Annotated in this window: 48 protein-coding genes and 3 tRNA genes (2 of these 51 only partly in view); 15 read left to right on the top strand and 36 right to left on the bottom strand. The window is 75.3% G+C overall.

What is annotated here, in order from left to right:
• Nucleotides 1-861 carry the 3' end of an RNA degradosome polyphosphate kinase gene (locus tag BMW27_RS15425; RefSeq protein ID WP_091445588.1) on the top strand. 1,206 nt of this gene lie to the left of the window's left edge, so 861 of the gene's 2,067 nt are visible here — the last part of the coding sequence; its start codon lies off the left edge, out of view; the stop codon is at nucleotides 859-861.
• The gene (locus BMW27_RS15420; protein ID WP_091445586.1) at nucleotides 851-1,798 is read left to right on the top strand and encodes an NUDIX hydrolase; all 948 of its coding nucleotides are present in this window, start codon (nucleotides 851-853) and stop codon (nucleotides 1,796-1,798) included. Before BMW27_RS15425 ends, BMW27_RS15420 begins: the two co-directional genes overlap by 11 nt.
• A gap of 83 nt (nucleotides 1,799-1,881) precedes the next feature.
• Here BMW27_RS15420 and leuD read toward each other — a convergent pair whose 3' ends face one another.
• Together leuD and leuC are read right to left on the bottom strand one after the other, a co-directional pair.
• Nucleotides 1,882-2,487, bottom strand: coding sequence for a 3-isopropylmalate dehydratase small subunit (gene leuD / locus BMW27_RS15415; RefSeq protein ID WP_091445584.1), 606 nt, complete (start codon nucleotides 2,485-2,487; stop codon nucleotides 1,882-1,884).
• Nucleotides 2,488-2,510: 23 nt separating this feature from the next.
• On the bottom strand, nucleotides 2,511-3,935 hold the full coding sequence (gene leuC, locus BMW27_RS15410; protein ID WP_217638168.1) for a 3-isopropylmalate dehydratase large subunit: 1,425 nt from the start codon (nucleotides 3,933-3,935) through the stop codon (nucleotides 2,511-2,513).
• A gap of 107 nt (nucleotides 3,936-4,042) precedes the next feature.
• Here leuC and BMW27_RS15405 point away from each other — a divergent pair, with 107 nt between their 5' ends.
• Together BMW27_RS15405 and BMW27_RS15400 are read left to right on the top strand one after the other, a co-directional pair.
• Nucleotides 4,043-4,720, top strand: a complete 678-nt coding sequence (locus BMW27_RS15405) for an IclR family transcriptional regulator (protein WP_245743612.1) — start codon at nucleotides 4,043-4,045, stop codon at nucleotides 4,718-4,720.
• Nucleotides 4,721-4,944: 224 nt separating this feature from the next.
• Nucleotides 4,945-6,051 carry a sulfite oxidase gene (locus BMW27_RS15400; RefSeq protein ID WP_091445579.1) on the top strand — a complete coding sequence of 369 codons (1,107 nt, stop codon included), beginning with the start codon at nucleotides 4,945-4,947 and terminating at the stop codon, nucleotides 6,049-6,051.
• Nucleotides 6,052-6,115: 64 nt separating this feature from the next.
• Here the strand turns inward: BMW27_RS15400 and galK are convergent, their stop codons facing one another.
• The 8 genes from galK to BMW27_RS15360 all read right to left on the bottom strand — a co-directional run bounded on the left by galK (nucleotide 6,116) and on the right by BMW27_RS15360 (nucleotide 12,432).
• A complete protein-coding gene (gene galK, locus BMW27_RS15395) occupies nucleotides 6,116-7,273 on the bottom strand; it encodes a galactokinase (RefSeq protein WP_091445577.1) in 1,158 nt (385 codons plus the stop codon).
• Nucleotides 7,270-8,358, bottom strand: a complete 1,089-nt coding sequence (gene galT / locus BMW27_RS15390; RefSeq protein WP_091445575.1) for a galactose-1-phosphate uridylyltransferase — start codon at nucleotides 8,356-8,358, stop codon at nucleotides 7,270-7,272. Before galT ends, galK begins: the two co-directional genes overlap by 4 nt.
• A gap of 142 nt (nucleotides 8,359-8,500) precedes the next feature.
• A tRNA-Glu gene (locus tag BMW27_RS15385) sits at nucleotides 8,501-8,573 on the bottom strand.
• Between the two features lie 103 nt (nucleotides 8,574-8,676).
• Nucleotides 8,677-8,749, bottom strand: a tRNA-Glu gene (locus BMW27_RS15380).
• A gap of 47 nt (nucleotides 8,750-8,796) precedes the next feature.
• A tRNA-Gln gene (locus tag BMW27_RS15375) sits at nucleotides 8,797-8,868 on the bottom strand.
• A complete protein-coding gene (locus BMW27_RS15370) occupies nucleotides 8,854-10,113 on the bottom strand; it encodes a CPBP family intramembrane glutamic endopeptidase (protein WP_091445573.1) in 1,260 nt (419 codons plus the stop codon). Before BMW27_RS15370 ends, BMW27_RS15375 begins: the two co-directional genes overlap by 15 nt.
• A 4-nt stretch (nucleotides 10,114-10,117) precedes the next feature.
• Nucleotides 10,118-11,623: a glutamate--tRNA ligase gene (gltX, locus tag BMW27_RS15365; RefSeq protein ID WP_091445572.1), complete on the bottom strand. Its 1,506-nt coding sequence runs from the start codon at nucleotides 11,621-11,623 to the stop codon at nucleotides 10,118-10,120.
• Nucleotides 11,620-12,432 carry a fumarylacetoacetate hydrolase family protein gene (locus BMW27_RS15360; RefSeq protein ID WP_091445569.1) on the bottom strand — a complete coding sequence of 271 codons (813 nt, stop codon included), beginning with the start codon at nucleotides 12,430-12,432 and terminating at the stop codon, nucleotides 11,620-11,622. The genes gltX and BMW27_RS15360 overlap by 4 nt, the downstream gene beginning before the upstream one ends.
• A 60-nt stretch (nucleotides 12,433-12,492) precedes the next feature.
• On the opposite strand from BMW27_RS15360, the gene BMW27_RS15355 reads away from it, so the two are divergent.
• From BMW27_RS15355 to BMW27_RS15335, 5 genes are all read left to right on the top strand, one after another.
• Complete coding sequence (locus BMW27_RS15355) at nucleotides 12,493-12,873, top strand: VOC family protein (protein ID WP_091445567.1); 381 nt, start codon at nucleotides 12,493-12,495, stop codon at nucleotides 12,871-12,873.
• Between the two features lie 25 nt (nucleotides 12,874-12,898).
• Entirely contained in the window at nucleotides 12,899-13,228 is a 330-nt protein-coding gene (locus BMW27_RS15350; protein WP_091445565.1) for a putative quinol monooxygenase, read from the top strand.
• A gap of 130 nt (nucleotides 13,229-13,358) precedes the next feature.
• Nucleotides 13,359-14,477 carry a sensor histidine kinase gene (locus BMW27_RS15345; RefSeq protein ID WP_091445563.1) on the top strand — a complete coding sequence of 373 codons (1,119 nt, stop codon included), beginning with the start codon at nucleotides 13,359-13,361 and terminating at the stop codon, nucleotides 14,475-14,477.
• Complete coding sequence (locus tag BMW27_RS15340) at nucleotides 14,474-15,127, top strand: response regulator (protein WP_091445561.1); 654 nt, start codon at nucleotides 14,474-14,476, stop codon at nucleotides 15,125-15,127. Before BMW27_RS15345 ends, BMW27_RS15340 begins: the two co-directional genes overlap by 4 nt.
• Before the next feature lie 79 nt (nucleotides 15,128-15,206).
• Complete coding sequence (locus tag BMW27_RS15335; protein WP_091445560.1) at nucleotides 15,207-15,614, top strand: hypothetical protein; 408 nt, start codon at nucleotides 15,207-15,209, stop codon at nucleotides 15,612-15,614.
• Between the two features lie 94 nt (nucleotides 15,615-15,708).
• Here BMW27_RS15335 and cimA read toward each other — a convergent pair whose 3' ends face one another.
• The 3 genes from cimA to serA all read right to left on the bottom strand — a co-directional run bounded on the left by cimA (nucleotide 15,709) and on the right by serA (nucleotide 20,280).
• Nucleotides 15,709-17,283 (bottom strand): citramalate synthase, encoded by a 1,575-nt coding sequence (cimA, locus tag BMW27_RS15330; RefSeq protein WP_091445558.1) that lies wholly within the window; start codon nucleotides 17,281-17,283, stop codon nucleotides 15,709-15,711.
• A gap of 356 nt (nucleotides 17,284-17,639) precedes the next feature.
• Nucleotides 17,640-18,662: a 3-isopropylmalate dehydrogenase gene (locus BMW27_RS15325; RefSeq protein WP_091445556.1), complete on the bottom strand. Its 1,023-nt coding sequence runs from the start codon at nucleotides 18,660-18,662 to the stop codon at nucleotides 17,640-17,642.
• 16 nt (nucleotides 18,663-18,678) lie between these two features.
• Nucleotides 18,679-20,280, bottom strand: a complete 1,602-nt coding sequence (gene serA / locus BMW27_RS15320; protein WP_091445555.1) for a phosphoglycerate dehydrogenase — start codon at nucleotides 20,278-20,280, stop codon at nucleotides 18,679-18,681.
• A gap of 187 nt (nucleotides 20,281-20,467) precedes the next feature.
• Between serA and BMW27_RS15315 the strand changes: the two genes are divergently transcribed.
• Together BMW27_RS15315 and BMW27_RS15310 are read left to right on the top strand one after the other, a co-directional pair.
• On the top strand, nucleotides 20,468-21,277 hold the full coding sequence (locus BMW27_RS15315; protein ID WP_091445553.1) for a hypothetical protein: 810 nt from the start codon (nucleotides 20,468-20,470) through the stop codon (nucleotides 21,275-21,277).
• A gap of 20 nt (nucleotides 21,278-21,297) precedes the next feature.
• Nucleotides 21,298-21,711 (top strand): hypothetical protein, encoded by a 414-nt coding sequence (locus BMW27_RS15310; protein ID WP_139206913.1) that lies wholly within the window; start codon nucleotides 21,298-21,300, stop codon nucleotides 21,709-21,711.
• Between the two features lie 182 nt (nucleotides 21,712-21,893).
• On the opposite strand, the gene ilvC is transcribed toward BMW27_RS15310, so the two are convergent.
• The 6 genes from ilvC to ilvD all read right to left on the bottom strand — a co-directional run bounded on the left by ilvC (nucleotide 21,894) and on the right by ilvD (nucleotide 33,016).
• The gene (gene ilvC, locus BMW27_RS15305) at nucleotides 21,894-22,922 is read right to left on the bottom strand and encodes a ketol-acid reductoisomerase (RefSeq protein ID WP_091445549.1); all 1,029 of its coding nucleotides are present in this window, start codon (nucleotides 22,920-22,922) and stop codon (nucleotides 21,894-21,896) included.
• Nucleotides 22,923-23,008: 86 nt separating this feature from the next.
• On the bottom strand, nucleotides 23,009-23,536 hold the full coding sequence (gene ilvN / locus BMW27_RS15300) for an acetolactate synthase small subunit (protein WP_091445547.1): 528 nt from the start codon (nucleotides 23,534-23,536) through the stop codon (nucleotides 23,009-23,011).
• 94 nt (nucleotides 23,537-23,630) lie between these two features.
• Nucleotides 23,631-25,502, bottom strand: a complete 1,872-nt coding sequence (locus BMW27_RS15295) for an acetolactate synthase large subunit (protein ID WP_091445545.1) — start codon at nucleotides 25,500-25,502, stop codon at nucleotides 23,631-23,633.
• Nucleotides 25,503-25,798: 296 nt separating this feature from the next.
• Entirely contained in the window at nucleotides 25,799-28,489 is a 2,691-nt protein-coding gene (locus tag BMW27_RS15290) for a putative bifunctional diguanylate cyclase/phosphodiesterase (RefSeq protein ID WP_139206912.1), read from the bottom strand.
• Nucleotides 28,489-31,089, bottom strand: a complete 2,601-nt coding sequence (locus BMW27_RS15285; RefSeq protein WP_139206911.1) for a putative bifunctional diguanylate cyclase/phosphodiesterase — start codon at nucleotides 31,087-31,089, stop codon at nucleotides 28,489-28,491. Before BMW27_RS15285 ends, BMW27_RS15290 begins: the two co-directional genes overlap by 1 nt.
• A gap of 223 nt (nucleotides 31,090-31,312) precedes the next feature.
• On the bottom strand, nucleotides 31,313-33,016 hold the full coding sequence (gene ilvD / locus BMW27_RS15280; RefSeq protein WP_091445540.1) for a dihydroxy-acid dehydratase: 1,704 nt from the start codon (nucleotides 33,014-33,016) through the stop codon (nucleotides 31,313-31,315).
• 94 nt (nucleotides 33,017-33,110) lie between these two features.
• Between ilvD and BMW27_RS15275 the strand changes: the two genes are divergently transcribed.
• A complete protein-coding gene (locus BMW27_RS15275) occupies nucleotides 33,111-33,935 on the top strand; it encodes a helix-turn-helix transcriptional regulator (protein WP_091445538.1) in 825 nt (274 codons plus the stop codon).
• Between the two features lie 24 nt (nucleotides 33,936-33,959).
• Nucleotides 33,960-34,334 (top strand): PH domain-containing protein, encoded by a 375-nt coding sequence (locus BMW27_RS15270; RefSeq protein WP_091445536.1) that lies wholly within the window; start codon nucleotides 33,960-33,962, stop codon nucleotides 34,332-34,334.
• A gap of 36 nt (nucleotides 34,335-34,370) precedes the next feature.
• Here BMW27_RS15270 and BMW27_RS15265 read toward each other — a convergent pair whose 3' ends face one another.
• Nucleotides 34,371-35,333, bottom strand: a complete 963-nt coding sequence (locus BMW27_RS15265; RefSeq protein WP_217638167.1) for a 2-hydroxyacid dehydrogenase — start codon at nucleotides 35,331-35,333, stop codon at nucleotides 34,371-34,373.
• 95 nt (nucleotides 35,334-35,428) lie between these two features.
• Between BMW27_RS15265 and BMW27_RS15260 the strand changes: the two genes are divergently transcribed.
• Nucleotides 35,429-36,592, top strand: a complete 1,164-nt coding sequence (locus BMW27_RS15260; RefSeq protein ID WP_091445534.1) for a PQQ-dependent sugar dehydrogenase — start codon at nucleotides 35,429-35,431, stop codon at nucleotides 36,590-36,592.
• Nucleotides 36,593-36,691: 99 nt separating this feature from the next.
• Here BMW27_RS15260 and gatB read toward each other — a convergent pair whose 3' ends face one another.
• The 4 genes from gatB to gatC are packed head-to-tail and all read right to left on the bottom strand — an operon-like array spanning nucleotide 36,692 to nucleotide 40,303.
• Nucleotides 36,692-38,191: an Asp-tRNA(Asn)/Glu-tRNA(Gln) amidotransferase subunit GatB gene (gene gatB / locus BMW27_RS15255; protein WP_091445532.1), complete on the bottom strand. Its 1,500-nt coding sequence runs from the start codon at nucleotides 38,189-38,191 to the stop codon at nucleotides 36,692-36,694.
• Nucleotides 38,188-38,388, bottom strand: coding sequence for a hypothetical protein (locus BMW27_RS15250; protein ID WP_091445531.1), 201 nt, complete (start codon nucleotides 38,386-38,388; stop codon nucleotides 38,188-38,190). The genes gatB and BMW27_RS15250 overlap by 4 nt, the downstream gene beginning before the upstream one ends.
• Nucleotides 38,385-39,905, bottom strand: coding sequence for an Asp-tRNA(Asn)/Glu-tRNA(Gln) amidotransferase subunit GatA (gene gatA, locus BMW27_RS15245; protein ID WP_091445788.1), 1,521 nt, complete (start codon nucleotides 39,903-39,905; stop codon nucleotides 38,385-38,387). The genes BMW27_RS15250 and gatA overlap by 4 nt, the downstream gene beginning before the upstream one ends.
• An 8-nt stretch (nucleotides 39,906-39,913) precedes the next feature.
• Complete coding sequence (gatC, locus tag BMW27_RS15240) at nucleotides 39,914-40,303, bottom strand: Asp-tRNA(Asn)/Glu-tRNA(Gln) amidotransferase subunit GatC (RefSeq protein ID WP_091445529.1); 390 nt, start codon at nucleotides 40,301-40,303, stop codon at nucleotides 39,914-39,916.
• 203 nt (nucleotides 40,304-40,506) lie between these two features.
• Between gatC and BMW27_RS15235 the strand changes: the two genes are divergently transcribed.
• Complete coding sequence (locus BMW27_RS15235; RefSeq protein ID WP_091445527.1) at nucleotides 40,507-41,175, top strand: ACT domain-containing protein; 669 nt, start codon at nucleotides 40,507-40,509, stop codon at nucleotides 41,173-41,175.
• 59 nt (nucleotides 41,176-41,234) lie between these two features.
• Here the strand turns inward: BMW27_RS15235 and ligA are convergent, their stop codons facing one another.
• The 12 genes from ligA to BMW27_RS24390 form a co-directional block, all read right to left on the bottom strand.
• Nucleotides 41,235-43,400, bottom strand: a complete 2,166-nt coding sequence (ligA, locus tag BMW27_RS15230) for an NAD-dependent DNA ligase LigA (RefSeq protein WP_175486525.1) — start codon at nucleotides 43,398-43,400, stop codon at nucleotides 41,235-41,237.
• Between the two features lie 50 nt (nucleotides 43,401-43,450).
• Nucleotides 43,451-45,649: an insulinase family protein gene (locus BMW27_RS15225; RefSeq protein WP_091445524.1), complete on the bottom strand. Its 2,199-nt coding sequence runs from the start codon at nucleotides 45,647-45,649 to the stop codon at nucleotides 43,451-43,453.
• Nucleotides 45,650-45,716: 67 nt separating this feature from the next.
• Nucleotides 45,717-46,754, bottom strand: coding sequence for a methionine synthase (locus BMW27_RS15220; protein ID WP_175486524.1), 1,038 nt, complete (start codon nucleotides 46,752-46,754; stop codon nucleotides 45,717-45,719).
• Between the two features lie 69 nt (nucleotides 46,755-46,823).
• Nucleotides 46,824-47,897 carry a tRNA 2-thiouridine(34) synthase MnmA gene (mnmA, locus tag BMW27_RS15215; RefSeq protein WP_091445523.1) on the bottom strand — a complete coding sequence of 358 codons (1,074 nt, stop codon included), beginning with the start codon at nucleotides 47,895-47,897 and terminating at the stop codon, nucleotides 46,824-46,826.
• On the bottom strand, nucleotides 47,894-49,099 hold the full coding sequence (locus BMW27_RS15210; RefSeq protein WP_091445521.1) for a cysteine desulfurase family protein: 1,206 nt from the start codon (nucleotides 49,097-49,099) through the stop codon (nucleotides 47,894-47,896). Before BMW27_RS15210 ends, mnmA begins: the two co-directional genes overlap by 4 nt.
• Complete coding sequence (locus BMW27_RS15205) at nucleotides 49,096-50,490, bottom strand: MFS transporter (RefSeq protein WP_091445519.1); 1,395 nt, start codon at nucleotides 50,488-50,490, stop codon at nucleotides 49,096-49,098. Before BMW27_RS15205 ends, BMW27_RS15210 begins: the two co-directional genes overlap by 4 nt.
• Before the next feature lie 162 nt (nucleotides 50,491-50,652).
• The gene (locus tag BMW27_RS15200; protein WP_091445517.1) at nucleotides 50,653-51,615 is read right to left on the bottom strand and encodes an electron transfer flavoprotein subunit alpha/FixB family protein; all 963 of its coding nucleotides are present in this window, start codon (nucleotides 51,613-51,615) and stop codon (nucleotides 50,653-50,655) included.
• Nucleotides 51,616-51,646: 31 nt separating this feature from the next.
• Nucleotides 51,647-52,426 carry an electron transfer flavoprotein subunit beta/FixA family protein gene (locus BMW27_RS15195; protein ID WP_091445515.1) on the bottom strand — a complete coding sequence of 260 codons (780 nt, stop codon included), beginning with the start codon at nucleotides 52,424-52,426 and terminating at the stop codon, nucleotides 51,647-51,649.
• A 130-nt stretch (nucleotides 52,427-52,556) separates the two neighbouring features.
• The gene (locus BMW27_RS15190; protein WP_091445514.1) at nucleotides 52,557-53,342 is read right to left on the bottom strand and encodes an enoyl-CoA hydratase/isomerase family protein; all 786 of its coding nucleotides are present in this window, start codon (nucleotides 53,340-53,342) and stop codon (nucleotides 52,557-52,559) included.
• A 153-nt stretch (nucleotides 53,343-53,495) separates the two neighbouring features.
• Nucleotides 53,496-54,995, bottom strand: a complete 1,500-nt coding sequence (locus BMW27_RS15185) for a glycosyltransferase family 39 protein (RefSeq protein WP_091445512.1) — start codon at nucleotides 54,993-54,995, stop codon at nucleotides 53,496-53,498.
• A 404-nt stretch (nucleotides 54,996-55,399) separates the two neighbouring features.
• On the bottom strand, nucleotides 55,400-57,043 hold the full coding sequence (locus BMW27_RS15180; RefSeq protein WP_091445510.1) for a hypothetical protein: 1,644 nt from the start codon (nucleotides 57,041-57,043) through the stop codon (nucleotides 55,400-55,402).
• 191 nt (nucleotides 57,044-57,234) lie between these two features.
• Nucleotides 57,235-57,671: the 3' portion of an ABC transporter ATP-binding protein gene (locus tag BMW27_RS24390; RefSeq protein WP_091445509.1), read on the bottom strand. It continues 364 nt past the right edge of the window; 437 of the gene's 801 nt are visible here — the last part of the coding sequence; its start codon lies beyond the right edge, outside the window; its stop codon occupies nucleotides 57,235-57,237.

Here is a 57,671-nt window from a genome sequence, read left to right as displayed (position 1 = left end):
GTCGTCGTCCTCGTGGAGATCAAGGCGCGCTTCGACGAGGAGGCCAACATCAGCTGGGCCCGGTCGCTGGAGCGGGCCGGCTGCCACGTCGTCTACGGGCTGGTGGGGCTCAAGACCCACTGCAAGACGGCGCTGGTGGTGCGCCGGGAGCACGGCGTGATCCGCCGCTACTGCCACATCGGCACGGGCAACTACAACCCCAAGACCGCCCGGCTCTACGAGGACCTCGGCATCCTGACCGCCGACCCGCGGGTGGGCGCCGACCTGACCGACCTGTTCAACACGCTCACCGGCTACTCGCGGCAGACGACCTACCGCCGGTTCATGGTGGCGCCGCACAGCATCCGCCCCGGGCTGGTGGAGAAGATCCGGCGGGAGGCCCGCAACGCCCGCGAGGGCCGGCCGGCCGGCATCCGCATCAAGGTGAACTCGCTGGTCGACGAGGAGCTCATCGACGCCCTCTACGAGGCGTCGGCGGCCGGCGTGCCGGTGGAGCTGCTGATCCGCGGCATCTGCTCGCTGCGCCCCGGCGTCCCGGGCCTGTCGGAGAACATCCGGGTGCGCTCCATCGTCGGCCGCTTCCTGGAGCACTCCCGGGCGATGTGGTTCGCCAACGGCGGCGAGGGTGAGTGGTGGCTCGGCAGCGCCGACCTGATGCACCGCAACCTCGACCGCCGCGTCGAGGTGCTGCTGCGGGTGTGCGACGACACCGCCGCGCGCCAGCTGCAGGACGTCTTCGACGCCGCGATGGCCGACGGCGTGCGCTGCTGGGAGCTGGGCAGCGACGGCGCGTGGACGCGCAGCGGTGAGTGCGACTACCAGGCCGCCCTGATGGCGGCGGCGGTGGACCATGCCGGCTGAGGGCGGCCGTCTCGTCCGCGCGGCCGGCGGCGCGCTGTGGCGCCCGGCGGACGGCGGCGGCCTCCAGACCGCGCTGGTGCACCGGCCCAAGTACGACGACTGGTCGCTGCCCAAGGGCAAGCCCGACGAGGGCGAGCACCTGCTGGAGACCGCGGTGCGCGAGGTGGCCGAGGAGACCGGGCTGGAGGTCGTCGTCGGACGGCGCAGCGTGCGCACCGAGTACGAGGTGGCGGAGGGTCCCAAGCGGGTCGACTACTGGCTGATGCGGGTGGTCGGCGGGGAGTTCGCACCCAACGACGAGGTCGACGAGCTGCGCTGGCTGCCGGTCGAGGAGGCCTGCTCGCTGGTCAGCCACGCCCACGACCGCGCCGTGCTGGCCGACCTGGCACGCGCCGACGTCCCGCGGGAGCCCTCGCTGCTGTTGGTCCGGCACGCCAAGGCCGGCAGCAAGTCGGACTGGGACGGGCCCGACGAGCTTCGGCCCCTGGATGCCAGGGGCCGCCGGCAGGCGGCGCGGCTGGCCGCGGTGCTGCCGCTGTTCCGGCCGGTGGAGCTGCTGAGCGCCGAGCGGGTCCGCTGCCGGGAGACCCTCGAGCCGCTGGCCGACCGGCTGGGCCGGGGCATCGACCCACTGCCCCCGCTCGGCGAGGAGGAGTTCGCCGCCGATCCGCAGGCGGCCCTCGGCGCGGTCGAGCGGCTGCTCGGCCCGCGTGGGGAGCCGGGAGTGGCCGTCGTCTGCAGCCAGGGCGGGGCGATCCCGTCGGTGCTGGCGGCACTCGGCGTCCGCTTCGCCGGCGTTCCCGGCGCGCTGCACCCGCCTGCGGCGAAGGGCAGCACGTGGGTGCTGGGCGGGCGACCGGGCGCGCTGTCGGCCGACTACTACCGGGACTTCTCGGCCGACAGCGCCGAGGAGCCGGCCGTCACCGGCCTGCGCTGAAGCACCCCTCCTCCCCACCCCCGTGGGCTCGCGCGGTCGGTCGTGGACGACCACCGGGACGCAGCGGGAGGGCGACCCCGTCCTCAGGCGGGCTGGGCCGGGAGCGCCTTGGGCAGCCAGGCCGGACGGCGGGCCTCGAAGGCCTCGATGTCGGTGAGGTGCCGCTCGGTGAGCCCGACGTCGTCGAGGCCCTCCAGCAGCCGCCACCGGGTGTAGTCGTCGATCTCGAACGGCACGCGGTGCCCGCCGTAGGTGACCTGCTTGTCCTGCAGGTCGACGGTCACCTGCGTGGTGGGGTCGGCCTCCGCCGCCGCCCACAGCGCCTCGACCTCGGCCTGCGGCAGGATGACCGTGAGCAGCCCGGACTTGGTCGAGTTGTTCTTGAAGATGTCGGCGAACCGCGAGCTGATGACCACGCGGAACCCGCCGTCGAGCAGCGCCCAGCAGGCGTGCTCGCGGGAGGACCCGGTGCCGAAGTCGGGACCGGCCACGAGGATCGACGCGTCGGCGTACCGCGGCTGGTTGAGCACGAAGTCGGGCTCGTTCCTGCGCCAGGCGACGAACAGGCCGTCCTCGAACCCGGTGCGGGTGATCCGCTTGAGGTACTCCGCGGGGATGATCTGGTCGGTGTCGACGGCGCTGCGGCGCAGCGGGGCCGCGGTGCCGGTGTGCGTGGTGAAGGCGTCCATGGCGATCAGTGCTCCAGTGCGGGTCAGACGGTGGCCGGGACGGGGGCGTCGGCCAGGTCGGCGGGGGCGGTGAGCCGCCCGGTCAGCGCGGTGGCCGCGGCGACCGACGGCGACACCAGGTGGGTGCGCCCGCCCTTGCCCTGCCGGCCCTGGAAGTTGCGGTTGCTGGTCGAGGCCGACCGCTCCCCGGGCTTGAGCTGGTCGGGGTTCATGCCCAGGCACATCGAGCACCCGGCGCCACGCCACTCTGCACCGGCCTCGGTGAACACCCGGTCCAGGCCCTCCGCCTCGGCCTGCAGCTTGACGCCGACCGACCCGGGGACGACGAGCATGCGGGTGTCCGGGTCGATGTGCTTGCCCCGCAGTAGCTCGGCGGCGATCCGCAGGTCCTCGATCCGTCCGTTGGTGCAGGAGCCGAGGAAGACGGTGTCCACCTCGATCTCGCGCAGCGGCGTGCCGGGGGTCAGGCCCATGTACGCCAGCGCCTGCTCGGCGGCACGGCGCTCGCCCTCGTCGGCGATGGCGGCCGGGTCGGGCACCGACTCCGCGATCGGCAGGCCCTGGCCGGGGTTGGTGCCCCAGGTGACGAACGGCGTCAGGGACGCCGCGTCGAGCACGACCTCGGTGTCGAAGACCGCACCCTCGTCGGTGCGCAGCGTGCGCCAGTACTCGACGGCGGCGTCCCAGTCCGCGCCCTGCGGCGCGTGCGGGCGGCCCCGCAGGAACTCGAAGGTGGTCTCGTCCGGCGCGATCAGCCCGGCGCGGGCGCCGGCCTCGATCGACATGTTGCAGATCGTCATCCGGGCCTCCATCGACAGCGCCTCGATGGCGCTGCCGCGGTACTCGATGACGTGGCCGGCGGCACCGTTGGTGCCGATCTCCGCGATGACGGCCAGGATGACGTCCTTCGACGAGACGCCCTCGGGCAGCTCGCCGTCGACGGTCACGGCCATCTGCTTGGGCCGGTACTGCGGCAGGGTCTGCGTCGCGAGCACGTGCTCGACCTCGCTGGTGCCGATGCCGAAGGCCAGTGCACCGAAGGCGCCGTGCGTGGAGGTGTGGCTGTCGCCGCAGACGATGGTCGTGCCCGGCTGGGTCAGCCCCAGCTGCGGGCCGATCACGTGCACGATGCCCTGGTCGCGGTCGCCCATGGGGGCCAGCCGGATGCCGAACTCGGCGGCGTTCTTCCGCAGCGCCTCGACCTGCGCGCGGCTGACCGGGTCGGCGATGGGCTTGAGGATCTCCAGCGTCGGGACGTTGTGGTCCTCGGTGGCCATCGTGAGCTCGGGGTGGCGCACGGTGCGGCCGGCGGCGCGGAGGCCGTCGAACGCCTGCGGGCTGGTCACCTCGTGCACCAGGTGCAGGTCGATGTAGAGCAGGTCCGGCTCGCCCGCGGCGCTGCGCACGACGTGGGCGTCGTAGACCTTCTCCGCCAGGGTCTTCGGCACGGCTGGTCCCTCCGGGGTCGGGGCCCGCTCCCTGGCGAGGACCGGGCTGGTCATCTCACGCTGTGGGATGCGAGTATTGCTGTGTGGGACAGCCTAACCCCGTCGCCGTGCTGGACAAAGCGGTGGCCATCCTCCGCGCCGTCGCCGCCGAGCCCGCGACCCTCGCCGAGCTCGTGGAGCGCACCGGGCTGCCCCGGGCGACCGCCCACCGCCTGGCCGTGGCCCTGGAGGGACACCGCCTGGTCCGGCGCACCCCGGTCGGCGCGTGGGCGCCCGGCCCGGCGCTGGCCGAGCTGGGCCGCGGGATCGCCGACCTCGCCGAGCTGGCCGGCCGGCACCTGGTCACCCTGCGCGACACCAGCGGGGAGAGCGCCCAGTTCTACGTCCGGGACGGCGCGAGCCGGGTGTGCGTGGCCGCCGCCGAGCGGGCGCACGGGCTGCGCGACACCGTGCCGGTCGGGGCGCGGCTGCCGCTGACCGCCGGCTCGGCGGCCCACGCGCTGCTCGCCTTCGCCCCCGCCGAGGAGGTCACGCCGCTGCTGCCCAGCGCCAGCTTCACGGCCCGCACGCTGCTCGACGTCCGCCGCCGGGGCTGGGCGCACAGCATCGCCGAGCGCGAGCCCGGGGTGGCGTCGCTGTCGGCGCCGGTCCGCGACTCGGCCGGGGCGGTGCTGGGGGCGGTCTCCATCTCCGGGCCGGTCGAGCGGCTGGGCCGCCGTCCCGCCCCCGAGGTGGTGGGCGCGGTGCTCGAGGCCGCGGGCGCGATCTCCCGCGCCGTCCGCTGAGCGAGGGGCCCTGGCCCCCGCCTCCCTCCCTCCCTCCCTCCGGCCCTCCGGCCCTCCGGTATGGACCATGGGGCTGCTGCATGTCGTCGCGGGTCGCCTGCAACCCCGTGGTCGACCCAGCGGGACGGCGGGGGGACCTGGCCACGCGCACCCGGCCGCTGACTGCCGACCGGCTGAGCGCCCGGGTAGTTCCCCTCGGGGGCCGCCCGGCGAAGACTGGACCCATGACCGCCACCGAGCCCACGCACCGCAGCCGCGCCCGGATCGCCGCGCCCGGCGAGGGCATCGGCCTCGACGAGCTGGCGCTGGCCACCCGCAACCACGGGATGCCGCTGGAGGCGCTGCGCTACGACGTGACCCCGCCGGGGCTGCACTACGTGCTCACGCACTACGACATCCCCGCCGTCGACCCGGCGACCTGGTCGCTGGAGGTCGGCGGGGCGGTCGCCCGGCCGCTGCGGCTCAGCCTCGACGACCTGCGCCGCCGCCCGGCCGTCACCTCACGGGTGCTGCTCGAGTGCGCCGGCAACGGCCGCGCCCGCTACGAGCCGCGGCCGGTGAGCCAGCCCTGGCTGCTCGAGGCCGTCGGCACCGCCGAGTGGACCGGCACCCCGCTGGCCCCGCTGCTGGAGGAGGCCGGTCCGGCCGACGGCGCGGTCGACGTCGCCTTCACCGGTGCCGACCACGGTGTGGAGCGCGGCGTCGAGCAGGACTACGCGCGGGGCCTGCCGCTGGCCGAGGCGGTGCGCCCGGAGGTGCTGCTGGTCTGGGGGATGAACGGGATGCCGCTACCGCCGCAGCACGGCGCTCCGCTGCGACTGCTGGTGCCCGGCTGGTACGGCATGGCGCACGTCAAGTGGCTGACCCGCATCGAGGTGCTCGACCGACCCTTCGACGGCTACCAGAACACCACCGCCTACCGGCTGAAGGTGGACGCCGCCGAGGCCGGCGAGCCGGTCACCCGCATCGCGCCCCGGGCGCTGCTCGCCCCACCCGGCTGGCCGGACTTCATGACCCGCGAACGCTTCCTGCGCCCGGGCCCGGTGACGCTCACCGGGCGGGCGTGGTCCGGCCGGGCGCCGATCCAGGGCGTCGAGGTCAGCACGGACGGCGGGGCCACCTGGTCCCCCGCCGAGGTCGCGCCGGCCGACCCGGCGCACCCGTGGGCCTGGCGGGCCTGGACGTTCCCCTGGACGGCGGAGCCGGGCAGCTGGGAGCTGCTCGCCCGCGCGACCGACGCCGAGGGCAGCCAGCCCACCGAGCAGGTGTGGAACCGGCAGGGCATGGCGAACAACCTGGTGCAGCGGGTGCCGGTGACGGTCCTCGGGTGACCGGACGCGGCCCCGTCCAGCGGCTCGCCGCGGCCCCGTCCAGGGTGACCTCCGGGGGTGCGGGTCAGGCCAGGCGCCGGGCACCTGCGGCGGGCACGACCGCGAAGGCCCGCGGAGGCGCGAAGCCGCGCTGCGCGAAGCGGTCGGTGATCGCCCGCGCGACGGTCCCGGTGCGGCCGGCGTCGACCAGCACCACGGCACTCCCGCCGAAGCCGCCGCCCACCATGCGGGCACCGGTGGCGCCGGCCTCCAGCGCGGTCGCCACGGCGGTGTCGAGCTCGACGGTGGAGATCTCGAAGTCGTCCCGCAGCGAGGCGTGCCCGGCGGTCAGCACCGGCCCGATCGCCGCCGGGTCCGCGGTCTCGCGCAGGATCCGCACGACCTCCAGCACCCGGGCGTTCTCGGTCACGATGTGCCGGGCGCGGCGCAGCAGCACACCCCCCTCGGGCGTCCCGTCGTCGAGCGGGGCGAGCGCGGCCACGTCCGGGACGTCGCGCAGGGCGCGCACCCCGAGCCGCTCGGTGGCCTGCTCGCACTCGCGGCGCCGGTCGCCGTAGCCGCCGGTGGCGTGGTCGTGCGTCGTCCCCGTGTCGACGACGAGCAGCTCCAGGCCGGCCGCCCGCAGGTCCAGCGGCACCTGCTCGGAGCCGCGGTCGCGGGTGTCGAGGAACAGCGCGTGGCCGGCGGTGCACAGCAGCGACGCGGACTGGTCGAGGATGCCGGTGGGCGCGCCGACGAAGTCGTTCTCCGCCCGCCGGGCGACGTCGACCAGGTCGGCGACGGCGAGCTCGGGGGCGGCCAGGTCGCGCAGCGCCAGCGCCACCGAGCAGGACAGCGCGGCCGACGACGACAGGCCCATGCCCGCCGGGACGTCCCCGTCGACCAGCACGCTCACCCCGCCGGGCACGCGGTCGCGCAGCACGTCGACGACGCCGGCCGGGTAGCCGGCCCAGCCGTCCGGCCGCCCCGGCGCCAGCTCCGCGACCGGCAGCTCCACCCGGTCGCCGGGGTGCTGCGCGGAGACCAGTGCGACCAGCCCGTCGTCCCGGCGGGCGACCGCGGCGCGCGTGGTGTGCGGCAGCGCCACCGGCAGCACGAAGCCCTCGTTGTAGTCGGTGTGCTCACCGATCACGTTCACCCGGCCGGGCGCGGCCCAGATCCCCTCCGGCTGCCCGCCGAAGGCCTCCGCGAAGGCCTGGCGCGCCCGGTCGGCCGCGCTCACCGCACGGTCCGCAACTGCTCCGCGACGTCCTCCGGGGTGGTGTCGCTGATGAAGGCGCCCATGCCGGACTCCGAGCCGGCCAGGTACTTCAGCTTCCCGGGCGCCCGGCGCAGCGAGAACAGCTGCAGGTGCAGCCACCAGTCCTCGCGCCCGCGGGTGACCGGCGCCTGGTTCCAGGAGGCGATGTAGGGCATCGGGGTGTCGAAGCGGCGGGCGAAGCGGCCCAGCACGTCGAGGTACACCCCGGCCAGCGAGTCGCGCTCCGCAGCCGTGAGCGCGGGTAGGTCGGGCACCCGGCGGTGCGGGAACACCAGCAGCTCGTAGGGCCAGCGCGCGGCGGCCGGCACGAACGCCGTCCAGTGCTCGTTGGCGGCGACCACCCGCGGCCCGGCACGCTCGGCGGACACCACGTCGGCGAACAGGTCGCCGCCGGTCTCGCGCCGGTGCCGCTCGACCGAGGCCAGCACCTTCTCCACCCGCGGCGGGACGAACGGGTAGGCGTACACCTGCCCGTGCGGGTGGGAGAGGGTCACCCCGATCTCCTCGCCGGAGTTCTCGAAGACGTAGACCTGCTCGACCCCCTCGATCGCCGACAGCTCCGCGGTCCGCTCGGCCCACACGTCGACCACCAGCCGGGCGCGGTCGGCACCGAGCGTGGCGAAGGACCGGTCGTGCTCGCTGGTGAAGACGACGACCTCGCAGCGGCCGAAGCCGGGCCGCAGCTCGGTGAGCGGTGCGCCGGGCGCGGTCGGGGGGACGTCGCGCTCGACGGCCGTGGCCAGCGAGGGGAAGCGGTTCTCGAAGACGACCACCTGGTAGTCGGCCTCGGGCACCTCGGTGGCCTCGCGGCCGGGCCGCGTGGGGCACAGCGGGCAGAGGTCCGCCGGCGGCAGGAAGGTCCGCGTCTGCCGGTGCGAGGCCAGGACCACCCACTCCCCGAGCAGCGGGTCCCACCGCAGCTGCGACCGGGTGCTGACGGGAGGCAGGTCGCGGGGATCCTCGGCGTCCCGCGGCGGCGCGGTGTCCCCGGCGTCGAAGTAGAGGATCTCCCGGCCGTCGGCCAGCCGACGACTCGTCCGGATCACTGGTGCGCCCCGCCTTCCCGCCGGTCACCACGGTGCATGAGCGGCGCCCCGACGCTAGACCCGCCCCAGCGACCAGGCCACTCCGGTGGGTCCTGGCACGACGAGAGCCCCCGGTCGGGTGACCGGGGGCTCTCACCCGCTGTAGCCCCGAAGGGATTCGAACCCTCGCTACCGCCGTGAGAGGGCGGCGTCCTGGGCCGCTAGACGACGGGGCCGTGCACGTCCATGCTGCCACGCGCCGCACCCGGCCCGGACACCGGGGGCACCCCGGAGACGACGAGAGCCCCCGGTCGGGTGACCGGGGGCTCTCGCTCGCTGTAGCCCCGAAGGGATTCGAACCCTCGCTACCGCCGTGAGAGGGCGGCGTCCTGGGCCGCTAGACGACGGGGCCGTGCGGTGGTGCTGAGGAACTGTGTCTCCAGGCAGACAGCTTCCTCGCTGGGGTACCAGGACTCGAACCTAGACTAACGGAACCAGAAACCGTCGGGCTGCCAATTACCCCATACCCCAAGGGTGGTACTGCACCTCGCGGCGCTGGACAACACCATACCCGATGACCGGAGACGGCCAGGGCACCCCCCTCGGTGACGGTGGTCGCAGGTCGAAGGCGGCACTGCGCACCTCCGGCCGCAGCCGGCGGCGGGAGCGGGCGACCAGGGCGACGTACGCGGCCAGGGCGAGCAGGTCGACGAGCACCACGAGGACGCCGGTGCCGTCCGCGACGGACTCGGTGGCCACCCCCTCCCCCAGCGAGCCGGCCAGGAGGAAGACCACGACGTTGTTGGCCGCGTGCAGCACGATCGCCGCCTCGAGCCCCCCGGTCAGCCAGACGACGGCCGAGGCGGCCAGCCCGAAGGCGAACCTGTCCAGGAACGTCCAGACGTCGGGCGGCAGGTGGGCGGCCGAGAACAGGGCAGCGGTCAGCACCCCGGCCACCACGGCACCCGCCTGCGGCCGGCCCACCCACCCGGCGATCGCCTGGCTGAGGTAGCCGCGGAACACGTACTCCTCCGCGGCCGACTGCAGCGGCGTGGTCAGCAGCACGACGAGCAGCAGCCACCCGAAGCCGGCCACCGGGCCGGTGGCCTCCCAGTCCCCGGCCACGAAGCCCAGCAGGACGCTGAGCAGGAGGCCGAGCCCGAGCGTGGGCAGCGACAGGAGCGTGGAGGGCAGCAGCAGCCGCCAGCGCAGCCGGGCGAGCACCGACGACGACCAGCCGGGGCGCATGCCGTGGGCGGCGACCCACGCCAGCCAGACGCAGGGGATCGCGACGATCAGCGAGAGGTTGGTGAGCAGCAGCAGGGTGGGGTCGGTGAGGTCGGTCGGGTCGATCGCCGTGGGGTCGGGGAAGGCCCCGACGGCGAACCCGGCCACGATCACCACGACGGCGGCGACGAGGTAGACGGCCGTGAACAGCAGCAGACCCAGCAGCGGGCGCCACCAGCGCCAGCTGCGGCTGCGCATGGCCTGCAGGAACTCGACCGGCGTGTCGTGCGGTGGGGTGCCCGGCGCCGGCTGCCACTGCATCCCGGGCGGGGGCCCCCACGGCGGGGCCGTGTGCGGTCCCGGCTGCAGCGGCACCGGACCGAGCGGCCACGGGACCGGCCCGGCTCCCACTCCCGTGGGAGGCGGCGCTTGCACGCCGTACAGCGCCCCGGGGACGTACGGCGGCGCGCCGTAGGGACCGGTCGGCGGCGGCCCCCGGTAGGGCTCGTCGTCCGCCGCGGGCCAGCCCGGCGGTACCGCTGCGCTCACCGGGTCATCCGGGGACGGCGGCCCGGGCCGCGGTGAGGCGGGCCAGGGTGCGCTCCCGGCCGAGCAGCTCGATGGACTCGTAGAGCGGCGGCGACACGGTGCGCCCGCTGACCGCGACGCGCACCGGGCCGAACGCCTGGCGTGGCTTGCGGCCCAGTCCCTCGACGAGCGCCTCCTTGAGCGCAGCCTCGATGTCGCCGGTGCTCCAGTCGGGCAGCTCGCGCAGGGCGGTCGCGGCGGCGTCGAGCACCTCCGCCGCCTCCGGGCCGGCCAGCTGCTTGGCCGCGGCCGCCGGGTCGATCTCCACGTCGTCGACGAACAGGAAGCCGAGCAGCCCCACGGCGTCGGAGAGGACGATCATGCGCTCCTGGGCCAGCGGGGCGATGGCGTCGAGGACGCGACGTTGCTCGGCCGTCGGCGGTTCGCTGACCAGTCCGGCGCGGGCGAGGAACGGCACCACCCGCGCGGTGAAGTCCTCCACCGGCAGCGCGCGCAGGTGGGTGGCGTTGATCGCCTCGGCCTTCTTGAGGTCGAAGCGGGCCGGGTTCGCGCTGACCCGGGTGATGTCGAAGGCCTCGACCATCTCGGCCATCGAGAAGACGTCGCGGTCCTCGGCGATCGACCAGCCCAGCAGCGCGAGGTAGTTGGCGAACCCCTCGGGGACGAAGCCGCGCTCGCGGTACACGTCGACGTTGGACTGCGGGTCGCGCTTGGACAGCTTCTTGCGGCCCTCGCCCGTCACGTAGGGCAGGTGGCCGAAGCGGGGTGCGCCGGAGGCCACGCCGATGTCGGTCAGCGCGGCGTAGAGCGCCAGCTGCCGCGGCGTGGAGGGCAGCAGGTCCTCGCCGCGCAGGACGTCGGTGATGCCCATCAGGGCGTCGTCCACCGGGTTGACGAACGGGTAGAGCGGCACCCCGGTGGCCCGGACGATGACGAAGTCGGGCACCGAGCCGGCGGCGAAGCGGATCTCCCCGCGGACCAGGTCGGTCCAGGCGAGGTCCTCGTCCGGCATCCGCAGCCGCAGCACCGGCTCGCGGCCCTCGGCGCGGAAGGCCGCCTTCTGCTCGTGGGTCAGGAACCGGTCGGCGTTGTCGTAGCCGAGCTTGGGGTCCTGCCCCGCGGCCAGCCGGCGGGCCTCGACCTCCTCGTTGGTGGAGAAGGACTCGTAGGCGTGCCCCGCCGCCAGCAGCTCCTGGGCGACCTCGCGGTAGACCTCGTGCCGTTCGGACTGCCGGTAGGGCCCGTGCGGACCGCCGGCCTCCGGGCCCTCGTCCCACTCCAGGCCCAGCCAGCGCAGGCTGTCCAGCAGGTGCCGGTAGGACTCCTCGGAGTCGCGGGAGGCGTCGGTGTCCTCGATGCGGACGACGAACGTGCCGCCGGTGTGCCGGGCGTGCGCCCAGTTGAACAGCGCCGTGCGGAGCAGGCCGACGTGCACCATGCCCGTCGGCGACGGGCAGAACCGGGTGCGGGTCGTCGTCGGGTCGGTGGGCGGGAAGCCGGTCGCGGTCACCGCAGGCCGCCGGCGGTGGAGGCGGTGTCGGCGCCGCTGACGCCGTTGACCAGGGACCCCAGGCCCTCGATGGCGCACTCGACCCGCTGGCCGGGCCGGATCGGCCCGACGCCGGACGGGGTTCCGGTGAGCACCACGTCGCCCGGCAGCAGGGTCATCACCTGCGAGATGTGGGAGACCAGCGTCGGGATGCCGAACAGCAGCTGGCTGGTGCGGCCGGACTGGCGCAGCTCGCCGTCCACCGTGCAGGTGACCTCGAGGTCGGCGGGGTCCTTGCCCAGACCGGCGAGGTCGGTCTCGATCCAAGGGCCCAGCGGGCAGAAGGAGTCGAAGCCCTTCGCGCGGGTCCACTGCCCGTCGCCGGCCTGCATGTCCCGCTCGGTGACGTCGTTGGCGATCGTGTAGCCGAACACGCTGCCCAGCGCCTGCTCGGGGGTGACGTGGCGGGCGCCGCGGGCGCCGATGACGACGGCCAGCTCGACCTCGTGGTGCACGTTGGTGCTGCCCGGCGGGATGCGGATGGCGTCGCCCGGGCCGATGACCGTCGTCGACGGCTTGAGGAACAGCAGCGGCTGGGACGGGGCGTCGCCGGTGCCCATCTCCTCGACGTGCGCCGTGTAGTTCTTGCCGACGGCCACCACCTTGCTCGGCAGGATCGGCGAGAGCAGCCGGACGTCGGCCTGGGCGTGGCGCTGACCGGTGAAGGAGATGGTCCCGAACGGGTGGCCCTCGATCTGGGCGACCTGGCCGTCGCCGTCGAGGACGCCGAAGGACATGCCCGAGGGCGAGGCGAAGCGGACGATGCGCACGCTCCGAGGCTAGTCGGCGTTCTGCGCGCGTCCCCGCGGAGGAGGACCTAGCGTGCCCCCATGGCCTGCCGTTTCTCCGAGCTCGTGGTGGACAGCCGGGACCCGGAGTCGCTGGCGGTCTTCTGGGCGGAGGTCCTCGGGTACGAGGTCCTCGGCCGGGAGGACGACGGCGGCGTGGAGATCGGCCCGGCGGCCGGCTTCGGCGGCCCGGCGCCGACGATCGTGTTCGCGCCGGTGGCCGAGCCGACACCGGGCAAGGTGCGGCTGCACGTCGACGTCAGCCCCACCGACCGCGACCAGGACGCCGAGCTGGAACCGCTGCTCGCGCTGGGGGCCACCCGTGCGGACGTCGGCCAGTCCGGCGACGAGAGCTTCCACGTGCTGGCCGACCCGGAGGGCAACGAGTTCTGCCTCCTGCGCCGCCGCCTCGACCCGCTGTGACCGAGTCCTGACAGAGGAGACCGACATGATCCTGATCGTCATCAAGATGCCCGTCCGCCCGGACCGCATCGACGAGTTCCGCACCCACGCCGACGAGTACGCCCGCGCGGTGAACGCCGAGGAGGGCAGCCTGTTCTTCGAGTGGTCGCGCAGCGTCGAGGACCCGAACACCTTCGTCTGCATCGAGGGGTTCCGGGACTCAGCGGCCGGCGCCTCGCACGTGGCCACCCCCCACGCCAAGGCGGCCTTCGACTGGATGTCGGACCTGGTCGCCGAGCAGCCGCAGATCATCTACATCGACGCCCCGGAGGTCAGCGGCTTCGGCCCCATGGGCGAGGTCCAGCCCAGGAACTGAGCACCCGGACTCCCTCGGGCCGAGCACGCGCCGGCGGCCCTCCCCCGTCGGGAGGGGCCGCCGGCGTGTCAGCCTCCGGGACGGCGACCGGGACGTTGACCAGCAACCCGGGGTGCCGCACAGTGGCGCGGTGACCCGGGCCCTGGCGGTGCTCACCCTGCTGGCGCTGCTCACGGTCGTGGTCGAGGCGACCGACGACCCGCACCCGCTGCTCGCCGTCGCCCTCGGCGTGACGTACGCGGCGCACGCGCTCCTCGCGCTCCCGTGGCTGGCCCGCCAGCCCGTCCCGCGCCGGTACTGGCTGGCGGCCGGGCACGTGTGCCTCCAGCTGCCGCTCGGTGTCCTGCTCTTCGGCGCGACGGGTGCCGGGGTCGGGGCGACGCTGCTGCTGCTGGTGCTGGTCAGCCAGAGCGTGCTGCTCCTCCCCCTGCCGGCGGCCGCACTGGTCACCGCCGCCATCCCCCTCGTGCACCTGGGGATGAGCTGGGCGGACTTCGCGCGCAACGGCCTGGGAGCGCTGGGCGCCGCGGTCTTCACCGCGGTCGTCACCGCACTGCTCCAGCGGGAGCAGCGGGCCCGGGGCGAGCTGGCCGAGGCCAACGAGCGGCTGCGCGGGTACGCCGCCCAGGCCGAGGAGCTGGCGACCACCCGGGAGCGCAACCGGCTGGCCCGCGACATCCACGACGGCCTCGGCCACCACCTGACCGTCGTCCAGATGCAGGTGCAGGCCGCCCGGGCCGTGCTGCCGACCGACCCCGGCCGCGCCGACGAGGTCCTGGCCAAGGCGCAGCACCAGGCCAGTGAGGCGCTGGCCGAGGTCCGCCGGTCAGTGGCGACCCTGCGCGAGCCCCGGACGACGCCGCCGCTGCGCACCGCGCTCGAGGCCCTGGTCGCGGAGGTCTCCGCCGCCGGCGTCCCCGCGACGCTCGAGGTCGTCGGCAGCGAGCGGCCGCTGCCCGCCGAGGCCGAGGAGTCCCTCTTCCGGTCGGCGCAGGAGGGGCTGACCAACGTCCGCAAGCACGCCGGGGCCGCCTCGGCCCGGGTGACCCTGACCTACGGCGCCGACGGCGCGGTGCGGCTGGCGGTGCGGGACGACGGCCGCGGTCTGCCGGCCCGACGGCGCGGCGAGGACCCGGGCGCCTTCGGCCTGCTGGGGTTGCGGGAGCGGGCGGCGCGCGCCGGCGGGCAGCTGAGCGTGGCGTCGGTGCCGGGCGGCGGCACCGAACTGCTGGTCGAGGTGCCGGGGTGAGCGTCGTCCGCGTGCTGGTGGTCGACGACCAGGCGCTGTTCCGCGAGGCGCTGGTCACCCTGCTGGGCGCCCGGCCCGAGGTCGAGGTCGTCGGGGAGGCCGGCGACGGGCAGCAGGCGCTGGAACGGGCGGCCGCGCGGCAGCCCGACGTCGTCCTCATGGACCTGCACATGCCGGTGCTCGACGGCATCGCCGCGACCCGGCGGCTGCGGGTGGAGCAGCCCGGCGTCCGGGTGCTGGCGCTGACGACGTTCGACGACGACGAGGACGTCTTCGCCGCGCTGCGGGCCGGCGCGCTGGGCTACCTGCTCAAGGACGTGTCCTCCGACCGCCTGGTCGAGGCGGTGCTGTCGGCCGCTCGCGGGGAGTCGGTGCTGCAGCCGTCGGTGGCGGCCAAGGTTGTGGCCCGCTTCGCGCAGCTGGACGACGCCCCCCGGCCCCGGCCGCAGCCGCTGGTCGTGCCGCTGTCCGACCGCGAGCTCGACGTCCTCCGGCTGCTGGCCGACGGGCGCAGCAACCGGGAGATCGCGACGGCACTGTTCCTGGCCGAGGGCACGGTCAAGAACCACGTGACGAACGTGCTGGGCAAGCTGGGCGCCCGCGACCGCACCCAGGCGGCGCTGCGCGCCCGGGCCCTCGACCTGCTCTGAGGGGTCATGCCGAGAGGTGACCGGCGACCGTGACCTCCGGCACCTGGCAGGGACGGCGCGGCGTCCGACCCTCTGTCGCATGACGACGCAGACCCCTCCCCGGCACACGCACAGCCCCGGCCGGCACACCTGGCACCTCGTCCGCCACTACCTCGAGATGGTCGTCGCGATGGTGGTCGGGATGGTGGTCCTGGGTCCGCTCGAGGCCCTGCTCTGGCCCGGCGTGGACGACCGGGTCGACGTGCACGCCGTGGTCATGGCCACCAACATGGCCGTCGCGATGGCCGCCTGGATGCGCTTCCGCGGCCACTCGTGGCCGGCGATCGCGGAGATGTCCGCGGCGATGTACGTGCCGTTCGCCGTCCTGCTGGTGCCCTACTGGGCGGGCGCGGTGTCCGGCTCGTTCCTGTTCACCGCCGGGCACGTGCTGATGCTCCCCGCCATGGCACTGGCGATGTGGTGGCGCCTGGACGAGTACGCGCACTGAGGACCGCGCTCCGTCGCGCGGAGGAGGACCTGTCCCGGACCCCGGACAGGTCCTCCTCCGCGCAGCCGCCGGACCGCGAGTCCGCCGCCCGGGGTCAGCGGTTGCGGACGGCGTAGGTGAGCGCGTCGACCAGGGCGTGCCAGGAGGCCTCGACGATGTTGTCGTGGACGCCGACGGTGGTCCACTCCCCCACCCCGTCGGTCGTGTCGATGAGCACGCGGGTCGTGGCGCCGGTGCCGCCCTTCCAGCCCAGGATGCGCACCTTGTAGTCGGCCAGCGAGACGTCGGCCAGCTGCGGGTACCGGCTGACCAGCGCCTGGCGCAGCGCGTTGTCCAGGGCGTTGACCGGGCCGTTGCCCTCGCCGGTCGAGATGATCCGCTCGCCGTCGACGTGCACCTTCACGGTGGCCTCGCTGACCACGTCGCCGTTGCCCCAGTGCTCGACGGAAGTCCGGTAGCTCTCCAGCTCGAACAGCGGCGGCGGCGCGTCGGGCAGCTCGGCGCGCAGCAGCAGCTCGAAGGAGGCGTCGGCGGCCTCGAACGACCAGCCGTCGGCCTCCAGCACCTTGACCCGGTCGACGACCCGGCCGATGACGTCGGCGTGCCCGTCGAGGTCGACGCCGAGCTCCCGGCCCTTGAGCTCCACCGACGCCCGGCCGGCCATCTCGGTGACGAGGATGCGCATGTCGTTGCCCACGACCGCCGGGTCGAGGTGGTTGTAGAGCTCCGGGCTGACCTTGATGGCGCTGGCGTGCAGCCCGGCCTTGTGCGCGAACGCGGACGCCCCGACGAACGGCTGGTGGTCGTCCGGCGCGATGTTGGCCAGCTCGGCGATGGCGTGGCTGACCCGCTGCAGCTCGCGCATGCACTCGGCCGGCACGACCGGCAGACCCATCTTGGTGACCAGGTTGCCGATCAGGGAGAAGGTGTCGGCGTTGCCGGCGCGCTCGCCGTAGCCGTTCGCCGTCCCCTGCACGTGGGTGGCACCGGCCTCGACGGCGGCCAGGGTGTTGGCGACCGCGCAGCCGGTGTCGTCCTGGCAGTGGATGCCCAGCTTGCCCTCGACCCGCGCGCGGACGTCCGCGACGACCCGGCCCACGCCCATCGGCAGCATGCCGCCGTTGGTGTCGCACAGGACGCCGACCTCGGCGCCGGCGGCGAACGCGGTCCGCAGCACCTCGACGCCGTGGTCGGGGTCGGCGGCGTACCCGTCGAAGAAGTGCTCGCAGTCGACGAAGACGCGCCGGCCGTGGCCGACGAGGAAGGCGACGGTGTCACCCACCATCGCCAGGTTCTCCTCCAGCGTGGTCCGCAGCGCGTCGCGCACGTGCCGGACGTCGGACTTGGCGACCAGGCAGACCACCGGCGTCTCCGCGTCCAGCAGCGCGCGCACCTGGGGGTCGTCCTCGACCCGGACGCCGGCCTTGCGGGTGGAACCGAACGCGACCAGCTGGGCGTGCCGGAGCTTGAGCTCGGTGCGGGCGCGGGCGAAGAACTCGGTGTCCTTGGGCAGCGCGCCCGGCCAGCCGCCCTCGATGAAGCCGACGCCGATCTCGTCGAGCAGCCGGGCGACGGCCAGCTTGTCGGCGACGGAGTAGCTCACGCCCTCGCGCTGGGCGCCGTCGCGCAGCGTGGTGTCGAAGACGTGGAAGTCGGTGCTGGTCGGCACGGTGTCCTCCAGGGGACGGCGCAACGGCCCCAGACACGAAGAAGACCTCCCGGGAACGGGAGGTCTGCGCGCGGTCCGGGGAGTGGACTGCGCGCTAGGCGATGATGATCGTGCGGGTGGGCGACATCGCCCTCCAGTGAAGCACGCGCCCCGCCGTCCCCGGCAGGTGCGTGTCCGGATGACGGCGGGCGGCCGACCGTCAGGAGCCCACAGGACCCGTCCCGCCGCGAGCGCGGTGGGGTGCTGGAACGGCCCCTCTGCAGGGTCCCGCCGCGAGCCCGGTGAGGTGCTGGAACGGCCCCTCTGCAGGGTCCCGCCGCGAGCCTGCGAGCGGCGGGGGGCAGAGGGGTCCTCTCTCAGCCGCCGGCGAGCGCGGCGAGCCGGTCGCCGACCTCCTCGGTGCGGACCTGGGCCTCCGGGTCGCGGGTGGAGAGGTCGAAGGCGACCGCGGCGTTGACCTTGCGGGACTGGTCGGCACGGCCGAGGTGGTCGAGCAGCAGCCCCGCCGACAGCACCGTGGCCGTCGGGTCGGCGACGCCCTTCCCGGCGATGTCCGGGGCCGAGCCGTGCACCGGCTCGAACATGCTGGGGTTCGTGCCCGAGGCGTCGAGGTTGCCGCTGGCGGCCAGCCCGATGCCGCCGGTGACGGCCGCCGCCAGGTCGGTGACGATGTCGCCGAAGAGGTTGTCGGTGACGATGACGTCGAAGCGGCCCGGGTCGGTCACGAAGAACATCGAGGCCGCGTCGACGTGCTGGTAGGCGACGGTGACCTCGGGGAACTCCGCGGAGACCTCCTCGACCGTCCGCGACCACAGCGACCCGGCGTGGGTGAGCACGTTGGTCTTGTGGATCAGCGTCAGGTGCCGGCGCGGCCGGGCCAGGGCCCGCTCGAAGGCGTAGCGGACGACCCGCTCCACGCCGAACGCGGTGTTCAGGCTGACCTCGGTGGCCACCTCGTGCGGGGTGTCGCGGCGCAGCACGCCGCCGTTCCCGACGTAGGGCCCCTCGGTCCCCTCGCGCACGCAGAGCATGTCGATGGCGCCGGGGGCGGCCAGCGGGCTGCGGACGCCGTCGAAGAGGCGGGCCGGTCGCAGGTTGACGTGGTGGTCGAGCTCGAAGCGCAGCCGCAGCAGCAGCCCGCGCTCGAGGATGCCCGGCGGGACGCTCGGGTCGCCGATGGCACCCAGCAGGATCGCGTCGTGCTGGCGCAGCTCGTCGAGCACCGTGTCGGGCAGCAGCTCGCCGGTGCGCTGCCACCGCGACGCACCGAGGTCGTAGGGGGTGCTCTCGACGTCGGGAGCGACCGCGCGGAGGACCTTGAGGCCCTCGGCCACCACCTCCGGGCCGATGCCGTCTCCAGGGATCACTGCCAGGCGCATGGGCACCGACCCTAGGTCAGCGGGGGGTCAGGTCCGCGGAGCGGGCCTCACGCGCGCCGATCCGGCCGGCGATGTCGCCGAGCAGCTCGGCCGGGACGGGGCTGTCGACGGTCACCGCCATGAGCGCCTCGCCGCCGCGGGTGGTGCGGCTGACCTGCGCGCCGGCGATGTTGACGCCCGCCTCGCCCAGCGCCGCGCCGACCGTGCCGACGACGCCGGGCCGGTCGGTGTAGACGAAGAAGAGCAGGTAGCCCGCCGCGTCCAGGTCCATGTCGAAGCCGTTGACCTCGACCAGCTTGGGCACCTGGTTCTTGCCGAAGAGGGTGCCCGAGACGGTCACCTCGGTGCCGTCGGACATCGCGCCGCGGACCCGGATCAGGTTGCGGTAGTCGGGGCTCTCCACGTCGGTGGTGAGCGCGACCTCCAGGCCGCGCTGGTCGGCGAACAGCGGGGCGTTGACGTAGGTGACCTGCTCCGCCACGACGTCGGAGAAGACGCCCCTGAGGACGGCGAGCTGCAGGACCGAGTCGTCGAACTCGGCGATCTTGCCGCGGACGTCGACGGTGACCGACTGGGCCAGCCCGCCGGCGACGGCGGTGAACACGCGGCCGAGCTTCTCGGCCAGCGGCAGGCCGGGGCGGACGTCCTCGGCGACGACCCCGCCGGCCTGGACGTTCACCGCGTCCGGCACGAACTCGCCCTGCAGCGCCAGCCGCACCGAGTGGGCCACCGCGGTGCCGGCCTTGTCCTGCGCCTCCGTCGTCGAGGCGCCCAGGTGCGGGGTCACGACGGTGTTGGCCAGCCCGAACAGCGGGCTGTCGGTGCACGGCTCCGTGGCGTAGACGTCGATGCCGGCCGCGCCGACCTGGCCCGATGCCAGCGCCTCGGCGAGGGCGGCCTCGTCGACCAGCCCGCCGCGGGCGGCGTTGACGATGATCACGCCGCGCTTGGTGGTGGCCAGCTCGGCGGCGCCGATGAGGCCGAGGGTCTCCGGCGTCTTGGGCAGGTGGATGGTGATGAAGTCCGCCTCGCGGAGCAGCTCCTCCAGCGACACCATGCGGACGCCGAGCTGCGCGGCGCGGCCCGGCTGGATGTAGGGGTCGTAGGCGATCAGCGTGACCCCGAAGGCGGCCAGGCGCTGGGCGACCAGCTGGCCGATCCGGCCCAGCCCGACCACGCCGACGACCTTGTCGGTGACCTCGACGCCGGTGAACTTGGAGCGCTTCCAGGCGCCCTCGCGCAGCGACGCGTCGGCGGCCGGGATGTGCCGGGCGGCGGCCAGCAGCAGCGCCACCGCGTGCTCGGCCGCGCTGACGATGTTCGACGTTGGCGCGTTGACGACCAGGACGCCGCGCTCGGTGGCCGCGGGCACGTCGACGTTGTCCAGGCCGATGCCGGCCCGGGCGACCACCTTCAGGTTCGGAGCGGCGGCCAGCGCCTCGGCGTCGATCTGCGTGGCGCTGCGGATCATCACCGCCGAGGCGTCGGCCAGCGCCGGCAGCAGGGCGGCGCGGTCGGCGCCGTCGACGTGCCGGATCTCGACGTCGCGCCCCAGCACCTCCAGCACGCTGGGGGCGAGTTCCTCGGCGATCAGGACGACGGGCGCAGTCGTGGTCACGGGAGCACAGCCTAGGGACGACCGCCCGCCGCGGGGCCGACCACCCCGCCCCCCGTCCTCGGGCACCCCCCGCCGGAGGGGTGGGGTCGCTTGCCCGGGTGCGGACGGGCCGACATCCTGGCGCACGACCAGGCCGTCGTCCTGGTCGCGAACGGTCGGCGGGACGCCGGCGCTGACGGAGGGGACCATGAGCACCCACGACGACGAGCACGGCTCGAGCACCGACCCGCGGTACCAGCCCCCGCAGCAGTACGGGCAGCCGCCGCAGTACGGGTCGGGCGGGCAGCAGGGGCAGCCGTACGGGGGCCAGCAGTACCAGCCCTCCCCCCACGGCCCGGGGCAGCCGCAGGTCCAGCCGCACGGCGGGTCCGGGTACCCGCAGTACGGCCAGCCGGGCGGCTACGGCCAGTACCCACCCCAGGGTCAGTACGGGCTGCAGTACGGGCAGTACGGGCAGTACGGCGGTCAGTACGGGCCGTACGGCCAGACGGCGGTGCCGGCCCGGCCCGCGCCGGTCGTGGTGGCCGCGGTGCTCGGCTTCGTCTTCAGCGCGGTCGGCGCGCTGACGGCCCTCGGCCTGCTCCTCGGCGGGGCGCTGGTGGGGACCGTCCTCGAGGACGTCGTCGCCAGTGACCCCACCCTGAGCGACGTCGACCCCAGCGAGATCGGCGAGGTCACCGACTTCGCGTTGCTCTTCGGGATCGGCTTCGGGGTGCTCGCCCTCATCTGGACGGCGCTCATGATCTGGGGTTCGGTGCGCGCGCTGACCGGGCGCAGCCGCGTGCTGCTGCTGGTGGGCGGGGCGATCGCCGTGGCGGTCACCGGGCTGTTCCTGCTCGCCGTCCTCTCCGAGGTCGCCACCGGCGGGGTGGGTGGGGGCGAGGTCGTGTTCTCCCTGCTCGTCTTCCTCGCGGCCCTGGCGATCGTCGTGCTGCTCTGCCTGCGGCCGGCCGCGCAGTTCTACGCCGCGCACCGCGCCCGGCGGGCCGGCCGCTGATGCCCCGAGGGGAGCGCCCCGTGTCCTCGACCGGTCGTCCCGGGGCCGGAGTGCCACAGCGGCCGCCGCACGTCCTCATGGCGGGCATCGCGGGCTTCGCGGAGGCCACGCTGCTGTTCCTGGTGGCGCTGGTGTCCTTCACGTTCAGCGCCGAGTCGGGCCTGCTGGCGCTGTTCGGCGTTCTCTACCTCGCGCTGACGGCGACGTGCCTCTGGGGCGCCGTCTCGGTCCTCCGGGGCCGCGACCGCCGGCCCCTGGTCGCTGCGTCGGCGGTCACCGGGGTCGTCGCCCTGGTCGGCCTCGTCGTCGGTTTCCTGCAGGGTCAGGGCGTGAGCCTCCTGCCCGCACTGCTCCTGCTGCTCGCCGTCGGCGCCGTGGTGCTCCTGCTGCAGGCACCGTCCCGCGAGTGGTTCGCCGCGCACCGCGACGGCTGAGTCTCCGGGAACGGCGGAGGGCCCCTGCTGCCGTTCGGCAGCAGGGGCCCTCCTCGTGACGTGCGGGAGCGGCCACCCTCCGGGGACCCGCGCCGAGCCCGGATGGCCTCGTCCGGAGGCTCGCCCCGGGCTTGCGGGGGCGTGGCGGACGAGGTCCTCCGCGGGGGAGGCTGGTCCTCCCCTCAGCCCCGCGCGGCGGTGCCGGTGTAGTCGTCGGACGCCGACACCCAGCTCATCAGGCCGCGCAGCTTGCGCCCGGTCTCCTCGATCGGGTGCGCCTCGGCCTCGGCGCGGCGGCGCTTGAAGTCCGGTGCGCCGGCGTCCTGGTCGGCGATGAACTCCGCGGCCCAGGTGCCGTCCTTGATCCGGGCCAGGACGTCCTTCATGGCGTCCTTGACGTGCTGGTCGATGACCTTAGGCCCGGAGGTGTAGTCGCCGTACTCGGCGGTGTCGGAGACCGACCAGCGCTGCTTGGCGATGCCGCCCTCGTACATGAGGTCGACGATCAGCTTCAGCTCGTGCAGGCACTCGAAGTAGGCGATCTCGGGCTGGTAGCCGGCCTCGGTGAGGGTCTCGAACCCGGCGGTGATCAGCGCGCTGGCGCCACCGCACAGCACGGCCTGCTCGCCGAACAGGTCGGTCTCGGTCTCCTCGGCGAAGGTCGTCCGGATGACGCCGGCGCGGGCGCCGCCGATGGCCTTGGCGTAGGACAGCGCGAGCTGCAGCGCCTGCCCGGTGGCGTCCTGCTCGACGGCGACGAGTGCCGGCACGCCCTTGCCGTTCTCGAACTCGCGGCGCACCAGGTGGCCGGGGCCCTTGGGGGCGACCATGGCGACGTCGACGCCGGCCGGGGGCTTGATGTAGCCGAACCGGATGTTGAAGCCGTGGGCGAAGAACAGGGCGTCGCCGTCCTGCAGGTTGGGCTCGACCGACTCGGCGTACAGCCTCCGCTGCACGTGGTCCGGGACGAGGATCATAATCAGGTCGGCCTCGGCGGCCGCCTCGGCCGGCGCCACGACCCGCAGGCCCTCGGCCTCGGCCTTGGCACGGCTCGTGCTGCCCTCGGGCAGGCCGACGCGGACGTCGACCCCCGAGTCGCGCAGCGACAGGGCGTGCGCGTGCCCCTGGCTGCCGTAGCCCAGGACGGCGACGGTGCGCCCCTGGATGATCGACAGGTCGGCGTCGTCGTCGTAGAAGATCTCGGCGGCCATGTGCAGTGGGTTCCCTTCGGGGTGATCGGGCGGGCCCGCTGCAGGGGCCCGCCGCGAGCGTGCGCGCGGTGGGGGCAGCGGGGTCCTTACGCGGATCGGTCGACCGGGCGCAAGGTACCGGCGCCGCTCATCGAGCGCGGACCCCGCCCCAGGGCGACCGTGCCCGACTGCGCCATCTCCTTGATGCCCAGCGGGGCGAGGACGGCGAGCAGGGCCTGGAGCTTGTCCGGCGTCCCGGTCGCCTCCAGGGTCACGGTGTCGGTGTTGACGTCCACGACGCGGGCCCGGAACAGCTCGGCGGTCTGCAGCACCTGCGTGCGGTCGGCCATCGGCGCGCGGACCTTCACCAGCAGCAGCTCCCGCTGGACGGCCGCGGCCGAGTCCAGCTCGACGATCTTGATGACCTCGACGAGCTTGTTCAGCTGCTTGGTGATCTGCTCCAGCGGCTGGCTCTCCGCGTCCACGACGATCGTCATCCGGGACAGGTCGGGGTTCTCCGTCGGCCCGACGGCGAGCGACTCGATGTTGAACGCGCGGCGGCTGAACAGCGCCGAGACGCGGGCCAGCACACCGGACTTGTTCTCGACCAGCACCGACAGCGTGTGGCGTGACATGTCAACGTTCCTTCCAGGTGCCAACGTGCTCAGCGGTCGGCCCCCTCTCAGGGCCCCGCCGCGAGCGGAGCGAGTGGTGGGGGGAGAGGGGGTCCTAGACCTGTCCGTCGCCGAAGACCGGGCGCAGGCCGCGCGCGGCCAGGATGTCGTCGTTGCTGGCGCCCGCGGCGACCATCGGCCACACCTGGGCGTCGGCGCCGACGACGAAGTCGATGACCACCGGGGCGTCGTCGATCGCCATGGCCTTCTCGATCACCGCGTCGACGTCGTCCTTGGACTCGCAGCGCAGGCCGACGCAGCCCAGCGCCTCGGCGAGGGCCACGAAGTCGGGGATGCGCACCGGCTTGGGCCGGCCCTCGGCGTCCACCGGGTGCAGCTTGGTGTTGGAGTAGCGGCCCTCGTAGAAGAGGGTCTGCCACTGCCGCACCATGCCGAGGTTGCCGTTGTTGATGAGGGCCACCTTGATCGGGATGCCCTCGATGGCGCAGGTGGCGAGCTCCTGGTTGGTCATCTGGAAGCAGCCGTCGCCGTCGATGGCCCAGACGGTGGTGTCGGGGCAGCCGTACTTGGCCCCCATCGCCGCGGGGACGGCGTAGCCCATCGTCCCGAGGCCGCCGCTGTTGAGCCAGGTGCCCGGCTTCTCGTACCGGATGAACTGGGCGGCCCACATCTGGTGCTGGCCGACGCCGGAGGTGTAGACCGCGTCGGGTCCGGCGATCGCCCCCAGCCGCTCGATCACGTACTGCGGGGACAGCGAGCCGTCCTCGGGCCAGTCGTAGCCGAGCGGGTAGCGCGTCCGCCAGTCGTCGAGCTGCGCCCACCAGGAGGCGAGGTCGGGGGTGCGGCCGGCCTCGTGCTCGGCCCGCAGCGCCGGGACGAGCTCGGCGATGGTCTCCCGCGCGTCGCCGACGATCGGGACGTCGGCCTTGCGGTTCTTGCCGATCTCGGCTGGGTCGATGTCGGCGTGCACCACCTTCGCGTTCGGTGCGAACGTGGAGAGCTGACCGGTGACCCGGTCGTCGAACCGGGCGCCGAGGGCGACGATGAGGTCGGCCTTCTGCAGCGCGGTCACCGCGGTGACGTTGCCGTGCATGCCCGGCATGCCCAGGTTCTGCGGGTGGCTGTCGGGGAACGCGCCGCGGGCCATCAGCGTGGTGACCACCGGGGCGCCGGTGAGCTCGACCAGCTCGGCCAGCTCCGCGGTGGCCTGGGCCTTGAGGACGCCGCCCCCGACGTAGAGCACCGGACGGCGGGCGGCGGCGATCAGCGCGGCGGCCTCACGGACCTGCTTGCCGTGCGGGCGGGTGGTGGGCTTGTAGCCGGGCAGGTCCAGCCGCGGGGGCCAGGAGAACTCGGTCGTCGCCTGCAGGACGTCCTTGGGGATGTCGACGAGCACCGGGCCGGGGCGGCCGGTCGAGGCCAGGTGGAAGGCCTCGGCGATCCGCTGCGGGATCTCGCGGGCGTCGGTGACCAGGAAGTTGTGCTTGGTGATGGGCATCGTGATGCCGCGGATGTCCGCCTCCTGGAAGGCGTCCGTGCCGATCGCCGCCGTCGGGACCTGGCCGGTGATCGCCACGATCGGGACCGAGTCCATGTAGGCGTCGGCCAGCGGGGTGACCAGGTTGGTCGCACCCGGGCCCGAGGTGGCGATGCAGACGCCGACCCGCCCGGTGGCCGAGGCGTAGCCCTGCGCGGCGTGCCCGGCGCCCTGCTCGTGGCGGACCAGGACGTGGCGGACCCGCGAGTCGAACAGCGGGTCGTAGGCAGGCAGGATGGCCCCGCCCGGGATGCCGAAGACCACCTCGACGCCGACCGCCTCGAGCGACCGGACGAGGCTCTGCGCCCCGGTGAGGCCGGTGAGCGGCTCGGCGGCGGCCTCCTCGACCGAGCGGGCGGTGGTCTCGACCCCGGTCAGTGCCTCGGCGGCCTCACGGGTGGCGGACCCACTCGGGGTGGTGCTGGTCATGGCGTCTCCTGGCGGTGCCTGTGTCATGGCCTTCTGCGGGGCGCCCCTGGACGGGGCCGTGCGGTGTGCGGCGCGGGTGCCTGCGGCGCGGGCCGGCGGCCGTCGGGAGGGAGGTCGGGGCCCGCAAACGAAAGACCCCTCGTGCCTGCGGGCACAGAGGGGTCAGCGCGTCGGTCGGGAGGACCGACGCGCTAGGCGACTACGAGGAGCAGGCACGCCGGACGCACGGGGCCACTGTGCGCCTCGACCAGCCGGGCCGTCAACCGCGCTGTCCCATCCAGTGGGACCGCGTGTCGTCAGACCTGGGACGGCAGCCGGTCGTCGTCCAGCACGCCCGCACGGGGAGCGGCCAGCACCGCAGGCAGCTCCGCGGCGGGCACGGGGCGGCCGAGCAGGTACCCCTGGAGGAACCGGCAGCCCAGTCCGCGCAGCACCGCCAGCTGCCCGGGGGTCTCCACGCCCTCCGCGACGACGTCCAGGCCCAGGGTGCGGCCGAGCTCCACGACGCTCGCGACGACGGCCGCGGTGCGCGGGTCGTCCTCGATGTGGGCCACGAAGTCGCGGTCCATCTTGAGGACGTCGACGGGCAGCCGGGCGAGCCGGGCGAGGGTGGAGTGGCCCGTGCCGAAGTCGTCGATCGAGATCATGCAGCCGGCCTCGCGCAGCGCGGCGAGCTCGCGCTCGACCCGGTCCTCGGCGTCGACGAGCACCGACTCGGTGATCTCCAGCATCAGCCGGGAGGCCGGCACGCCGGACGCGGCGAGGGCCCGGGTCACGTCGGCGGCCAGGCAGCCGGCCTGCAGGTGCCGGACGGACACGTTCACCCCGAGCTGCAGGTCGTGGCCCTCCGCCAGCAGCGGCGCGAGCGCCGCGGTCGCGGCTGCGAGCACCCAGCGCTGCAGCGGGACGATGAGGCCCTCGTCCTCGGCCACCCCGACGAACTCCTCCGGCGGGACGTCGCCCAGGTCCGGGTGCCGCCAGCGCACCAGGGCCTCCAGGCCGAGGACGCGGCCCTCCTCCAGGCCCACGACCGGCTGCAGCGCCAGCGACAGGCCGCCGTCGACGATCGCTCCGGGCAGGTCCCGAGCCAGCCGGGCGCGCCGGTCGACCACCCGGTCCAGCGCCTCGCCGGTGGTGCGGACGCAGTTCTTGCCGGCGGCCTTGGCCGCCCGCAGCGCCAGGTCGGCCCGGCGGACCGCCTCGGCGGGGTCCTCGCCGGCGCGCAGCTCCGCCACGCCGACGCTGCCGGACACCGGCAGCACCAGCCCGCCACGGGCGCTGCCGTCCGGGGCCGGCGGCCGGTGGTCGCGGTCGAGCAGCACGACCAGCCGCTCGGCGAGCACGGTGGCCTCCTCCCGGCCGGCCCGCACGAGGACGGCGAACTCGTCGCCGCCGAGCCGGGCCACGACGTCGTCCTCCCGCGCCGCCGAGCGCAGCGTCTCGGCCACCTCGCAGAGCAACCGGTCGCCGGCGTCGTGTCCGGCGACGTCGTTGACCGCCTTGAAGCCGTCGAGGTCCACCAGCAGCAGGCAGCCAGGGGCCGCTGCGGTCCAGACCTCGCCGAGCGCGGCCATGAGGCGGGCGCGGTTGGGCAGCCCGGTGAGGAAGTCGGTGTACGCCATCCGCTCCAGCTCGCGCCGGCTGCTGCTCCGGTCGGTGACGTCCCGCAGGTGCAGGACCAGCCCGGTGCGGCCGCCGGGGCCGGACACGGCGGCCGGGGCGGCGCCGGCGGAGGCGGCGCCGGTGACGTCGACGTCGCGCCGGCTGCCGTCGCGGGTCCGCAGCCGCACGGTCGCCGGCAGGAGGCCGACCGTGGTGCCGCCGCGCACCGCCTGCGCGACCCGGGCGACCAGGTCGCGGTCGCCGTCGTCCAGCAGCTCGGCGAGCAGCCGCCCGGTGAGCTCGCGGTCGGTCCAGCCCAGCTGGGCCTCCACGGCGCCCGATGCCCAGCCGATCCGGCCGGCGCCGTCGAGCACGAGGGTGACCGCGTCCCCGCTGTGCACCAGCGCGCGGAAGTAGCCCTCGGTGCGCAGCAGGCGCCGGGTGAGCCGGTAGCCGTCGGTCGCCCACAGCGCGGTGCGCAGCGAGGTGATCGCGACCAGCGCCGCTCCCCCAGCGGCCTCGACCGGGTCCAGCGGGCGCCCGGCCAGCGCACCGGCGAGCAGCAGCAGCAGGACGCCGGACGCGACGCCCGAGGCCAGCACCAGGCCGCGCAGCGGGACGATCGGCCGGTCGTGGTCCGGGGTGGCCGGCTCCCCGGGGTCGGACCGCACGGCCAGCACGCTCGCGGCGAGCATGGCCAGCCAGGCCTGCTCGGTGACGACGGTGGCGGCGGTGCTGCCCAGCGTCCGGCCGAGCGCGCCGCCCACCGCCACCACGGCCATCGCGACCGAGGCGGCCAGCAGCCAGACCGCGGCCGTCCGGCGCGCGCCGCGGACCGCGGTGACGGTGACCAGCCCGACCCCGACGAGCACCGCGCCCACGGCCGGGTAGCCGACCGCGATCAGCCCGTCGGCCGCGCCCTGCACACCGGCGAGCAGGGCGGCCAGCAGCACGTGGCCGAGCAGGGCGACGGCGAGCGTGGCGATGGCGCCGTCGAGCACCGCCCGCGAGCCCGGCCACCGGCGCGACCGCGGGGGCAGCAGCCGCATCGCGGCGAGCACGGCGACCGGGACCGCCAGCAGCATCGGCACGTCCTCCGCGCCACCGAACTCCAGGTGCGCCCCGGAACGCACGGTGGCCAGCACCTGCCCGAACGCCAGCAGCGCGGTGGCCAGCGCGATCGCCCGCCACGGCCGCGCGGACCGGCCGGGCAGCCGGGACGCCGCGCGCTGCGCCACGACCGCCGTCGCGCCGGACCCGAGGGCCAGGCAGGCGGGGACGAGCGCGGGGGCGAGCGGGGACCCGGTCAGCTCCAGGGCCGCGGTGACGGCGGCGAGCGACCCGAGCAGCCCGAGGACCGGGCCGGACGACCGGACGGCAGGCATCAGCGGGATGCCACGAGACCGGGCCACAGCTGACCGGCGCCGTCGTCGAGCACGTCGACCAGCTCCCGCGGGCGCATCGGGCGGGCCAGCAGGAAGCCCTGCGCGAAGCCGCAGCCCGCGGCGCGCAGCGCGCCGAGCTGGGCCGGCGTCTCCACGCCCTCCGCCACGACGTCCAGGCCCAGGGCGCCGGCGATCGAGACGACGGACTCGCACAGCGCCCGCACCTTGGGGTCGCGGTCGACCCGCAGCACGAAGGCGTGGTCCAGCTTGAGCACGTCGATCGGCAACCGGGTCAGGTGGGCCAGCGAGGAGCGGCCGGTGCCGAAGTCGTCGAGCGCCACGTGGACGCCCATGAGCCGCAGCGCCTCGATGTCGACGGCGACGTGCTCGCCCTCGGACATGATCGTCGCCTCGGTGATCTCCAGGATCAGCCGCTCGGGCGCCAGCCCGGTCGACTGCAGCACCGCGGCGACGTCGCGGACCAGGGTGCGCGCGGCGACGTGCGAGGCGGAGATGTTGACCCCCAGCCGCAGCGGCGCACCGGTGCACGGCAGGGTCAGGACGGCCGTGGCGGCGTGCGTCAGCGCCCAGCGCTGCAGCTCGCCGATCACCCCGGCACGCTCCGCGATCGGCACGAACTCCGCCGGGGGCACCTCACCGAGCTCCGGGTGCTGCCAGCGCAGCAGCGCCTCGACGCCGGTCACCCGCTGCTCGCCCAGCGAGACCACCGGCTGGAACAGCACCGACAGCTCGCCGCGGTCCCAGGCGCCGGGCAGGTCCTCGCGCAGCCGGGCCCGCCGCTCGGCGGCACTGCCCAGAGCCGGCCGGTACCGCAGCGCGGTCCCGGTGCCGGCGGCGTTCGCCGCCCGGACGGCGAGCTCCGCGCGGGTCAGCAGGTCGGGCACCGACCCGGCGGCACCGAGGTCGACCACGCCGATGGCGGCGCTGACGTCGAAGACGCCGGCACCGGTGTCCAGCGGCTGCTCGATCACCGACAGGCAGCGGTCGGCCAGCAGGTCCACGGCCTGCGGCGCCCCCTCGGCGAGGACGGCGAAGGCGCCACCTCCCACCCGGGTGACCGCGTCGGAGCTGCGCACGGTGGCCCGCAGCCGCCGGCCGACCTCCACCAGCACCTCGGTGACGACGTCGCGACCGGCGTCCTCGCGCACCTCGTCCAGACCGTCGAGCTCGATGAGCAGCAGGCTGCCGCAGCCCCGCCCACCGGCTGCGAGCGCCTGCTCGAGCAGGCGCTCGCAGCCGGCCCGGTTGGGCAGCCCGGTGACCGGGTCGGTGAACGCGACCTGCTCCAGCACCTGCTCCCGGGCGACCCGCTCGGTGGTGTCGCGGCAGTGCAGGACGACGGCGCCCACCACGGTGTCCGAGCGCAGGTCCGAGAAGCCGGCCTCCAGGTGCCGCCAGCCGCCGTCGGCGTGCCGCAGCCGCAGCCGCAGCACACCGGCGGGCGCGGAGGCGCCGGCCGCGGGCTGCAGGACGCGGGCCAGCGGCAGCGCGTCGTCGGGGTGCACCAGCTCGAGCAGGTCGGCACCCACCGGGACGGCGTCGGCGGCGCCGAGCGTCGTCCCCAGGGTCGGCGAGGACCAGGTCACCCGCAGGTCGCCGTCGAGGATGAGCACCGCGTCGCTGCTGGTGGCGACCAGGGAGCGGAAGTAGGCCTCGCTGCGCCGCAGCCGGGTGCCGAGGCGCTGCTCCTCGCGGGCGGTCAGCCAGCGGTGCAGCACGGCCAGGACGGCGCACAGCGAGCCGCCGACGGCGATCACCGGGCTGATCCGGTGGCCGGTCAGCGACACCGCGGCCGCGCCGAAGCAGGCGGCCGTCATGGCCAGGTGCGGGAGGAGCTGGCGCAGGTGGGTGGACCGTCCGGTGCGCGGCTGCGGGCGGGGCTCCGGGCACGGACCGGGGTCCAGCAGGACGGCGGCACCGAGCAGCACCAGCCCGCCGGCGACGAGGAACCGGCCGACGTCGCCGACGGCCTCCTCCCCCGTCAGCATCGCCGAGGTGCCCAGCGCCCGGCCGGGGGCGAGCAGCGCCGTCGCGGCCAGCAGCACCAGCGCCATGGGCTGGCGGCGGCTCTCGATGACGCCCAGGAGCAGGACGGCGGCGGCCACCGTGGCCGAGGTGACGACGACGGCCGCGGCGAGGACGGCGCGCCCGCTCGGGTCGAGGTCCAGCCAGCCGAGGTCGGGACCGAGCACCAGCACCTGCACGACCAGCGCGCAGGCAATGAGGAAGAGGGCGAGCTCGACGGCCGGGCGGGCTCCGCCGCGCAGCCGCGAGGGGGCGACGAGGGTGAGGATGCCGACGACGGCGACCACGTAGCCGGGGACGGTGGGCAGCCAGCGCAGGGCCACCTGCTCCAACGGGGAGTCCGGTGCCGCGACGGTGACCGCGAGGAGACCGACCACCGGCATCAGCGGAGCCAGGGCGAACAGCCGCCAGCCCCGCCACCCGGACTGCACGGACCGGCCGGCGGTCCAGAGGACGACGGCGGTGGCGATGCCGAGTGCGCCGAGCGCCAGGTCCCCCAGGTGTCCCGGGCCGGAGGTGCCCGCGGACACCGCGCAGGCGGAACCCACGGGCACGGCGCTCCCGAGGAGCCACCACCTCAGCTTCTGCACACCTGCTCAGTCGGCAGGCAGCCGGGGCGACGACAGGTGGGCGGGGCCGGTCCTCACCCGTTGGGGGGACCGGCCCCGCGCCCGGCCCCTCGCCGGACCCCGCCGCGAGCCGGTGACGTGCTGGAACGGCCTCCCTGCAGGGTCCCGCCGCGAGCCTGCGAGCGGTGGGGGGCAGGGAGGCCCTTCTTCAGCCGCAGACCGCGCCCTGAGCCGCGGAGCTCACCAGCTTGGCGTACTTGCCGAGGACGCCGGTGGTGTAGCGCGGGGGCAGCGGCTGCCAGTCCTGCCGGCGGCGGGCCAGCTCGTCCTCGTCGACCAGCAGGTCGAGGGTGCGGGCGGCGAGGTCCAGCCGGATGCGGTCGCCGTCCTGCACGAGGGCGATCGGGCCGCCGTCGGTGGCCTCGGGCGCGACGTGGCCGACGCACAGGCCCGTCGTCCCCCCGGAGAACCGCCCGTCGGTGAGCAGCAGGACGTCCTTGCCCAGGCCCGCGCCCTTGATCGCACCGGTCACGGCGAGCATCTCGCGCATGCCCGGCCCGCCCCGGGGGCCCTCGTAGCGGATGACCACGACGTCGCCGGCCTGCAGCGTGCCGTCGGTGACGGCGTCCATGGCGCCCTGCTCGCCGTCGAAGACGCGTGCGGTGCCCTCGAACACGTCGGCGTCGAAGCCGGCGGACTTCACGACCGCGCCGTCCGGCGACAGCGAGCCGCGGAGGATGGTCAGCCCACCGGTCCGGTGGATCGGGTTGTCCATGGCGTGGACGATCGTGCCGTCCAGGTCCGGCGGGGCGATCTCCGCGAGGTTCTCGGCCATCGTCTTCCCGGTCACCGTCAGCACGTCGCCGTGCAGCAGGCCGGCGTCGAGCAGCGCCCGCAGCACGACCGGGACGCCGCCGACGCGGTCGACGTCGGTCATGACGAACCGGCCGAACGGCTTGACGTCGGCCAGGTGCGGGGTGCGGTCGCCGATCCGGTTGAAGTCCTCCAGCGTGAGCTCGACCCCGGCCTCGTGCGCGATGGCCAGCAGGTGCAGCACGGCGTTGGTGGAGCCGCCGAGCGCCATGACCACGGTGATGGCGTTCTCGAACGCCTTGCGGGTCATGATCTGGCGGGCGGTGATCCCCTGCCGCAGCAGGTTGACCACGGCCTCGCCGGAGGCGATCGCGACGGCGTCGCGGCGGCGGTCCGGCGCCGGCGGCGCGGCACTGCCGGGCAGGGCCATCCCCAGCGCCTCGGCGACGCTGGCCATCGTGTTCGCGGTGTACATGCCGCCGCAGGAGCCCTCGCCGGGGCAGGCCGCCTTCTCGATGGCGTCCAGCTCCTCACGGCTGATCAGCCCGCGGGCGCAGGCCCCGACGCCCTCGAAGACGTCGATGATCGTCAGGTTGTCCCGGTCCCCGAGCCGTCCGGGCAGGATCGAGCCGGAGTAGACGAACACGCTGGCCAGGTCGAGGCGGGCCGCGGCCATGAGCATGCCGGGCAGGGACTTGTCGCAGCCGGCGAGCAGCACCGTGCCGTCGAGGCGCTCGGCGAACACGACCGTCTCGACCGAGTCGGCGATGACCTCGCGGGAGACCAGCGAGGCCCGCATGCCCTCGTGGCCCATCGAGATGCCGTCGGAGACGGAGATGGTGCCGAACTCCAGCGGGTAGCCGCCGGCGGCGTGCACGCCCTCCTTGGCCCGCTTGGCCAGCCGGTCCAGCGAGAGGTTGCACGGGGTGATCTCGTTCCACGACGAGGCGACGCCGATCTGCGGCTTCTCCCAGTCGTCGTCGCCCATCCCGACCGCGCGCAGCATCGCGCGGGCCGGCGCGCGGGTGATGCCGTCGGTCACCTCGCGGCTGCGGGGCTTCACGTCGACGCTGGTGCGGGGTTCCTCCACGGTGGTCACGTCCGGCGATGCTAGGCCGGTCGGCGGGGTTCGCCGAGAGACCATTGATACTGGTACCGACACCACCACCGACGTCCCGCTCCCGGAGCCCGCCGTGCCCGCCACCGCCACCGCTCGCCGCGAGCTCGCGGAGTTCCTCCGGTCCCGCCGCCGCCAGGTCGACCCGAGAACCGCCGGGCTGCCCGCCGGTGGTCCCCGGCGGACGCCGGGGCTGCGCCGCGAGGAGGTCGCGCTGCTGTCCGGGGTGAGCCACACCTGGTACACGTGGCTGGAGCAGGGCCGGGACATCCGACCGTCGCGGCAGGTGGTCGACGCGCTGGCCCGCACGCTGCGGATGTCACCGGCCGAGCACGAGTACGTGCTGCGGCTCACCGGGTACGGCGGCGCGGCCCCGGCCGCAGCCGACGGCATGCCGGCCCACGTGCAGCGGCTGCTCGACGCGCTGGGCCCCTCCCCCGCCTACGCCATCACCGCCGGCTGGACGATCGCCGGCTGGAACCGCGCCTACCAGCGGCTCTACCCGGGGGTGGCCGCCGTGCCCGCGGCCGAGCGCAACCTGCTGTGGCTGGTGTTCACCGACCCGGCCGTCCGCGACCTGCTCGGCGACTGGGCCACCGACAGCCGCCGCTTCCTCACCCAGTTCCGCGCCGAGGTGGGCCCGCGGCTGGCCGACCCGGAGGTGGTCGACCTGGTGGCCCGGCTCGAGGCGGCCAGCCCGCACTTCCGCGCCGGCTGGGCCAGTCACGACGTGGACCGGTTCAGCTCCTCGGAGCGGCGCTTCGAGCACCCGCAGGTCGGGACGCTGCTGCTCGAGCACCACCAGCTCACCCCGGCCGACGCACCGGGCCTGCAGCTCGTCGTCTACACCGCCGCGGAGGGTGGCGACGCGGCGGACCGGCTGGCGCGGCTGTCGACCTGAGCGGGTCTGGGAGGATGTGCGGACGTGGGGACGGCCAGCTTCCGGATGAACCGGGTCGCGCTGCTGCCGGTGCTCCTGCTGACCGTCTGCGTCGTCCCCCTGGCCTTCGCAGCCACCTGGACGCTCGTCTTCCTCGTCGTGCCTGTCTTGGCCGCGACGTGGGTGCTGCGGGTCGGGGTGGACGTCGACGACGACGGCGTCACCGTGCGCTCGCCGGCCGCCGCCCGGCACGTGCCGTGGGGTGAGGTGGCGGGCATCCGCGTCGCCGAGCGCGGTGACCTGTGGCTGGTCACCACCCGCCGCACCGAGGTGCGGCTGCCGGTGCTGCGCGCCCGCGACCTGCCCCGCCTGGCCGACGTCTCCGGCGGCCGCATCCCCGCTCCCGCCGAGCCCCGGTAGCCGTCGCCGGGCGCACCGACCGCCCCCGTGGGGACCTCAGTAGGCGTCCACCACGTTGACCAACGGCTCGCCGGCCAGCACGCGGGCCAGCTGCGCGGTCAGCGCGGCCGCGGCACGCGCGTCGGTCGCCGGGACCTCCCCGGCCACGTGCGGGGTGAGCAGCAGCCCGGGCGCCGACCAGAGCGGGTGGCCCGGCGGCAGCGGCTCCGGGTCGGTGACGTCCAGGGCGGCGCGCAGCCGGCCCGACGAGAGTTCGGCCAGGAGTGCGTCGGTGTCGACGACGGCGCCGCGGGCCGCGTTGACCAGCAGGGCGCCGTCCGGCATGGCGGCGAGGAAGGCGGCGTCCACCATCCCGGTCGTGGCCGGGGTGAGCGGCACGACGACGACCACCACGTCGGCCACCGGCAGCAGCCGGGGCAGCTCGTCGGTGCCGTGGACCCCCTCCCGCGGCGTCCGTGCGACCGAGGTCAGCTCGACGTCGAAGCCCGCGAGCATCCGGCCGATCGTGCGGCCGATGTCGCCGGCGCCCAGGACGAGCACGCGGGCACCGACCAGGGAGGAGTGGGTGGCGAACGACCAGCGGCCGGCGTCCTGCTCGCGGACGAAGAACGGGATGCCGCGCTGGGCCGCCAGCGTCGCGGTGACCGCCCACTCCGCGGTCGAGGGCGTGTGGGCACCGCGGGCGTTGCAGAGCAGCACGCCCTCGGGCAGGTGGCCGACGAACCGCTCCGCGCCGGCGCTGAGCAGCTGGACCAGGCGCAGCCGGGGCAGCGCGTCGAAGAACTCGTCCCCGGGCAGGGTCGCGCGGTTGACCCGCGGCACCCACACCTGCGCCCGGGTGGCCTCGCCGGTGGGTGGGCCGGCGTCGGCGTCCACCGGGTACGCGCGCACCCGCGGGGACAGCCGCTCGACCTCCTCGGCCAGCGCCGGGGTGGGGACGAGGACGTGCAGCGTCTCGTCGGGGCCGACGACGGAGGGACCGCGGGACTCGGTGCGCACGGCCCTCGACCTTAGGAGGACCCCGTCCCCCGCACCCCCGCAGGCTCGGAGCCGGACCCGGGACGGGGCGATCCGGCGCACGTACTGTTCGAGGGGTGAGCCGGCAGCGCGCGCGAGGGGGACGGGGCCTGGCCGGCGCCGCCCTGCTCGCCGTCGCCCTGGCCGGGTGCGGCAGCGACGGCTACGAGCCGGCCGGCCCCTTCCGGCCGCGGCCGGAGGGTCCACCGCCGCAGGTGGGGCCGCCCACGGAGTCCCCGCAGGCACCCGGCCCGGGGGACCCGGCCGACCCGGAGAGCGAGGAGGACGGCGGCGACCCGAACGTGGTGGCCTCCGGCCTGACCGTCCCCACCGGGCTGGTCGTGCTGCCCGACGGCACCGCGGTCGTCGGGGAGCGGGAGACCGGGCGGCTGCTGCAGGTCTTCCCGGACCGCTCCCCCGCCCGCGAGCTCATGACCGTCAGCGGCATCGACACCGGCGGCGACGGGGGGCTGCTGGGCCTGGCACTCTCGCCCACCTTCGCCGAGGACGGGCTCTTCTACGCCTACGTCTCGACCGCCACCGACAACCGGGTGGTCCGCTTCCCGATGGGCGGCACCCCGAACCCGGTGCTCACCGGCATCCCGCGCGGCGAGACGCACAACGGTGGCGGGCTGGTCTTCGCCGGCGACGGCACGCTGTTCGTGGGCACCGGCGACACCGGGAACGCACCCCTGGCCCAGGACCCCGCGTCGCTGGCCGGCAAGGTGCTGCACGTCGACGTCTTCGGCCGCCCGGTGGGCGCGGGCTCCGTGCACAGCAGCGGCCACGCCGACGTCACCGCGCTGTGCGTGGGCGGCGAGGCGTCGCTGTACGCCACCGACGACGCCGCCTCCGGGCCCGACGAGCTCAACGCCGTCCTCGAGGCCGGCGACGCCGGCTGGCCGACGGCGGGCCCGGCGAGCACCGGCCCCGTCGTGCAGTTCCCGACGGAGGCGGGCGGGCTCGGCGGTTGCGCGGTCGCCGGCCGCACCGTCTTCATCGGCTCCCTGGACGGCCGGCGGGTGCACACGGTGCAGCTCGACGGCGGCGGTGTGCTGGCCGAGGAGCCCGGCGCCTTCCTCACCGACCGGTACGGCCGGCTGCGGACCGTCGTCCTCGACGGCGAGGGCGCGCTGTGGATCACGACGTCGAACAAGGACGGCATCGGCACACCGGCCGAGGACGACGACCGGGTGCTGCGCGTCTTCCCCCCGGGTGGGGCGTCCGACTCACCGCTGTGACGTCATCGGCCTACTGGCCGGCACCGCTCCGTCCCCGCGGTCCTCAGCACCGCACGGCGGCCACGTGCCCTCCCCCAGCCTCAGCCGGCGCTCGATCGCTCAGCTCCCGACCACGCGCTCCTCGAGCATGCGCCTCACGGTCGCGGCGTCGGCCTTGCCGCGGGTGGCCTTCATGACGGCGCCGACGAGCGCGCCGAGGGCCTGCACCTTGCCGCCCTGCACCTTGGCGACGACGTCGGGCGCCCCGGCGATGGCGGCCTCGACCGCGGCGACCAGCTCGTCGGACTCCCCCATCACCGCCAGGCCGCGGGCCGCGACCACCTGTGCCGGGTCGCCCTCACCGGCGAGCACGCCGTCGAGCGCCTGCCGGGCCAGCTGGTCGTTGATCGTCCCCTCCGCCACCAGGCGGGTCAGCTCGGCGACCTGCCGCGGGGTGACGGCGAGCCCGGAGAGCTCCACGCCGGCGTCGTTGGCGCGGCGGGCCAGCTCGCCGAGCCACCACTTGCGGGCGTCGGCCGGGGTGGCGCCGGCGGCCACGGTGGCGTCGACCAGGCCGAGCGCGCCGGCGTTGACCAGCCAGGCCATCTCGGTCGCCGAGAGGCCCCACTCCTGCTGCAGCCGCGCGCGGCGGGCGACCGGCAGCTCCGGCAGCTCGGCGGCGAGCTTCTCCACCCACTCGGCGTCCGGGGCGACCGGCACCAGGTCGGGCTCGGGGAAGTACCGGTAGTCGGTGGCCTCCTCCTTGCTCCGCCCCGGCGAGGTGCTTCCGGTGTCCTCGTGGAAGTGCCGGGTCTCCTGCAGCACCCGGCCGGCCGCGTCGAGGACGGCGGCCTGGCGGCGCATCTCGTACCGGACCGCCCGCTCGACGCTGCGCAGGGAGTTGACGTTCTTGGTCTCGGTGCGGGTGCCCCACTCGAGGCTGCCGACCGGCGCCAGTGAGGTGTTCACGTCGCAGCGCAGGGAGCCCTGCTCCATCCGGACGTCGGAGGCGCCGAGGGTCTGGATGATGTCGCGCAGCTCGCTGACGTAGGCGCGGGCGACCTCGGGGGCCCTGGCGCCGGTGCCGGGGATCGGCCGGGTGACGATCTCGACCAGCGGGATGCCGGCCCGGTTGAAGTCGACCAGCGAGTGCGAGGCGCCGTGGATGCGACCGGTGGCCCCGCCGACGTGCAGGTTCTTGCCGGTGTCCTCCTCCAGGTGCACCCGCTCGATCTCCACCCGGTGGGTCTCGCCGTCGACCTCGACGTCCAGGTGGCCGGCGGTGCACAGCGGCTCGTCGTACTGGCTGGTCTGGAAGCCCTTGGGGATGTCCGGGTAGAAGTAGTTCTTCCGGGCGAAGCGGCACCAGGAGGCGATCCGGCAGCCCAGCGCCAGCCCGATGCGGATGGTCGCCTCGATGGCGGCGGCGTTGGCCACCGGCAGCGAGCCGGGCAGGCCCAGGCAGACCGGGCAGGTCTGGGTGTTGGGCTCGGCGCCGAAGGTGGTGGCGCAGCCGCAGAACATCTTCGACGCGGTGCCCAGCTCGACGTGGGTCTCCAGGCCGATGACCGGCTCGTAGCGGGTGAGGATCTCGTCGTAGTCGACGAGGGTGTCGCTCATCTCGGGTTGGTCTCCTTCGGGCCGGTGCCGCGGCCGTCGGGCCGCGAACGCCCGGTCAGCACGGCACCGACGGCGGTCAGCAGGCCGAGGACGATGAAGACGGCGAAGAACACCTCGCCGGTGACGATCCAGCCGATCAGGCCCACGAGGACGACGAACGCGGTGAGGGCCCAGGCGGCCTTGAGCGCGCCGTTCACGCCGCCGCCCGCCGGGTGAGCTCGTCGAGGAACCGGGAGCCGCGGGCGGCGTCCAGCGCTGCCTCGACCGCGGCGGCGACCCGGTAGCAGCGGTCGTCGGCCAGCGCCGGGGCCATCACCTGGAAGCCGACCGGCAGCCCCTCGGACAGCCCGCACGGCACCGAGATCGCCGGCAGCCCGGCGAGGCTGGCCGGCAGGGTGCACAGGTCGGCGGCGTACATCGCCAGCGGGTCGTCGACGCGCGCGCCGATCGGCCAGGCCACCGTCGGGCTGGTCGGGCTGACGAGCACGTCGACGTCGTCGAACGCGCTGGTGAAGTCCCGGGTGATCAGCGTGCGGACCTTCTGCGCCTGCCCGTAGTAGGCGTCGTAGTACCCGGCGGACAGGGCGTAGGTGCCGAGCACGATCCGCCGCTTCACCTCGGGGCCGAAGCCCTGCTCACGGGTCAGCGACATGACCTCCTCGAGGGAGTGGCTGCCGTCGTCCCCCACCCGCAGGCCGAAGCGCATGCCCTCGAAGCGGGCCAGGTTGGACGACGCCTCGCTCGGCGCGATCAGGTAGTAGGCCGGCAGCGCCAGGTCGAACGCCGGGCAGGACACCTCGCGGACCTCGGCGCCCATGCCCTCGAGCAGCTCGACGGTCTCCCGCACGCGGTCCAGGACGCCAGGGTCGTAGCCGTCGGTGTGCCCGTCGCCGCCGAGCTCGCGGACGACGCCCACGCGCAGGCCGGCCAGCTCACCGCGCGCCCCCTCCTGCACGGCCGTGACCAGGACCGGCGCAGGAGCGTCGATGCTGGTCGAGTCGCACCGGTCGTGCCCGCCGATCGCCTCGTGCAGCGTCGCGGCGTCGAGCACGGTGCGCGCCATCGGGCCGGCCTGGTCGAGGCTGGAGGAGAACGCGATCAGCCCGTACCGGGACACCGCGCCGTAGGTGGGCTTGTGCCCGACCAGGCCGGTCATCGCGGCCGGCTGGCGGATCGAGCCGCCGGTGTCGGTGCCCAGCGCCCACGGCGCCAGCCCGCCGGCGACCGCGGTCGACGACCCGCCGGAGGAGCCGCCGGGGATCCGGTCGGGGTCCCACGGGTTGCGGGTCGGGCGGTAGGCGGAGTTCTCGGTGGAGGAGCCCATCGCGAACTCGTCCATGTTGGTCTTGCCCAGCAGCACCGTGCCGGCGGCTTTGAGCCGGGCGGCGACGGTCGCGTCGTAGGGTGGCCGCCAGCCCTCGAGGATCTTCGAGCCGCTGGTCGTCGGCACGCCCTCGGTGACGAACACGTCCTTGAGCGCGACCGGCAGACCGGCCAGCGGGCCGAGCTCCGCACCGGCGGCGCGGGCGGCGTCCACCTCGTCGGCGCGGGCCAGTGCGGCCTCGGCGTCGACGTGCAGATAGGCGCCGAGGACGCCGTCCTGGGCGGCGATCCGGTCGAGGTAGGCCCGGGTGAGCTCGACCGAGCTGGTCTCGCCGGCCGCGAGCCGGCGGCCGAGCTCGGCGGCGTCGAGCTGCGTCAGGTCGGTGTTCACGGGGGCGGTCACTCCTCCTCCCCGAGGATCTGCGGCACGCGGAACCGGTCGTCCTCCGCCGCGGGCGCCTGCGCGAGGACGACGTCCCGCGGCAGGCTGGGGGTGACGACGTCCTCGCGCGTGACGTTGGTCAGCGGCACCGCGTGGGTCATCGGCGGGACGTCGCCGGTGTCGGCCTTCCCGACCGCGGCCACGGCGTCGAGCACCGCGGACAGCTGCCCGGCGAAGTGGTCGAGCTCCTCGTCGGTGAGGGCGAGCCGGGCCAGCCGGGCCAGGTGGGCGACGTCATCACGCCCGAGTCCGGCGACGTCATCACGCCCGGGTCCGGCGACGTCATCACGCCCGAGTCCGGCGGACGCCTGCGACTCGGCCGTCTCCTGCGTGGAGGGGGTGCTCATGCTGGGGCGGAACTCCAGTCCGTCGGCGCTCGGTGGGCGCTCGTCACGACGTTCGGAACCCCGCCACTGTACGTGGCGAGCCTGCCGCGCCGGTCGGCCGGAGGCGGTGCCGGGAGGTCGCTCGACCGGCGGGCGGTCGATGGGGGAAGCTGTCGCCGCCCACGATCGACGGAGATCGGCCGACCCCCGAGCACGGAGGAACCGTGTCCCATCTCCTGCGGCTGGTCGTGCCCGACCGCCCCGGCATCCTCGGCGCCGTGGCCACGGCGCTGGGTGAGGCCGGCATCGACATCGTGTCGGTGGACGTGCTCGAGCGCGGCGGCGGCGTCGCGGTCGACGACATCGTCGTCGACCTGCCCCCCGGCCGGCTCCCCGACAGCCTGATCACCGCCGCGCAGCGGGTGCCGGGCGTGCAGGTGGAGTCGTTGCGCCCCTTCGCCGGGCCGCTGGACACCCACCGCGAGCTGGAACTGCTGGAGTCGCTGGCCCGGGCCGCGGAGGGCACGGCGGTCAAGCTGCTGGCCGCCGAGCTGCCCCGGGTCTTCCACAGCGGCTGGGCCGCCGTCCTGTGCGGGGCCGGCGACCGCCCGTGCGAGGTGCTGGCCGCGTCGGACGCCGCGCCGTCCTTCGACGGGATGACCCTGCCGTGGCTCCCGCTCACCAGGGCACAGCTGCTGCCCAGCGAGGCGGACTGGCTGCCGGAGCGCTGGCGCGAGATGGCCATCGAGATGATGGCCACCCCGTTCACCAGCCCCCGGACCGCCGTGGTCATCGGCCGCTCCGGCGGGCCGGCGTTCCGCCGCTCGGAGCTGCTCCGCCTGGTCCACCTCGCCGGCATCGCGGCCAGCGTCGCCCACCTGCCCCCGGCCTGAGGCCCCGCTGCGGGGTCCCGCGCTCAGCCTGCGGAGCGTGGGGGCAGCGGGGTCCTCCGTCAGGCCCCGCTCGCGTCGCCGCCGTCGCCGATCGTCGCCACCGCGCGGGCGGCCTCCGGGCCCTCGTTCAGCAGCACCCGGAAGCCGTCGTCGTCCAGGATCGGCACCTTGGCCTGCACCGCCTTGTCGTACTTGCTGCCCGGGTCGGCGCCGACGACGACGAAGCCGGTCTTCTTGCTCACCGAGCCGGTCACCTTGCCGCCGCGCTCCTGGATGGCGGCGATCGCCTGGTCGCGGCTGTGGTCGCGCAGCGAACCGGTGACGACGACGGTCACCCCGGTCAGCGGTCCGGGCCCGGCGTCCTCCCCCTCGTCGGCCATCCGCACCCCGGCCGCCCGCCACTTCTCGACGACCCCGCGGTGCCAGTCGACGGCGAACCACTCCGTGACCGACCGGGCGATCGTCGGCCCGACCCCGTCGGCAGCGGCCAGCTCCTCCTCGGAGGCCTCGGCGATCCGGTCGAGCGAGCGGAAGTCGCGGGCCAGCGCCTGCGCGGCGGTCGGGCCGACGTGCCGGATGGACAGGGCGACCAGCACCCGCCACAGCGGGACGTCCTTGCGGGTCTGCAGGTTGGTCAGCAGCTTGCGGCCGTTGGCCGAGAGGGTGCCGTCCTTCTTGGTGAAGAACGCCGTGCGCTCCAGCTGCTCCTCGTCGAGGGAGAAGACGTCGCCCTCGTCCTCGAGCAGGTGCTCCTCCAGCAGCGCGATCGCCGCCTCGTAGCCGAGCACCTCGATGTCGAACGCACCCCGGCCGGCGACGTGGAACACGCGCTCACGCAGCTGCGCCGGGCAGGACCGGGCGTTCGGACAGCGGATGTCGGCGTCACCCTCCTTCTCGTGCCGCAGCTCCGTGCCGCACTCCGGGCAGTGCGTGGGCATCTCGAACTCTCGTTCGTCGCCGGTGCGCGCGGCGACCACCGGGCCGAGCACCTCGGGGATCACGTCGCCGGCCTTGCGGATGACGACGGTGTCGCCGATCAGCACGCCCTTGCGCTTGACCTCGCTGGCGTTGTGCAGGGTGGCCAGCTGCACCGTCGACCCGGCGACCTTCACCGGCTCCATGTACGCGAACGGCGTGACCCGCCCGGTGCGCCCGACGTTGACCCGGATGTCCAGCAGCTTGGTGGTGGCCTCCTCCGGCGGGTACTTGAAGGCGATCGCCCACCGCGGGGCGCGCGAGGTCGAGCCCAGCCGGCGCTGCAGCGCCACCTGGTCGACCTTGACGACCACGCCGTCGATCTCGTGCTCCACCGAGTGCCGCTGTTCGCGGTAGCGCTCGATGTAGGCCCACACGCCCTCGAGGTCGTCGAGCACCTCGACGCGGTCGCTGACCGGCAGGCCCAGCTCCCGCAGCCGTGCGTACGCCTGCGACTGCCGCTCTGGGCTCAACCCCTCGCGCGCGCCGAGCCCGTGCACGACCAGCCGCAGCGGCCGGGAGGCGGTGACCCGCGCGTCCTTCTGCCGCAGGGAGCCCGCGGCGGCGTTGCGGGGGTTGGCGAACGGCGGCTTGCCCTCGGCCACCTGCCCGGCGTTGACCTCGGCGAACGCCTCGACCGGGAAGTAGATCTCGCCGCGCACCTCCAGCAGCGGTGGGACGTCGTCCCCGGACAGCTGCTGGGGGACGTCGTCCATGGTGCGCACGTTGGCGGTGACGTCCTCCCCCGTGACGCCGTCCCCCCGGGTGGCCGCGCGGAGCAGCCGGCCGCGCTCGTAGACCAGGTCGACCGCGACGCCGTCGACCTTGAGCTCGCACAGGTAGACCGCCGCCGAGCCGACCTCGCGCTCGACCCGGGCCGCCCACGCCGACAGCTCGTCGCTGGAGAACGCGTTGTCCAGGCTCTGCATCCGCTCCAGGTGCCGTACCGGGGCGAAGGTGGCGGTGAAGCCGCCGTTGACCTTCTGGCTCGGCGAGTCCGGCGTGACCAGCGCCGGGTGGGCGGCCTCGATCGCCTTGAGCTGCCCCATGAGCTCGTCGTACTGGCCGTCGCTGACCAGCGGCGCGTCCTGCACGTAGTAGGCGAACGCGTAGCGGTCGAGCTCCTCGGACAGGTCGCGGTGCCGGGTCCGCGCGTCGTCGGGGACCTCGGTGACGTCCGCCCGCTCGGTCGCCGCTTCCACACGCGGGGTGTCGGCCAGCGGCTGGTCCAGCTCGGCGTCGGTGGTCACGCCGGAACGGTATCCGGCGGATACGACGGCGAACCGCGCCGCCACGACGGTCACCCGGTAGGGGCGACCCCGGCCGGCGGGCGCTCCGGGGAGCGGTCCCCGCGCCGGGGCGGGCGGACCTCGAACAGCGAGAACAGGCCCAGGAGCGCCGCGAGGACGCCGAACCCGACCCGCCCGTCCCCGACCTGGACCCAGGCCACCACGAACAGCGCGAGGGCCGCCACGCCGTTGGCGAGCCGGTAGCCGGCGGGCCGGTCCCGACCCAGGCGCGCCCAGCGGTCGACCCAGCTGCCGCTCCCCGGAGCCGGGGCGTAGTCGCCACGGACGGCGGCACGCACGCCACCGGCGATCCCCCGCCCCTCCACCCGTTCGGCGCCGGCGACCTCCCGGCCGGCCAGCAGGTCGGGCACCTGCTCCGGCAGGCCCAGCAGCGTGGCCAGGCGGCCCAGCACCTCGGCCGGCGAGCCGGGGTCGGCCAGCACCGCGGCCGCCTCGTCCACCGGCCGTCCCGTCTCCCGCGCGAGCACCGCCGGGTCGCCGGGCGCGACGCCCCAGCGGTGCCGGTCGAGCTCCCAGCCTCCTCGGTAGAGCACGTACTCCAGGTCGGCGTGGATCAGCCGGAGCACGAGTGCGGTGGTCCGCAGGCCCGCGGCGGCACCGAACTGCAGTGCCCGCTCCTCGGCCGGTCGTGTCCCGTCGGGGACGACCGCTGTCCACTCTGCGCCGGCCACGAGGGACACCGCGTCCCGGGAGGTGCCGACGGCCTCGCGGACGCGGTGCACGGGCGCCTGCAGCAGCAGGACGCCGTCCCGGTCCCTCAGCTCGTCGTCGTCCACCTGCAGCTCCGCCGGGACCGCGGCCCGGACGAGTCGCACGGCCTCGGCGCCGTCCCGCCAGTCGGCAGCCGCGAGCGGCACGCCGATGCCGTCGCGGCCGACGAGGTTCCACTCGTCCGCCGCGGAGCGCACCAGGCCGACCGCGTCGGTCCAGCGGACGGTGAGCAGGCGCCCGTCCCCCAGGTCCGCGCTGACGCCCTCGTCCGCCACGACGAGCACCGCGCCGCGCGGCGCTCCCCGGCGGCGGGCGGGGCGGAACACCCGCCCGCTCACCCGGTCGGCTGACCACTCGGGCAGCCGGGGCAGGCCCGGCGGCGGCTCGGTGCCCTGGGCGACCCCCAGGACCGCGGCGTCGCGCAGGGCGGTCGCTGCCGCCCGGACCTCCCCGGCCTCCAGCCGCTCGACCGCGGCCCGCAGCTCGTCCCCGGTGGCGACGGGCACACCGGTGACGCGCCCGCAGGCGCTCGCCCGCGCCTCGTCGGCGTCGGACCGCGGATCGTCGAGGTACGCGGCCACCAGTGCACGCTCGTGGTCCAGCTCGGCCGGAAGCGGACCCTCGTCGGCCAGCCGCTGCACCTCGCGCCAGAGCAGGCGGGCCACCACCGCGGCCTCCCCCGGCCGCGCGTCCGAGGACAGGACGACGACCCGGCGGTCGGCATCCAGCGACACCTGCTCGACCCCGACGGCGTAGGCGACGCCGCGGCGGGAGCGCAGCTCCTCCTCCACACGTGCCCGCAGGACTCCCGTGGTGGCCACGAGCGTTGGGCTCCGCGGGACCTCGGCGGCCAGCGCGACCCGGTCGTCGAGGGCGAGCTCGGTCCACGCCGGCGTGCGCAGGTCCCGGCGCCGGTGGGGGGTGCGCTGCGGTGCCGGCCCGTGAGCCAGCGGCAGGGAGACCTCCTCGGGCACCGGTCCGGCCAGCCACAGCGCGGCGTTCCCGGCGACGAACCACCGGCGCGCCCAGGCCCGCACGTCCTCCGCGGTCAGCGAGCGCAGGGCCGGTTCCCGCACGGACGCCAGTCCCGGGCCGGTCGCACCGAAGAGCTCACCGAGGAGGACGGCCACGTCGGGAGCGGCGGCGAGACCGCCCTCGCTGCGCAGCACGTCGGCGTCGACGGCGAGCCGGTCGGTGGGCAGGTCGGCCAGCGCGGCGCACACCGCCTGCAGGAAGCCGGCGACCCGGTCGGGCGCACCGGTGGCCGTGAACTCCGTGACGGTGAGGTCGACCGACGCGTTGCACTCGGTCGTCGTCCGCCCGAGGGCGCCCATCGTCAGGTGCTCGACCAGGTGGGTGATGCCGCCGTGGACGAAGTCCTCGTCGCGGCGGCCGACGCCGAACACCAGCCCGGCCGCGAGGGGCGGCGGACCGTCGGCCACAAACACGGGGATCCCGTCGATGGTGAGCTCGCGCACTGCGGCAGCGTAGGGCCCGGAACCTCACGGAGTGCGCACACACGCTCACTCCTCGCTCGTCTGGGGATCACTCGGGCAGCAGGTACCTCGCGGCCTCGCGGACGTGGGTCATGGCCCGGCGCGCGTAGCCCGGCGTCGCGCCGGCCAGGCCGCAGGACGGGGTGAGCGTGACGGCCTCGTGCAGCCGGTCGGCGGGGAAGCCGAGCTCCCGCCACCACGCCTGCAGCCGGGACGCGGTCGCCTTCGGCGCGGGCAGCGGCGCGTCGGCGCCCGGGACGACACCCGGGAAGAGGCGCGTGCCGGCCTCGATCGCAGTGCCGAGGGCGTCGAGGTCCTGCACCATCCCGAGGTCGAAGGAGACGGCGTCCGCCCCTGCCGAGCGGAAGAGCTCCAGCGGCGCGCGGTCGGCGCAGCAGTGCACCACGACGGGGCCCGGCAGCGCACCGACGACGGCGGCGAGCTCCTGCTCCACCACGGCCGCCTCGACGGCGGGCAGCTTGCCGAAGCCGCTCGCCGTGGGGAGCGCCCCGCGGAGGACGGCGGGCAGCGACGGCTCGTCCAGCTGCACCACCACCCGCGCACCCGGCACCCGCGCGGCGACGGCGGCGACGTGCGCGGCGAGGCCCTCGGTGAGCGACTGGGCGAGGTCCCGGCGGGCGCCGGGGTCGACGATGGCGCGGTCGCCGCGGGTGCGCTCGAGGCCGGCGGCCAGCGTCCACGGGCCGGCGGCCTGCACCTTGAACGGGCCGGTGTAGCCCTCGGCCACGTCGTGCAGCGCGTCGAGGTCGCGGGCCAGGAGCTCCTCGGCGCGACGCTGGTCGATGCCCGCGCGCGGCACCAGCCGCCAGCCGGCAGGGGTCAGCTCGACGGCGAGGTCCACCAGCAGCGCGGCGCTGCGGCCGACCAGGTCCGCGCCCGCGCCGCGGCCGGGCAGCTCGGGCAGGTGTGCGAACTCGGGCAGCTCGCCGGTGACCACCCGGAGCGCCTCGACCGGGTCGGCACCGGGCAGCGAGCCGACGCCGGTGGCCGGTCCCCACGACGGGCGTGCGGACGCCGCCTCCTCCTCGGGGGGCGGTCCGGGCGCGGGCTCGATCGGGGCTGCCACGCCCGAGACGGTAGCCCCGCGACGCCTGGCCGACGCCAGGCCGTGGCGAGGACCAGGCCGTGGCGGGGGCTAGGCCGTGGCGAGGACCGCGCCCTGGCCCAGCACCAGGTCGCCGCGCTCGGCGTCGGGTGCGTAGAGCACCGCCGACTGCCCGGGTGCCACGCCGCGCTGCTGGGCTCCCAGCAGCAGCCGCAGGCCGCCGTCGTCCCCGGCGGTGACCTCGCACGGCACCGGGGTGCCGTGCGCCCGCAGCTGGACCTCCGCGGCGAACGGCAGCGCGGGCGCGGTGCCCGTCCAGGTCGGCCGGGCGGTGCGGACCTCCCCCACCCCGGCCAGGTCGGCGGTGCCGATGGTCACCGTGCGGGTCACCGGCTCGATGCCCAGCACGTAACGCGGCCGGGAGTCGCCGACGGCGACGCCGAGGCCGCGGCGCTGGCCGACGGTGAACCCGTAGGCGCCCGCGTGCTCCCCCACCGTCGCGCCCGTGGCGGCGTCCACGACCGGCCCCGGCTGCGCGCCCAACCGCCGGGCGAGGAAGCCGCGGGTGTCGCCGTCGGGGATGAAGCAGATGTCGTGCGAGTCGGCCTTGGTGGCCACCGCGAACCCGCGCTCGGTCGCGATCTCGCGCACCCGCTGCTTGGTCATCGAGCCCAGCGGGAGGACCGCGCCGGCCAGCTGGTCGGCCGTCAGGACGGCGAGCACGTAGGACTGGTCCTTGGCCGCGTCGACCGACCGCCGCAGCTCCCCGCGGGCCAGCCGCGCGTGGTGCCCGGTGACGACCGCGTCGAAGCCGAGCGCCCGGGCCCGGTCGAGCACCGCGGAGAACTTGATCCTCTCGTTGCAGCGCAGGCAGGGGTTGGGCGTGCGCCCCGCGGCGTACTCGGCGACGAAGTCCTCGACGACGTCCTCGGTGAAGCGCTCGGCGAGGTCCCACACGTAGAACGGGACGCCCAGCTCGTCGGCGACCCGACGGGCGTCGTGCGCGTCCTCGACGCTGCAGCACCCGCGGGCGCCGCTGCGCAGCGTCTGCCGGTCCGGCGAGAGCGCCAGGTGGACACCGGTGACGTCGTGCCCGGCGTCGACGGCCAGCGCCGTGGCGACCGCGGAGTCCACACCCCCGCTCATCGCGGCCAGGACCCTCATCGTCGACCCATCCCCGCTCGGCGGGCGCGCTCCACGACCGGGCCGATCACGTCGAGCACCGCGTCGACGTCGGCGTCGGTTGAGGTGTGCCCGAGGCTGAAGCGCAGCGAGCTGCGCGCGCGGTCGGGGTCGGCCCCGGTGGCCAGCAGCACGTGGCTGGGCCGGGCGACGCCGGCGCTGCAGGCCGACCCGGTGGAGCACTCCACGCCGCGGGCGTCGAGCAGCATGAGCAGCGCGTCGCCCTCCGCGCCGGGGAAGGACAGGTGTGCGTTGCCCGGCAGCCGTCCCGGCCCACCGGCGACGACGTCGTCCAGCGGGGCGCCGTTGAGCTGGGCGTCGGGCACCTGCGCCACCACGCCGGCCACCAGCCGGTCACGCAGGACGGCCAGCCGCGCGGCGCGCTCCTGCCGCTCGGCGACGGCCAGCGTGGTGGCCACCTGCAGGCCGACGATCGCCGCGACGTCGAGGGTTCCGGAGCGCACGTCGCGCTCCTGGCCGCCGCCGTGCAGCAGCGGGGTGCACTCGGCCTCGCGGCGCAGCAGCAGGACCCCGGCACCCATCGGCCCGCCGAGCTTGTGGCCGGTCATGGTGAGCGCGTCGACGCCGCTGGCGGCGAAGTCGACGGGCACCTGCCCGACCGCCTGGACCGCGTCGGTGTGCAGCGGGACGCCGACGTCGTGCGCGACCCCGGCGAGCGCGGCCAGGTCGCTGACCGTGCCGATCTCGTTGTTGGCCCACATGACGCTGACCAGGGCGACGTCCTCACCGGTGCCCAGCGCCGCGTGCAGCGCCTCCGGGGTGACGCGGCCGGTCGGCTCGACGGGCAGCCAGGTGACGTCGGCGCCGTCGTGCTTGGCCAGCCACTCGACGCTGTCCAGCACCGCGTGGTGCTCGGCGGGGCTGACCACGATGCGCCGGCGGTGGGAGTCGGCGTCGCGCCGGGCCCAGAACAGGCCCTTGACGGCGAGGTTGTCGCTCTCGGTGCCGCCGCCGGTGAACAGCACCTCCGACGGGCGCGCGCCCAGCGCCTCGGCCAGCCGCTCGCGCGACTGCTCGGCGACCCGGCGCGCGGCGCGACCGCTGGCGTGCAGCGACGAGGCGTTGCCCACGCGGCCCAGCTGCCCGGTCATCGCGGCCAGCACTGCGGGCAGCATCGGCGTGGTCGCCGCGTGGTCCAGGTAGACCGCCTCGGAGCTGCTCATGACGCCGCCAGGGTAGTCCCGGCGCTGGGGACCGCCTCCCGCGGCGGAGCAGCCGCCCGCCCGGCCAGGCGCGCGCCCAGCAGCGCGAGGGCGGTGCAGACGGCGATGGACGCCGCCACCGCCGCGGGCAGGCCGAGCAGTCCCTCCGTCGCCGCCGCGACGAGGACGCCGGCCAGCCCGATGGACAGGGCCGACAGGGTGACGTCGGCGATCTGCAGGGCGGCCGAGTCCGCACCCCTGCGGTGCTCCGGTGACTGCTCCAGCAGCAGCACACCGACGCTGGGTATGCCGAACCCCATGCCGAGGCCGGCGACCGCCCAGGTCAGGTAGGCCGGCCAGCCGCCCAGCGCGGGGACCGCGGCCAGCACGGTCGCGGCCAGCCCCACGGCGAGCAGCGCGAACCCGAGGCGGAGCAGCCGCTCCCGCGGCACCTGCGGGAAACGACCCTGCAGCTGGGAGGCCAGCGCCCAGCCCACCGCGCCGGCGGTCAGCGGCAGGCCCGCGGCGGTGGGGCTGTAGCCGTGCACGGTGGTCAGCACCAGCGGGATCAACGCGTCCATGCCGAAGAAGGCGCCGGCCAGGAGCCCACGGGACGCGACCACCGCCGGCAGTCCCCGCGCGGCACGGGCCGTCCCGCGTGGGAGCAGCGGGCGCAGGCCGGCGACCAGGGCCGCCGCGCCGACGACGGCGACGGGCACCGCCGGCAGGTCCAGGCGCTGCCCGGCGTACTGCAGCGCCGCGATCCCGAGACCGGCGAGCACCGCCCACCACCGTCGTCCCCTCGCCGCGGGTGGTGGCGCGTCCGGCGCGGTCAGCGACCGGCCGGCCGAGAGCACCAGGACGGCGCCGAGGACGACCAGCGGCAGCAGGCCGAGGAAGACCAGCCGCCAGCCGGCGTGGGTGGTCACGAGCCCGGCCAGGACGGGACCCACCAGGGCCGGGAGCACCCACGCCGCGGAGATGGCACCGAACAGGCGGGGCCGCAGCGACGACTCGTAGGCCTGGCCCGCGATGACGTACAGCAGGACCACCATGACGCCGGCGCCGAGCCCCTGCAGGGCCCGTCCGACGACGAAGACCGCCATGCCCCCGGCCAGCCCGGCGACCAGCAGTCCCGCCGCGAAGGCCGCGACCCCCCAGGGCAGCGCGACCCGGGGACCGCGGCGGTCGCCGGCGTCCCCGCCGACGACCATGCCGACGACCGATGCCACGAGGAAGGCGCTGAACGGCCAGGCGTACCAGGCCAGCCCGTCGAGCTCGGCGACCGCAGTGGGCATCGCCGTCCCGACGGCCATGGCCTCGAACGCGATGAAGGTGACGAGCATGAGCAGGCCGGCCGTCGTCCGCCGGTGTGCCTGGTCGAGGATCCCCGGCACTGCGCTTCCGCCCACCTCTCAGCCAACCCCGTCGGCACCCGGGCACTTCCCGCCGGACAGACGTCGAGCGCCGGCCCCCGACGGGAACCGGCGCTCGACGCCGCGACGTGCTGGAACGGCCTCGCTGCAGGGGCCCGCGCCGAGCGTCAGCGAGGCGTGGGGGGCAGCGAGGTCCTCTTACTTGCGGGCGGTGATGGCCTCGGTGGCCTGCGGGACGACGGTGTTCAGGTCGCCCACGACGCCGAAGTCGGCCAGCTCGAAGATCGGCGCCTCGGGGTCCTTGTTGACCGCGACGATCGTCTTCGAGGTCTGCATGCCGGCCCGGTGCTGGATGGCCCCGGAGATGCCGACCGCGATGTAGAGCTGGGGCGAGACGGTCTTGCCGGTCTGCCCAACCTGGAAGGTGTGCGGGTAGTAGCCGGAGTCGACCGCGGCCCGGGAGGCGCCGACCGCCGCACCGAGGGAGTCGGCGAGCGCCTCGATGACGGAGAAGTTTTCCGCCGAGGCGACACCGCGACCACCGGAGACGACGATCGAGGCCTCGGTCAGCTCCGGGCGCGAGGACTTCTGCTCCACGACCCGGTCGACGACGCGGGTGGCCCTGGCGGCGTCGGACAGCTGCACGGCCACCTGCTCCTCCTCGGCCGCGCCGGGCGCGGGCTCGGGGGTGACCGAGTTGCCGCGCACGGTGTAGATCGGGGTGCCGACGGTGACCTTGGAGTGCACGATCGTCGCTCCGGCGAAGGCGACCTGCGTCGCGGTGCCGTCGGGGGCGATCTCGGTGACGTCGGTCAGGAAGCCGCTGCCGGTCTTGATGGCCAGCCGGCCGGCGATCTCCTTGCCCTCCGGGGAGGAGGGGATGACGACCGCGGCCGGGGACTTCTCGGCCACCAGCTGGGCGAGCACCTCGGCCTTGGGTGCGACCAGGAACTGGTCGACCTCCTCGGACTCGGCGACGTAGACCCGCTGCGCGCCGTACTCGGCCAGCTGCGCCCTGGCGGCGGCGGCCGTGCCGGGGCCGCCGACGACGACCGCTGCGGGCTCACCCAGCGCGCGGGCGGCGGTCAGCGCCTCCAGCGTGGTCTTGCGGACGCCCTCACCGGTCGGGTTGAGCTCGACGAGGACCAGGACCTCTGCCATGACTGTGTCTCCTCCTGCGCTTCGATCCGGCTCAGACGATCTTCTGGGCGGCCAGGAAGTCGACCAGCTGGGCGGCGCCGTCGCCCTCGTCGTTGACCTTGACACCGGCCCCCTTGGGCGGGCGGCCGGCGAAGTCGACGACCTGGCTGGTCGCCGTCGCCAGGCCCACGGTCGAGGGGTCGATGCCGAGGTCGGCGAGCGACTTCTTCTCCACCGGCTTCTTCTTGGCGGCCATGATCCCCTTGAACGAGGGGTAGCGCGGCTCGTTGATGGTGTCCCAGGTGGACACGACCGCCGGCAGCGGCGCCTCCAGCGCCCAGAAGCCGCCGTCGGTCTGCCGCTCGACCCGCGCCACGCCGCCCTCGACGGTGAGCTTGCGGGCGCCCGACAGCTGCGGGATGCCCAGCCGCTCGGCCAGCAGCGCCGGCATCACCGACAGCTGGCCGTCGGTGGACTCCGCACCGCACAGCACGATGTCGAAGGACATCTGCTGCAGCGCGGCGGCCAGGATGGCGCTGGTCTGCGGGGCACAGGCGCCGTGGATGGCGTCGTCCACCACGTGCACGGCCTTGTCCGCGCCCATCGACAGGGCCTTGCGGATCGCGTCGGCCGCCGAGTCCGGGCCGACGGTCAGCACGGTGACCTCGCCGCCGTGGGCCTCCTTGAGGACGAGGGCCTCCTCGATGGCGTACTCGTCGATCTCGTTGACGACGTTGTCCGCGCTCCCCCGGGCGACGGTGTTGTCCGCCGAGTCCAGGGTGCGCTCGCTCCCGGAGTCGGGGACCTGCTTGACCAGAACGACGATGTCCATCGTCAACCCACCTCCACGCACAAAGGGCGCGGGCCGTCGCCCGCCTGCTCCGATAGTGGACGTTACCGGCCGGTAACGACCCTGCTGCCGGGGGGCCTGGGTGAGCTGGGTCACTCCGGCCCGGGGTGGCTCAGCGCCCGGTGAAGGTCGCCTTGCCGGGACCGTTCTCGAGGAACGAGCGCATGCCGGTCGCCTGGTCCTCGGTGTCGAACAGCTCGGCGAAGAGCCGGCTCTCCAGGAGCAGGCCCTCGCGCAGCGGCCGGTCCAGGCCCTCGTCGATCGCCCTCTTGGCGGCGGCCAGCGCCAGCGGCGGGCCGGCGGCGAACTTGCGCGCCATGGCCACCGCCGTCTCGTACACCTCCGCGTCGGGGACGACCGCGTCGGCCAGCCCGATCTCCATCGCCTCCTCCGCTCCGACGTGCCGGCCGGTGAAGACCAGGTCCTTCGCCTTGGCCGGGCCGACCAACCGGGCCAGCCGCTGGGTGCCGCCCGCGCCGGGGATGACGCCGAGGAGGATCTCGGGCTGGCCGACCTTCGCGCCGGCGCCCATGACCCGGAAGTCGGCGCACAGGGCCAGCTCGTAGCCGCCGCCCAGCGCGTAGCCGGTGATCGCGGCGATCACCGGCTTGGGGATCTCCTGGACGGCGGTGAAGGAGTCGGTGAGCTCGCGGCCCCAGGCGACCATGCTGTGGCCGTCGAGCTGGGACATCGCCTTGATGTCGGCGCCGGCGGCGAACACCCGCTCACCGCCGTAGACGACGACGGCCCGCACGTCCTCGCGCTTCCCGGCCTCCAGGGCCGCGGCGCGGACCTCCATGTGCAGCTGCTCGTCGATCGCATTCATCTTGGGCCGGTCGAGGCGGATGGTCCCCACCCCGTCCTCGACCTGCAGCGTCACGAACTCCGGCTCTGCCACGGGGACCTCCTGGGGGTGGACGACGTCGTCGCCCGCACCCTAGCCAGCGGTCCGCCGCAGCCCCCGGCGGGCGGCCCCGGGGAGGTACTGGAACGGCCCCTCTGCAGGGCCCCGCCGCGAGCTCGCGCGTGGTGGGGGCAGCGGGGTCCTTCTTCAGGCGACCGGCGGCAGGTACTGCAGCCGGCTGTCCTCGAACACGCGGCGATCGGGCGCCACGACGAGCTCGGCCGGCCCGCGGGCGGCCTCGAGCGCGTCGACCAGGAACCCGCAGCGCTGGGTCGAGGGCACCCGGTAACCCGGCCCGGTGACCACCCATACGGCCGACCCGTCGCCGGCGCGCTCCAGCACGTCGGCGGCGACGGCGCCCGACGGGGTGCCCGTCATGCGGTCCTCGTAGTCGGTCCAGTCGACCCGGTCGGCCGGGCGCAGGTCCGGGTAGACGACCAGGTCCAGCCCGGCCTCCGGCGGGATCAGCCGGGCCACCGAGGGCCCGAGCTGGTCGGGGCAGAAGACGACGACGTCGCCGGGGCTGGCGTCGTCGAGCGCCTGGGCGAGCTCCCCCGCCTGGGTGCGCGGGTCGGTCAGCTGCGGCAGTGCGGTGACCAGCCCGAGCCCGGCGACGACGACCAGCCCGGTGGCGCGCACACCGGTCCCGGGCAGGGCCGCGACGCCCAGGGCGGCCAGCGCGAGGAACCCCACCACGGCGATGCTGGTGTAGCGGCCGGCGACCGCCGTGCCCGTCAGCCCGCTCACCGCGCCGGCCACCAGCAGGGTGCCCAGCGACAGCGCCAGCAGGACCGCACGCGAGGGCCGCGGCCGCAGCGACAGCAGCACCGTGCGCTCGCCGGGACGCCGGGCGGCGGCCGCGGCGAGCAGACCCAGGGCGGCCAGCAGCAGCAGCGCCGTCCCGAGGACGTGGGCGCGCACCTGGGGCCCGCCCTGCCAGGCCTCCAGCGCCAGGGTCAGCACGGCGAAGGCGGGCGGCGCGGCCCACGGCGTCCCGGTGTGCGCCAGCTGCACGAGCAGCGAGAACACCCACGGGGTGAACAGCAGCCCGCCCACGGCCAGCCCGGCGAGCAGGCGCAGCGCCGGGCCGCGGCGGACCGGCAGCAGCGCGAGCGCGAGCAGCCCGGTGACCGCCACGACGTGGAAGGCCCACACGTGCGTGAGGAGCAGGGCGCCGACGACCACACCGAGGCGGAGGACCGGCCCGGCACCGGGACGGCGCACCACCGCGGCGGCGGCGCCGACACCGAGCACGGTCAGCAGCACCAGCAGCGCGTACATCCGCGTCTCGCTGGCGTAGCGGATCAGGAAGGGCGAGGTGGCGAGCAGCACGACCAGGGCGCCCGCGACGCGGCGACCGGCCAGCCGGCGGGCGACGTGCCAGGCCAGCGGCAGCGTCAGGACGCTGATCCCCGCCGACAGGACGCGCACCGCGGTGGCGCTCTCCCCGAACAGCGCGATCCAGACGTGCAGCAGCAGGTAGTACAGCGGCGGCGAGCCGTCCTGCTCCAGCGCGGCGAACAGCTCCGGCAGCGGCAGCCGGGCGATCGCGACGCTCTGCGCCTCGTCGAGCCACAGCTCCGGCGGTGCGACGAAGCGGGCGACGACCCCGGCGGTGACGAGGCCGCCGAGGACGACGGCGAGCACGACGACCGCCCACGGCTGGCCCGGGCGCTCCCCGAGGCGGGGCCACGCTGCCGACCGGCGGCCCGGTCGCGCCGGCGCCGGGCGCTGGAGGGTGGTGGGAGGAGCGGCCTGCGTGCCGCCGGGCCTAGACGACACGCGTACGACGGTCGAGCCGGCACCCGGCGGACCGGACCGCGCCGACGACGGTGCCGGTCCCGGTGACCGTGACGCGGACGTCCTCTCCGGTCGCCTCGGGAACGGCAGGTCCTCCGAGCCCGACGTCGGCGGGAGAGCCGGTCCCCGGCTGTGGCCTGCGCACGCGTCCTCCGCAACTCTCCCGGCGTCCCGGGACTGGTGCGCCACGTCCTCGTCCCGGACGTGGCCAAACCCGTCTACCCCCATGGTCCGTCACCGGAACCTGCGGGTCACCCCTGGGGGGTGGCCGCGCTGCCACCGGCCGCAGTGTGACCGGACGGCGGGTCGGCGCGCCACAGCACCGCCAGGCCGGACGGCGAGGTCGCCACCCGTGCGTAGTGGGTGCGCAGCTCTGCGGTGACCTCCCGGGTGCCCTCGGCCCGCTGCACGTCGTCGCCGGCCCGGTCCAGGCCCAGCACCACGACCGCGTCGAGGTCGCCGCGGACGGCGGGGAGGTCGACCACCGGCGGGATGCGCTCCAGTCCGTGCATCTCCGGATCAGGGTCCAGCCGCTGGCGCAGGTACGGCGGCCCGTCGAAGCGCACCTGGAAGTAGTCGTGCACCGCCTCGTAGTGGCCGACGTCGACGCCCCCGGCGCGGACCGCCAGCCGGCTGGACTCGTGGCGCAGCGGGTCCGGCGCCCCCGTGCCGGGCCAGACCACCGACCGGTCGTACTGCAGGACGGCGACGGTGGAGCCGGGCGGGATCCGGTCGGCCAGCGCCAGCAGCTCGCCGACCTCGCCGGCCGCGGCGGTCTGCGCGGGCAGCCGGCCGAGCGCGGCGGCCGAGGCCGCGACCACCAGGAACACGGTCGCGGCGGCGCCGACCCGCGGGCCCGGAGCGCGCGTGGCCGCCCACAGCACCAGCAGCAGCGGCGGGAACCAGGCCAGCCGGGCGGCGAGGAAGCCGAAGTCCTCGCCCAGCCGGTCCGGCGTCAGCCAGTAGACCACCGTGACACCGGCCAGCAGCAGCCCGAGCGCGACCCGCTCCGGTCCCAGGCCGGGGCCCCCCGGCCGCGCCCGCCGCAGCGCCGCGGCAGCGAGGACGGCGAGCACGACGACGGTGAGCAGCGCCGGCAGCCGCTCCGCGCCCCAGCCGGTGACGAACGGCCGCAGCCCGGTCAGCAGCGCGCCGAGCCGCGCCGGCGACGGCTCGACCTCGCCCTCGGCCGGTGGCCCCTCCCCCGTGGCGAGGTAGCGGGCGGTCAGCGCTGCCGAGGGCACGGCGGCGAGCAGGACCGGGACGGCGTGCTGCCGTACGGCGGCCGGGACCGGGCGGCCGCCGCGGACGGCGCCGACGGTGCGGACCCCGGCCAGCACCAGCACGCTGCCCGCCGCGAACACCCACGGCAGCAGGTGCGCGCTCCAGGTCAGCACGAGCAGGGCGGCCAGCCCCGCCGTCCCGGCCAGCCGCCACCCGTCGCGGCGGCGCAGCGCCACCGCGAGGACGAGCAGCGCCCCGACCACGCCGAGCACGTAGTTGTAGAAGCCGTAGGCCACCAGGTGGCTGCCGGCGAGGGGCAGCGCGGCCGCGGCGAGCCACCAGGCCCGCCGGTCCAGGGCGCGCACCACGCAGGCCAGCGCGGCGACCAGGCCGAGGACGAGCCCGGCGACCAGCAGCGCCTCCGCGCCGTCCGGGCCGGCCAGGGGCAGCAGGGCAACCAGCAGCAGCGTGGCCAGCATGTTGGGCACCGGCGTCAGGTCGCTGCGGTAGTGCTCGCGCAGCAGCGCGCCGGTGGCGTCGTCGTCCCCGGAGTGGAGCAGGACCCAGGCGCCGGCCACGTGCGCGGGGCCGTCCTGGCTGAGCACCGTGGGGAAGAGCACCAGCGGCAGCAGCTGGACGACGACGCCGAGGGCCAGCGCGACGCCGGCCACGACCGCGGGAAGCGACGGACCGCGGAGCGCGCGGACCGGCGCGGCCCCGCTCGCAGCTCGCGAGGTGGCCCCCTGCAGGGTTCCCATCCCCGGCCCGGGTCCCGCCCTGAGCCTGCGAAGGGTGGGGAGGACGGGGCCCCTCCACGAGGAGCGGGGGGCAGGGGGTCCTTCGCCGGGTCCTCTCACCTCTCTCAGGCGGCCCGGCGGGCGGTCCAGCGCCCGTCGGAGCGCTGCACCTGCAGCGCCAGCCCGAAGGTCTCCGACAGCGCCTCCTGGGTGACCACCTGGTCCATCGGGCCGGCCGCCACGAGCTGCCCGCCGCGCAGCAGCAGCGCGTGGGTGTAACCGGGCGGGATCTCCTCGACGTGGTGGGTCACCAGGACCTGGGCGGGGGCGTGGAGGTAGCGGGCCAGGTCCGTCAGCCGGCTGACCAGGTCCTCGCGGCCGCCGAGGTCCAGGCCTGCGCCCGGCTCGTCGAGCAGCAGCAGCTCCGGGTCGGGCATGAGCGCACGGGCGATCTGCACCCGCTTGCGCTCGCCCTCGCTGAGCGTGCCGAACGGGCGGTGCGCCATCGGGGTCACGCCCCACTGCTGCATGAGCACCGCTGCGCGGGTGAGGTCGTCGACGT

It is taken from the genome of Geodermatophilus poikilotrophus (assembly GCF_900111455.1).
Taxonomy (GTDB): Bacteria; Actinomycetota; Actinomycetes; order Mycobacteriales; family Geodermatophilaceae; genus Geodermatophilus; species Geodermatophilus poikilotrophus.
Note: the sequence above shows the minus strand (reverse complement) of the source record. Positions and strands in the feature narration are given on the sequence as shown.

Excerpts from the sequence above, each read along its gene's own strand:
- gatC (WP_091445529.1), bottom strand. The coding sequence starts at position 40,303 with ATGAGCACCCCCTCCACGCAGGAGACGGCCGAGTCGCAGGCGTCCGCC.
- BMW27_RS15335 (WP_091445560.1), top strand. The coding sequence starts at position 15,207 with ATGACGACGCAGACCCCTCCCCGGCACACGCACAGCCCCGGCCGGCAC.
- BMW27_RS15290 (WP_139206912.1), bottom strand. The coding sequence starts at position 28,489 with ATGCCTGCCGTCCGGTCGTCCGGCCCGGTCCTCGGGCTGCTCGGGTCG.
- ilvN (WP_091445547.1), bottom strand. The coding sequence starts at position 23,536 with ATGTCACGCCACACGCTGTCGGTGCTGGTCGAGAACAAGTCCGGTGTG.
- BMW27_RS15355 (WP_091445567.1), top strand. The coding sequence starts at position 12,493 with ATGGCCTGCCGTTTCTCCGAGCTCGTGGTGGACAGCCGGGACCCGGAG.
- BMW27_RS15350 (WP_091445565.1), top strand. The coding sequence starts at position 12,899 with ATGATCCTGATCGTCATCAAGATGCCCGTCCGCCCGGACCGCATCGAC.
- BMW27_RS15400 (WP_091445579.1), top strand. The coding sequence starts at position 4,945 with ATGACCGCCACCGAGCCCACGCACCGCAGCCGCGCCCGGATCGCCGCG.
- BMW27_RS15200 (WP_091445517.1), bottom strand. The coding sequence starts at position 51,615 with ATGGCAGAGGTCCTGGTCCTCGTCGAGCTCAACCCGACCGGTGAGGGC.
- gatB (WP_091445532.1), bottom strand. The coding sequence starts at position 38,191 with ATGAGCGACACCCTCGTCGACTACGACGAGATCCTCACCCGCTACGAG.
- BMW27_RS15210 (WP_091445521.1), bottom strand. The coding sequence starts at position 49,099 with ATGAGCAGCTCCGAGGCGGTCTACCTGGACCACGCGGCGACCACGCCG.
- BMW27_RS15325 (WP_091445556.1), bottom strand. The coding sequence starts at position 18,662 with ATGCGCCTGGCAGTGATCCCTGGAGACGGCATCGGCCCGGAGGTGGTG.
- mnmA (WP_091445523.1), bottom strand. The coding sequence starts at position 47,897 with ATGAGGGTCCTGGCCGCGATGAGCGGGGGTGTGGACTCCGCGGTCGCC.
- BMW27_RS15315 (WP_091445553.1), top strand. The coding sequence starts at position 20,468 with ATGAGCACCCACGACGACGAGCACGGCTCGAGCACCGACCCGCGGTAC.
- leuD (WP_091445584.1), bottom strand. The coding sequence starts at position 2,487 with ATGGACGCCTTCACCACGCACACCGGCACCGCGGCCCCGCTGCGCCGC.
- BMW27_RS15420 (WP_091445586.1), top strand. The coding sequence starts at position 851 with ATGCCGGCTGAGGGCGGCCGTCTCGTCCGCGCGGCCGGCGGCGCGCTG.
- BMW27_RS15295 (WP_091445545.1), bottom strand. The coding sequence starts at position 25,502 with ATGACCAGCACCACCCCGAGTGGGTCCGCCACCCGTGAGGCCGCCGAG.
- BMW27_RS15195 (WP_091445515.1), bottom strand. The coding sequence starts at position 52,426 with ATGGACATCGTCGTTCTGGTCAAGCAGGTCCCCGACTCCGGGAGCGAG.
- ilvC (WP_091445549.1), bottom strand. The coding sequence starts at position 22,922 with ATGGCCGCCGAGATCTTCTACGACGACGACGCCGACCTGTCGATCATC.